The 45,173-nt window shown below is 65.4% G+C and carries 41 protein-coding genes; 19 read left to right on the top strand and 22 right to left on the bottom strand.

What is annotated here, in order from left to right:
* Positions 1–2 precede the first annotated feature (2 nt).
* Positions 3–479: a 30S ribosomal protein S6 gene (gene rpsF / locus ACOJTD_RS13920; protein ID WP_054163428.1), complete on the bottom strand. Its 477-nt coding sequence runs from the start codon at positions 477–479 to the stop codon at positions 3–5.
* 260 nt (positions 480–739) lie between these two features.
* Positions 740–1,993: a diguanylate cyclase domain-containing protein gene (locus ACOJTD_RS13915; RefSeq protein ID WP_420133493.1), complete on the bottom strand. Its 1,254-nt coding sequence runs from the start codon at positions 1,991–1,993 to the stop codon at positions 740–742.
* A 303-nt stretch (positions 1,994–2,296) separates the two neighbouring features.
* Here ACOJTD_RS13915 and fabD point away from each other — a divergent pair, with 303 nt between their 5' ends.
* The 7 genes from fabD (at position 2,297) to gmk (ending at position 9,043) form a co-directional block, all read left to right on the top strand.
* Positions 2,297–3,256: an ACP S-malonyltransferase gene (gene fabD, locus ACOJTD_RS13910; RefSeq protein WP_420133492.1), complete on the top strand. Its 960-nt coding sequence runs from the start codon at positions 2,297–2,299 to the stop codon at positions 3,254–3,256.
* 18 nt (positions 3,257–3,274) lie between these two features.
* Entirely contained in the window at positions 3,275–4,012 is a 738-nt protein-coding gene (gene fabG / locus ACOJTD_RS13905) for a 3-oxoacyl-[acyl-carrier-protein] reductase (protein ID WP_420133491.1), read from the top strand.
* 293 nt (positions 4,013–4,305) lie between these two features.
* Positions 4,306–4,545: an acyl carrier protein gene (locus ACOJTD_RS13900; RefSeq protein ID WP_420133490.1), complete on the top strand. Its 240-nt coding sequence runs from the start codon at positions 4,306–4,308 to the stop codon at positions 4,543–4,545.
* A 96-nt stretch (positions 4,546–4,641) separates the two neighbouring features.
* Positions 4,642–5,907: a beta-ketoacyl-ACP synthase II gene (fabF, locus tag ACOJTD_RS13895; protein ID WP_420133489.1), complete on the top strand. Its 1,266-nt coding sequence runs from the start codon at positions 4,642–4,644 to the stop codon at positions 5,905–5,907.
* Positions 5,908–6,107: 200 nt separating this feature from the next.
* Entirely contained in the window at positions 6,108–7,394 is a 1,287-nt protein-coding gene (gene mltG, locus ACOJTD_RS13890; protein WP_420133488.1) for an endolytic transglycosylase MltG, read from the top strand.
* 96 nt (positions 7,395–7,490) lie between these two features.
* Entirely contained in the window at positions 7,491–8,378 is an 888-nt protein-coding gene (locus ACOJTD_RS13885; protein WP_420133487.1) for a YicC/YloC family endoribonuclease, read from the top strand.
* Positions 8,375–9,043 carry a guanylate kinase gene (gene gmk, locus ACOJTD_RS13880; RefSeq protein WP_420133486.1) on the top strand — a complete coding sequence of 223 codons (669 nt, stop codon included), beginning with the start codon at positions 8,375–8,377 and terminating at the stop codon, positions 9,041–9,043. The genes ACOJTD_RS13885 and gmk overlap by 4 nt, the downstream gene beginning before the upstream one ends.
* Positions 9,044–9,095: 52 nt before the next feature.
* On the opposite strand, the gene ACOJTD_RS13875 is transcribed toward gmk, so the two are convergent.
* The 8 genes from ACOJTD_RS13875 to lptF all read right to left on the bottom strand — a co-directional run bounded on the left by ACOJTD_RS13875 (position 9,096) and on the right by lptF (position 19,062).
* Positions 9,096–10,130, bottom strand: coding sequence for a hypothetical protein (locus tag ACOJTD_RS13875; RefSeq protein WP_420133485.1), 1,035 nt, complete (start codon positions 10,128–10,130; stop codon positions 9,096–9,098).
* A gap of 167 nt (positions 10,131–10,297) precedes the next feature.
* Positions 10,298–11,356 (bottom strand): alcohol dehydrogenase, encoded by a 1,059-nt coding sequence (locus ACOJTD_RS13870; RefSeq protein WP_420133484.1) that lies wholly within the window; start codon positions 11,354–11,356, stop codon positions 10,298–10,300.
* A gap of 16 nt (positions 11,357–11,372) precedes the next feature.
* Positions 11,373–12,236, bottom strand: coding sequence for a 16S rRNA (adenine(1518)-N(6)/adenine(1519)-N(6))-dimethyltransferase RsmA (rsmA, locus tag ACOJTD_RS13865; RefSeq protein WP_420133483.1), 864 nt, complete (start codon positions 12,234–12,236; stop codon positions 11,373–11,375).
* On the bottom strand, positions 12,233–13,237 hold the full coding sequence (gene pdxA / locus ACOJTD_RS13860) for a 4-hydroxythreonine-4-phosphate dehydrogenase PdxA (RefSeq protein ID WP_420133482.1): 1,005 nt from the start codon (positions 13,235–13,237) through the stop codon (positions 12,233–12,235). The genes rsmA and pdxA overlap by 4 nt, the downstream gene beginning before the upstream one ends.
* A 36-nt stretch (positions 13,238–13,273) precedes the next feature.
* Positions 13,274–14,233 (bottom strand): SurA N-terminal domain-containing protein, encoded by a 960-nt coding sequence (locus ACOJTD_RS13855; protein ID WP_420133481.1) that lies wholly within the window; start codon positions 14,231–14,233, stop codon positions 13,274–13,276.
* A 65-nt stretch (positions 14,234–14,298) separates the two neighbouring features.
* Positions 14,299–16,794, bottom strand: a complete 2,496-nt coding sequence (locus ACOJTD_RS13850; RefSeq protein WP_420133496.1) for an LPS-assembly protein LptD — start codon at positions 16,792–16,794, stop codon at positions 14,299–14,301.
* A 5-nt stretch (positions 16,795–16,799) separates the two neighbouring features.
* Entirely contained in the window at positions 16,800–17,885 is a 1,086-nt protein-coding gene (lptG, locus tag ACOJTD_RS13845; RefSeq protein ID WP_420133480.1) for an LPS export ABC transporter permease LptG, read from the bottom strand.
* Between the two features lie 10 nt (positions 17,886–17,895).
* A complete protein-coding gene (lptF, locus tag ACOJTD_RS13840) occupies positions 17,896–19,062 on the bottom strand; it encodes an LPS export ABC transporter permease LptF (RefSeq protein WP_420133479.1) in 1,167 nt (388 codons plus the stop codon).
* A 419-nt stretch (positions 19,063–19,481) separates the two neighbouring features.
* Here lptF and ACOJTD_RS13835 point away from each other — a divergent pair, with 419 nt between their 5' ends.
* The 3 genes from ACOJTD_RS13835 to ACOJTD_RS13825 all read left to right on the top strand — a co-directional run bounded on the left by ACOJTD_RS13835 (position 19,482) and on the right by ACOJTD_RS13825 (position 22,069).
* On the top strand, positions 19,482–20,984 hold the full coding sequence (locus ACOJTD_RS13835; protein WP_420133478.1) for a leucyl aminopeptidase: 1,503 nt from the start codon (positions 19,482–19,484) through the stop codon (positions 20,982–20,984).
* 10 nt (positions 20,985–20,994) lie between these two features.
* Complete coding sequence (locus tag ACOJTD_RS13830) at positions 20,995–21,447, top strand: DNA polymerase III subunit chi (RefSeq protein ID WP_420133477.1); 453 nt, start codon at positions 20,995–20,997, stop codon at positions 21,445–21,447.
* 121 nt (positions 21,448–21,568) lie between these two features.
* Positions 21,569–22,069: a hypothetical protein gene (locus ACOJTD_RS13825; RefSeq protein ID WP_420133476.1), complete on the top strand. Its 501-nt coding sequence runs from the start codon at positions 21,569–21,571 to the stop codon at positions 22,067–22,069.
* Positions 22,070–22,077: 8 nt separating this feature from the next.
* Here the strand turns inward: ACOJTD_RS13825 and ACOJTD_RS13820 are convergent, their stop codons facing one another.
* The gene (locus tag ACOJTD_RS13820; RefSeq protein ID WP_420133475.1) at positions 22,078–23,112 is read right to left on the bottom strand and encodes a helix-turn-helix domain-containing protein; all 1,035 of its coding nucleotides are present in this window, start codon (positions 23,110–23,112) and stop codon (positions 22,078–22,080) included.
* A 168-nt stretch (positions 23,113–23,280) separates the two neighbouring features.
* Here ACOJTD_RS13820 and ACOJTD_RS13815 point away from each other — a divergent pair, with 168 nt between their 5' ends.
* From ACOJTD_RS13815 to ggt, 7 genes are all read left to right on the top strand, one after another.
* Positions 23,281–24,480, top strand: coding sequence for a serine hydrolase domain-containing protein (locus ACOJTD_RS13815; protein WP_420133474.1), 1,200 nt, complete (start codon positions 23,281–23,283; stop codon positions 24,478–24,480).
* A 27-nt stretch (positions 24,481–24,507) separates the two neighbouring features.
* On the top strand, positions 24,508–26,097 hold the full coding sequence (locus ACOJTD_RS13810; RefSeq protein WP_420133473.1) for an ABC transporter substrate-binding protein: 1,590 nt from the start codon (positions 24,508–24,510) through the stop codon (positions 26,095–26,097).
* Position 26,098: 1 nt separating this feature from the next.
* Positions 26,099–27,049 carry an ABC transporter permease gene (locus tag ACOJTD_RS13805; protein ID WP_420133472.1) on the top strand — a complete coding sequence of 317 codons (951 nt, stop codon included), beginning with the start codon at positions 26,099–26,101 and terminating at the stop codon, positions 27,047–27,049.
* Positions 27,046–27,933 (top strand): ABC transporter permease, encoded by an 888-nt coding sequence (locus ACOJTD_RS13800; protein WP_420133471.1) that lies wholly within the window; start codon positions 27,046–27,048, stop codon positions 27,931–27,933. The genes ACOJTD_RS13805 and ACOJTD_RS13800 overlap by 4 nt, the downstream gene beginning before the upstream one ends.
* Positions 27,930–29,555: an ABC transporter ATP-binding protein gene (locus tag ACOJTD_RS13795; RefSeq protein WP_420133470.1), complete on the top strand. Its 1,626-nt coding sequence runs from the start codon at positions 27,930–27,932 to the stop codon at positions 29,553–29,555. The genes ACOJTD_RS13800 and ACOJTD_RS13795 overlap by 4 nt, the downstream gene beginning before the upstream one ends.
* Positions 29,556–29,597: 42 nt before the next feature.
* A complete protein-coding gene (locus ACOJTD_RS13790; RefSeq protein ID WP_420133495.1) occupies positions 29,598–31,607 on the top strand; it encodes a primary-amine oxidase in 2,010 nt (669 codons plus the stop codon).
* 283 nt (positions 31,608–31,890) lie between these two features.
* On the top strand, positions 31,891–33,468 hold the full coding sequence (gene ggt, locus ACOJTD_RS13785; protein ID WP_420133469.1) for a gamma-glutamyltransferase: 1,578 nt from the start codon (positions 31,891–31,893) through the stop codon (positions 33,466–33,468).
* Between the two features lie 82 nt (positions 33,469–33,550).
* Here ggt and ACOJTD_RS13780 read toward each other — a convergent pair whose 3' ends face one another.
* The 4 genes from ACOJTD_RS13780 to ACOJTD_RS13765 all read right to left on the bottom strand — a co-directional run bounded on the left by ACOJTD_RS13780 (position 33,551) and on the right by ACOJTD_RS13765 (position 37,155).
* Positions 33,551–34,387 (bottom strand): sensor histidine kinase, encoded by an 837-nt coding sequence (locus ACOJTD_RS13780; protein WP_420133468.1) that lies wholly within the window; start codon positions 34,385–34,387, stop codon positions 33,551–33,553.
* Entirely contained in the window at positions 34,380–35,366 is a 987-nt protein-coding gene (gene hemB / locus ACOJTD_RS13775) for a porphobilinogen synthase (protein ID WP_420133467.1), read from the bottom strand. The genes ACOJTD_RS13780 and hemB overlap by 8 nt, the downstream gene beginning before the upstream one ends.
* 1 nt (position 35,367) lies before the next feature.
* A complete protein-coding gene (locus ACOJTD_RS13770) occupies positions 35,368–36,213 on the bottom strand; it encodes a 3-keto-5-aminohexanoate cleavage protein (RefSeq protein WP_420133466.1) in 846 nt (281 codons plus the stop codon).
* A 174-nt stretch (positions 36,214–36,387) separates the two neighbouring features.
* Positions 36,388–37,155 (bottom strand): AraC family transcriptional regulator, encoded by a 768-nt coding sequence (locus ACOJTD_RS13765; RefSeq protein ID WP_420133465.1) that lies wholly within the window; start codon positions 37,153–37,155, stop codon positions 36,388–36,390.
* A gap of 336 nt (positions 37,156–37,491) precedes the next feature.
* Here ACOJTD_RS13765 and ACOJTD_RS13760 point away from each other — a divergent pair, with 336 nt between their 5' ends.
* A complete protein-coding gene (locus ACOJTD_RS13760) occupies positions 37,492–37,953 on the top strand; it encodes a metallophosphoesterase family protein (RefSeq protein ID WP_420133494.1) in 462 nt (153 codons plus the stop codon).
* Between the two features lie 43 nt (positions 37,954–37,996).
* Here the strand turns inward: ACOJTD_RS13760 and ACOJTD_RS13755 are convergent, their stop codons facing one another.
* Positions 37,997–38,539: a 2'-5' RNA ligase family protein gene (locus tag ACOJTD_RS13755; protein WP_420133464.1), complete on the bottom strand. Its 543-nt coding sequence runs from the start codon at positions 38,537–38,539 to the stop codon at positions 37,997–37,999.
* 113 nt (positions 38,540–38,652) lie between these two features.
* The gene (locus ACOJTD_RS13750; protein WP_420133463.1) at positions 38,653–38,943 is read right to left on the bottom strand and encodes a hypothetical protein; all 291 of its coding nucleotides are present in this window, start codon (positions 38,941–38,943) and stop codon (positions 38,653–38,655) included.
* A 172-nt stretch (positions 38,944–39,115) separates the two neighbouring features.
* Here ACOJTD_RS13750 and ACOJTD_RS13745 point away from each other — a divergent pair, with 172 nt between their 5' ends.
* Complete coding sequence (locus tag ACOJTD_RS13745; RefSeq protein WP_420133462.1) at positions 39,116–39,463, top strand: 5-carboxymethyl-2-hydroxymuconate Delta-isomerase; 348 nt, start codon at positions 39,116–39,118, stop codon at positions 39,461–39,463.
* Between the two features lie 15 nt (positions 39,464–39,478).
* Here ACOJTD_RS13745 and ACOJTD_RS13740 read toward each other — a convergent pair whose 3' ends face one another.
* From ACOJTD_RS13740 to ACOJTD_RS13720, 5 genes are all read right to left on the bottom strand, one after another.
* Positions 39,479–40,138 (bottom strand): oxidoreductase, encoded by a 660-nt coding sequence (locus ACOJTD_RS13740; protein ID WP_420133461.1) that lies wholly within the window; start codon positions 40,136–40,138, stop codon positions 39,479–39,481.
* Positions 40,139–40,321: 183 nt separating this feature from the next.
* Positions 40,322–41,404 carry a hypothetical protein gene (locus tag ACOJTD_RS13735; protein ID WP_420133460.1) on the bottom strand — a complete coding sequence of 361 codons (1,083 nt, stop codon included), beginning with the start codon at positions 41,402–41,404 and terminating at the stop codon, positions 40,322–40,324.
* Positions 41,405–41,693: 289 nt separating this feature from the next.
* Positions 41,694–42,983 (bottom strand): DUF892 family protein, encoded by a 1,290-nt coding sequence (locus ACOJTD_RS13730; RefSeq protein ID WP_420133459.1) that lies wholly within the window; start codon positions 42,981–42,983, stop codon positions 41,694–41,696.
* A gap of 828 nt (positions 42,984–43,811) precedes the next feature.
* Entirely contained in the window at positions 43,812–44,237 is a 426-nt protein-coding gene (locus tag ACOJTD_RS13725; RefSeq protein ID WP_420133458.1) for a DOPA 4,5-dioxygenase family protein, read from the bottom strand.
* A 111-nt stretch (positions 44,238–44,348) separates the two neighbouring features.
* A complete protein-coding gene (locus ACOJTD_RS13720; protein ID WP_420133457.1) occupies positions 44,349–44,894 on the bottom strand; it encodes a GNAT family N-acetyltransferase in 546 nt (181 codons plus the stop codon).
* Between the last annotated feature and the right edge of the window lie 279 nt (positions 44,895–45,173).

Below are 45,173 nucleotides of genomic sequence, written 5' to 3'. Positions count from 1 at the left end.
TCTTACTCCTCGGTCGCAGCAGCGGTTTCAGCGTCTTCGCGCGGGCGGCGCGGGCCGCGATCACCACGGAAGCCACCCTCACGATCGCCACGGCCTTCGCGGTCGCCGCGGAAGCCACCCTCACGGGGGCCACGGTCGTCGCGCTCGCGGTCACGATCGGCCTTGCGCATCATCGCCGACGGGCCTTCCTCGTGCTCTTCGACGCGCACGGTCAGGTAGCGGATGATGTCTTCGTTGATGCGCTGCTGGCGCTCGAGCTCGGCGACCACCGCGGAGGGGCCGTCGATGTTGAGCATCACGAAGTGAGCCTTGCGGTTCTTGTTCATGCGGTAGGTGAGGGAGCGGAGGCCCCAGGCTTCGGTCTTGGTGACCTTGCCGCCGAGCCCTTCGATCACACCCGTGAACTGGGTGGTCAGCTCTTCCACCTGCTGTGCACTCGCGTCCTGACGCGCGAGGAAGACATGCTCATAAAGAGGCATGATGGTCCTTTCCATGTTGGCCCAGAACCGGCGGCAAGCCCTTCGAACCCTTCGGAAAGGACTCGACTGCTCAGAAGGCGGAAGCACGGGACGACGGGCCGACTGGCCCTGCCGCATCAAATTCGCCAGAAGGTGAAAATGGTGAGACCGTCCGTTCAGCTCCCGGCCGGGATCTGCGGATGCGCGGGTTATACGGATTTTGGGAGTTCTGGCAAGGTCCGGACGCGATCAAGTCGGCGTCCGGCGCCGGTTTTTAGCGGTCAGGCGCCCGCTCTGGCCCAGATCTTCCGCTCCGAACGATGAACGGGTTCCGGCGCGGGCGCCAGCGGGATTGCGGTCTGGAGCGTGTCGTAATGGACTAGAACGCCTTTTCCACGCCGCTTGGCTTCGTACATCGCGTGATCGGCCGAGCGCAGCAGCGCGTCCGGCGACTGGCCGTCGTCCGGGAAGGTGGCGCTGCCGACGCTGACGCCGATCGTCAGCACACCCGTATTGCCGAGATCGAGCGGCTCGGCGATTCGGGCGATGATGCGCTCGGCCACCGCGGTGGATTCCGCCGCGCTGGTGTCCGGCAGCAGGATGACGAATTCGTCGCCGCCGATCCGGAAGATCAGGTCGCGCTCGCGGACACAGGCGCGCAGCCGTTCCGCGACGGCGACCAGCACGGCATCACCAATCGCGTGGCCGAAGCGGTCGTTGGCGGCCTTGAACCCGTCGAGGTCGAGGCAGAGCACGGTCAGCGGCTGCGGCGCCTGCAGCGACGGGGCGGACGCCATGCGCAGCAGGTCGGAGAAACACTGATGCTGCATCGTGCGGTTGGGCAAGCCGGTGAGCTGATCGTAATTCGCCAGCCATCTGTTTTCCTGCTCGGAGTGAAACAGGTTGAGCAGCACGTCATAATTCTCGAACAGCAGCACCGCCATGCCGAGGATCCAGGCCGGCAGCAACAGGCCGATCAGGTACATGTGCGGGATCGGCGAGACGATCATCGCCACCGTGTAGGGGATCGCCAGAATGCAGATCACCGCAAAGCCGTAGCGTGGCGTGCCGGCGTTGCGTGAGGAAATGCCGCCGGCGAGGCCGGCGACGACCATTCCGGACAGCAGGATCAGCGGCCATTCCCCGGTCATCACACACAGCGTGCAGCCCACCGAGTAACTGACCGCCCAGGCCAGGCCGAGATACAGCGTCATGCCTTTGCTCGGCTGGCCCGCGCTCTGCTTCTTCAGCATATCGAGAAGAGCGACGTAGCGCGCGGCGCCGAAGGCCAGTTCGATCACGACCCAGGCGTAGGCCCATGCCGCGCCCGTCTGCACGGCGGCGATGATCGTCAGAATCGTCGTCGCAACGACCGCCAAAAATAAGGTGCGGCTCTTGGTCTGGCTTTGCAGCAGCAGACGGCGAAAGATCGCGGGCGGCTGCGGATGCGGACCGCTGACGAGCCATTTGATCGCCCACGACGTCACGATCGGATCCGGTGCGTGCGTGTCGATCTGTGGATGGGCGTTGGTCATGCGGCGCATCAAAGGGAAGGCGCTCCTCGTTGTCACCCGGGCATAGCGGAGCAACCCTTGCCGGTAGCCTTTCTTCCCTCGGTCGGCTGCCGACAGGGTAAACAAATTGGCCTCCTTTTCCCTTGGATTGTCCGCGATCGCTGGCCGCTGGTGGAACTCGCCGGCTGGTTTTTTCGTGCGATGCCGCCTCGCTATCGCCTTTCGGAGCATGTGGACCGGAACCGGAGTTTGCGCCGCTCAGCTTGACATCTTCGGCTTGCGGGGTGTCTTTCGGCGCGACTTCAGACAGGTTCAGGAACGCAGATGACGGCAGCATTCACATTCCCCGGGCAGGGCTCCCAGGCGGTCGGCATGGGCAAGGCGCTGGCTGATGCTTTTCCGGCCGCCAAGGCGGTGTTCGACGAGGTCGACGCCGCGCTCGGCGAAAAGCTGACGTCGATCATCTGGGATGGGCCGGCGGAGACGCTGCAACTCACCGAGAATGCCCAGCCGGCCCTGATGGCGGTGTCGCTCGCCACCATGCGAGTACTCGAGAGCGAGGCGGGAATTTCCGTCGGCCGGGATGCCGCTTTCGTTGCCGGCCATTCGCTCGGCGAGTATTCCGCTCTTGCCGCCGCTGGCTCGCTCAGCATCAGCGATACCGCACGGCTGCTGCGGATCCGCGGGCGGGCGATGCAGAAGGCGGTTCCGGTCGGCGTCGGCGCCATGGCGGCGCTGCTCGGGCTCGATTATGAAGCCGCCGTCGCGGTGGCCGAAGAGGCTGCCCAAGGCCAGGTCTGCCAGGCTGCGAACGATAATGGCGGCGGCCAGGTGGTCGTCTCCGGTCACAAGGAAGCGGTCGAGCGCGCGGTCGAGATCGCCAAGGGCAAGGGCGCCAAGCGGGCGATGCTGCTGCCGGTGTCGGCGCCGTTCCACTGCTCGCTGATGCAGCCGGCCGCCGAGGCGATGGCCGAGGCGCTCGGCGGCGTCGCCATCAAGGCGCCGGCCGTGCCGCTGGTCGCCAACGTGCTGGCCAGCCCCATCACCGATCCGGACGAGATTCGCCGTCGGCTGGTCGAGCAGGTCACCGGTACGGTGCGCTGGCGCGAGTCGGTCGGCTACATGGCCGGCCAAGGCGTCACGCGCTTCCTCGAGATCGGCGCCGGCAAGGTTCTCAGCGGCCTGGTGAAGCGGATCGCCGACGGCGCGACCGGCATCGCCATCGGTGGGCCGAACGACATTGCGGCCGCCAAGGATGCCCTCACGGCCGGGCGTTCGGCGTAACCGGCGAAGGAGACGATGATGTTCGATTTGACGGGACGTACCGCGCTGGTCACCGGCGCAACCGGCGGCATCGGCGGTGCGATCGCCCAGGCCCTGCATCAGCAGGGCGCCACGGTGGCGATTTCAGGCACCCGCCGCGAGGCGCTGGACACGCTGGCAGCCAAGCTCGGCGAGCGCGTTCATGTGCTGCCGTGCAATCTGTCGGATGCGGCCGATGTCGAAGCGCTGGTGCCGGCGGCCGCCGAGGCGATGGGACAGCTCGATATTCTGGTGTGCAACGCCGGCATCACCCGGGACAATCTGTTCGTGCAACTGCGCGACGAGGATTGGGATGATGTGATCAGGGTCAACCTGACGGCGACCTTCCGGCTGACGCGCGCCGCCACCAAGCTGATGATGCGCAAGAAGTTCGGCCGTATCATCGCGATTACCTCGGTGGTCGGCGTCACCGGCAATCCGGGGCAGGGCAACTACACGGCGTCGAAGGCGGGACTGATCGGAATGATCAAGACGCTGGGCGCCGAGTATGCCAAGCGCAACGTCACGGCGAACTGCATTGCACCCGGCTTTATCGCAACGCCGATGACCGATGTGCTCAACGACAAGCAGCGCGAAACGATTCTCAGCAAGGTACCCGCCGGAAGGCTCGGCACGCCGGAGGATATCGCGGCTGCGGCCGTTTATCTCAGTTCGAACGAGGCCGCTTACGTCACCGGCCAGACCATCCACGTCAACGGCGGGATGGCGATGATCTGACGCCCGGCTGCAAGTCACGGTGTGGTGGAAACACGGTTGCCATCGCGCCGGAGGCTTGTGGTCAATGCAGCGGAAGTATGATAACCGAAGCCCCGGCGGATAGGCAAAGAAGGCCATTGCAGGATGTCCAAACCCTGTATATTGCCGATGGGGACCTGCCGCTCGGGCGGCGGTTGCGACCTCGGGGACGGGGCAAAATCAGTACACTTCGCGATTGCGGAACTTTAGCGAGTTGACGCACCACGATGGCTCGTATCGTCTGTCGGTCGGGTCGGAACAACGGGGTTTAGAGAATGAGTGAGATTGGCGAGCGGGTTAAGAATATCGTGGTGGAGCACCTCGGTGTCGAACCCGAGAAAGTGGTCGATAGCGCGAGCTTCATCGACGATCTCGGCGCCGACAGCCTCGATACCGTCGAACTCGTGATGGCGTTCGAAGAAGAGTTCGGCTGCGAGATCCCCGACGATGCCGCTGAGACGATCCTCACCGTCGGCGACGCAACCAAGTTCCTTGAGAAGAACGCGAAGAGCTGATCTTCCGCGCGGTTACGATGAAGCCGGCCGGGCCGCATACGAGCGGTCGACCGGCTTCTTGCTTTGGACCGCGCTTTCTGGCCCGGAGTACAGGATATGAGACGTGTCGTCGTCACTGGCCTTGGCATGGTTTCGCCGCTCGGCTGTGGGGTCGATGCGACCTGGAACCGGGTCCTCAACGGCGAAAGCGGCGCTCGCAAGATCGACGCTTTCGACGTGTCCGATATCGCTAGCCAGATCGCCTGCGTTATTCCGCGGGGCGACGGCAGCAACGATACCTTCAATGCTGATCAGTGGATGGAGCCGAAAGACCAGCGCAAGGTCGACGACTTCATCGTCTATGCGATGTGTGCGGCGCGTCAGGCGCTCGACGATGCCAACTGGCATCCGTCGACCGAAGAAGAGCGTTGCGCGTCGGGCGTACTGATCGGCTCCGGCATCGGCGGCCTGCAGGGCATCGCTGAAACCGCGCTGCTTCTGAAAGAGAAGGGCCCGCGCCGGATCTCTCCGTTCTTCATTCCCGGCCGCCTGATCAATCTTGCCTCCGGCTACGTATCGATCGAATTCGGCCTCAAGGGTCCGAACCATTCGGTCGTGACGGCGTGCTCGACCGGCGCACACGCGATCGGCGACGCGTCGCGACTGATCGCGCTCGGCGATGCCGACGTGATGGTGGCAGGTGGTACCGAGTCTCCGATCAGCCGTCTGGCGATGGCCGGCTTCGCGGCCGCGCGTGCATTGTCGACCGGCTTCAACGATGCACCCGAAAAAGCCTCGCGTCCCTACGACAAGGATCGCGACGGTTTTGTGATGGGCGAGGGCGCCGGCGTCGTCGTGCTCGAAGAGTACGAACACGCCAAGGCACGCGGTGCGAAGATTTACGCCGAAGTCGTTGGCTACGGACTGAGCGGTGATGCGTATCACATTACGGCGCCGAGCTCCGACGGCGACGGCGCGTTCCGCTGCATGAGCGCGGCGCTCAAACGCGCCGGCATCGCCGTGTCGGATATCGACTACATCAACGCGCACGGCACTTCGACGCCGCTCGGCGACGAGATCGAACTCGGCGCCGCGCAACGTTTGCTCGGCAATGCTGCGTCGCGCGTCTCGATGTCTTCAACCAAGTCATCGATCGGGCATCTGCTCGGCGCTGCAGGTGCGGTGGAAGCGATCTTCAGCGTGCTGGCGATTCGCGACAACGTCGCGCCGCCGACCATCAATCTCGACAACCCATCGGTCGAGACGGCAATCGACCTCGTGCCTTGGAAGCCGCGCAAGCGCGAAATCAATGTCGCGCTGTCGAACTCATTCGGCTTCGGCGGCACTAACGCATCGTTGATCCTGCAGCGCGTCGCCAACTGACGCGCTGCGAGTATCTTTCAACGTTTCGCCGTAATCCCCGCTAAATGCTACGACATTCGATAATTTGGGGGTATGGTCGGTAGGTCCCGAAGGCCGGACTGATTCAAGTCCGGCTACTGCGCGAATGTCGTGATCTCGAACGCTGATGGTGCGATCTTGCACGGGACCACCCTCGAGACGACAGGAATCAGGTTGCACCGATGAGTGAAAGGCCGCCGATCTCGCCGAGAAGCCCGCGCGCGGCGCTTGAACCGGAGCAACTTCCGCCGCCCCCGAAGCGATCGGACCACGCGCGTAATCCGTTGGTGATCGTCGGCAACGCCATCATCACCATCCTGCTGATCGTGATGCTCGGCGCGGGCGGCATTTACGTTTACGGCAAGCAGAAGATCGAAGCTGCCGGGCCGCTGACCGAAGACAAGATCGTCAACATTCCGCAGCGCGCGGGCCTCGGCGACATCGCCGAGATCCTGCAGCGCGAAGGTGTCATCGAGAACAATCGCTGGGTGTTCATCGGTAGCGTTCTGGCGCTGAAAGCGCGCGCCGATCTGAAGCCCGGCGAGTACGCGTTCCAGAAGAATGCGAGCCTGCGCGACGTCATCGGCACCATCGTCGAGGGCAAGGTCGTGCAGCACGCGGTGACGATCCCGGAGGGACTGACCTCCGAACAAATCGTCGCGCGCCTCTCCGAGAACAACATCTTCACCGGCGGCCTGCGTGAAATTCCGCGCGAAGGAACCTTACTGCCCGAGACCTACAAGTTTCCCCGCGGTACGCAGCGGGAGCAGGTCATCAACCGGATGCAGCAGGCGCAGAAGCGCGTCCTGACCGAAGTCTGGGAACGCCGCAATCCGGATGTTCCGGTCAAGACGCCCGAGCAGTTGGTGACGCTCGCGTCGCTGATCGAAAAGGAAACCAGCAAGCCCGACGAGCGGACCCGCGTCGCCTCGGTGTTCGTCAACCGGCTGCAGAAGAAGATGAAGCTGCAGTCCGATCCGACCATCATCTACGGACTGGTCGGCGGCAAGGGCACGCTGGGACGGCCGATCAAGCGCAGCGAGATCACGCAGCCGTCCCCGTACAACACCTATGTGATCGAGGGCCTGCCGCCCGGGCCGATTTCCAATCCGGGGCGCGCTTCGCTCGAAGCTGCCGCCAACCCGGCACGGACACGCGACTTGTATTTCGTCGCCGACGGCACCGGCGGTCACGCGTTCAGCGACAGCTACGATCAGCACCTGAAGAACGTCGCCAAACTGCGCGCGCAGGAACGCCAGACGCAGAACGACACCGTGGAGCCGGCGGAAGACTCTCAGCCTGCTGCTGCTCCTGCGGCCGCGGCGCCGGACGCGAACGCGTCGGCCGCCACGCCGCCGGCCGCCGCGCCGAAAGCCGGAAAGAACGGTGCGCAGAAAAAGCGCAGCCGCAACGCGCCGGCCAGCCCAGCCGCGCCTGCGGCGACGCCCGGCGCGACCGACCAGGATTAGCCGCGCGGCTGTTCCCTTCGCCCGGGCTGATCGGCTAAGGTCCCCCGCGCGCGTCCGGCGCGAGTCTCAAACAAGTATCTGCGGAGTCGGCCACCAATGTCGTTGTCGAGCATGACTGGTTTTGCGCGTAGCCACGGCAACAGCGGCCCGTATTCGTTCGAGTGGGAATTGAAGTCCGTCAACGCCAAGGGTTTCGATTTCCGGCTGCGGATCCCGCAGGGATGGGACGACATCGAGGCCGACCTTCGCAAGCGCGCGGCCGATGCGTTGTCGCGGGGCACGGTCTACGCCAATCTCACCGTCAAGCGAGCGGACGCCGGTTCGACCGTCCGCATCAACGAAGACGTGCTGACCTCGGTCCTGAAAGTGGCGAGCGAACTGGCCGGGCGCGTCGACGCGGTGGCGCCGAGCATCGACGGCCTGATGGCGATCAAGGGTGTGATCGAGGTCTCGGAGCCGGAAGCGGACGAGGCGGAGGAGAAGGCTGCGCGCAGCGCTGCGGTCGCATCGTTCGCACAGGCTCTCGCCAGTCTGATCGAGATGCGCAAGCGCGAAGGCGCGACGCTCGGCGCCGTGCTGACGCAGCGGCTCGACGAAATCGAAAGCCTGGCGAAGAAGGCCGAGGCCGCGCCCGGCCGCAAGCCGGAGGCGATCAAGGCGCGTCTCGCGGAGCAGGTCGCGGCGCTGCTGGAGACATCGGAGCGGTTCGACGCCGACCGGCTGCATCAGGAAGCGATCATGATCGCGACCAAGGCCGACATTCGCGAAGAGCTCGACCGCATCGCCTCGCATGTGGCGCAGGCGCGCGAGATGCTGAGCAAGGGCGGGGCGGTCGGCCGCCGGCTGGACTTCCTGTCCCAGGAGTTTAACCGCGAGGTCAACACCTGCTGCTCCAAGTCGATCGACCTCGAACTCACCAATACCGGACTGGCGATGAAGAACGTCGTCGAGCAGTTCCGCGAGCAGGTACAGAATCTGGAATGAGCATAACGGACGCGGCGACAGCGAGCTTGAACGGCGTCGAACGGCGCGGACTGATGTTCGTGCTGTCGTCGCCCTCGGGTGCCGGCAAGACCACGCTGTCGCGGATGCTGGTGAAGGAAGCAGCGAGCCTGCAGATGTCGGTGTCGGCGACGACGCGGCCGATGCGACCGGGCGAGGTCGAGGGCCGCGATTACTACTTCGTCGATCGGCCGAAGTTCGATGCGATGGTGGCTGCCGGCGAGTTCCTGGAATGGGCCAACGTCTTCGACAATTGCTACGGCACGCCGAAGGCGCCGGTCGAAGCCGCGCTCGCTGCGGGGCGTGACGTGCTGTTCGACATCGATTGGCAGGGCACACAGCAACTCCGCAGCCATGCACCCAACGACGTCGTCAGCGTCTTCGTTCTGCCGCCCTCGGTGCAGGCGCTGGAGCATCGGCTGCACACGCGTGCGCAGGATTCCGACGAGGTCATCCACGGCCGAATGAAGAAGGCCGGCGACGAGATGAGCCACTACGACGCGTACGACTACATCGTCGTCAACGACAATGTCGGCATCGCTTTCGAGTCGGTGAAGGCGATCCTGCGCGCCGAGCAGCTCAAGCGCGAGCGCCAGATCGGCATCGACGCCTTCGTCCGCGACATGCGCCGCGAACTCGAACGCTGAGCTCAAACGACAAGGCCGCGGGGGTGCCGCGGCCTTATGAATCCCGTGAGCTTCAGGCCGCCGGACGTTTCTGCGCTCGCGCCAGCAACTCCTCGATCTCATCGCCGTCATGGTGGTCGGCGACGACGGCGGTCTGCCGTTGCCGCGCCGCCTGAATCCAGGACGGCGGTTCAATCGGCTGCATCGGCGGTGACAGATCGAGGTCCTGCGTCAGACGTTCGCCGGCGACATCACGCTTGGCCGACTTGGCTGCAGCGCTCCACAGGTCGGGCCGACCGGTGGGATCGCGGCGGATGGCCGGCTCGCGCCGGCCGAGCTTCAACAGTCCTCCGACGATCAGTCCGGCGAGCGCCAGCGCGGCGAGCAGCGCAGCGATCAGCGTGGTCGCGGACTCGGCGGTGGCCAGCGCAGCGGTCGCCGGCGAGCCGCCCTTGGCGATCGCGGCCTGGGCGGCGGTGCGCAGCTTGGTCGAAGCTTCGCTTGTCGAAGCGGCCGCCGTCGCATCGCTGGCGTGAGCATCTGCCCAGCGCTGATCAACCGGGGATGATTGCGTGCCGTCGATCTGAGCGCCCGATTGAGCCCCAGTTTGCGGTGTGTTTGCCGGATCGGCGGACGGCAAGGGCGCCGGAAACTGCGTGGCGGAGTCCTGCGCGGCAGCATCGCGAAGAGGCGCAGGCTCGGGCACTTCGGCACGCGCATTGGCGACAGAGGGGTGCAGCGGCGGAGCCGCGTTGCGCGTGAGCCTCGGGGCCGGATTGGCGGCAGCGACGGGGGCCGCAGTCGGATCGGCGGAAGCGGTTTCACTGGTCGGCGCGGGGGCGTTGGACGACGTTTCGGTGCCGCCGGGCGTCGAGTCGGAGCTGGCGACCGCCGTGGATGAGCCGTCCTTCGCGCGGACGTACCAGCAGTTACGTTTGTTCGCGTGATCGGTCCGGTAGAACCAGTGGCTGCCCGCGGGAGCCGGGCCTTTGGGAGCGGCGAGGCATTCGCCGGCTTCGGCGCGCGGCGCCGTCAGCGCGGTGAAAGCGAGGCTCGTGGCAAGTCCGACGCCGGCGGCGCAAAGGATCTTGACGGTTTGCTGGCGCATGGCATCCCCCGATCGTGACGCGGTAACGGAAACTTAGCTTTCCGTGTTCTCCGCAAGAATTGGGGTCGCAATAAGCCGCAAATCCGGTGGGGGTTTGACAATTGAGGCCTGCATTGCGGGCTCGCGGAACCCGCAATGCAGATATCGCTGCGTCGAGGTCGGCTGCCTCAGTTCGTCAGCATGATGCGACCGACGACCTTGCCGGCGCGGAGCTGATCGATCCACTTCTGCGCGTCCTGCATCGGCTCTTCCTTCATCGGCGTCGGCTTGACCTTGCCGGCGCGCGCCAGCGCGAGCAGTTCCTTGGTCTCTTCGAGCGTGCCGACCATGAAGCCTTCGACGGTCATGCGCTTGTAGATCCACTGCACCATCGGCAGGGAGAATTCGCCGCCCATCAGGCCGGAGACGACAACCTTGCCGCCGCGTGCCACGGTGCTGACCGCAAAGTTCATCGACTTGTCGTTGCCGGCAAAATCGACGACGCCGTCGAAGCCGCCATCGGTCTCTTTGAAGATCCGCTTGGCGACGTCGGGCTCGGACGGATCGTAGGCCACGGCGGCACCGTTCTTGAGCGCTGCTTCACGTGCCGCCGGGCTGAGGTCGGCGACCGCGATCGGCTGCTTGAACATCGCCTGTGCGAGCGACAGGCCCATCATGCCGACGCCGCCGAGGCCGATCAGCAGCAGGTTGCGCTGGCGCGGACGATCGACCAGGCGCTTCAGCGCGCCGTAGGCGGTGATGCCCGAGCACATCAGCGTCGCGGCGACGTTGGTCGGCAGCGGATCGTAGTCCAGCAAGTACTTCGCGTCCGGCACCAGCACATGCGTGGCGAAGCCACCGTCGATCGAGACGCCGAGAAAACGGTTGCGGGCGCAGAGGTTCTCGTCGCCGGCGAGACAGTCGCGGCACTTGCCGCAACCGATCCAGGGAAACACCGCCTTCTTGGTGCCGATCAGCTCCTTCGGCGCATCGGGGCCGACTTCGGCGACGACGCCGGCGATCTCGTGGCCAAGCGTGAAGGGCAGCGTCATGCCGCGCGTGGTGTCGAGCTTCTTGCCGCCGCCGAGATCGGCGTAGCCGTCCTGAATATGCAGATCGGAATGACACAGACCGCAGCGCTCGATCTTGACCAGTACTTCGCGGCCCTGCGGCTTCGGCGTGTCGACGATGGTCTCGCACAGCGGGGCTGCGAATTTCACCAAGGACTGGCGGCGCATCTGCATCATGGCGATTTCTCTCCCTTCAGGATGTGTTCTTGTGGTTCCGTATATCGGCCAATTCATTGGCCATGGCAACAAAGCCCGAGATCGGGACAGTTTCGGCGCGGCGCGTCGGATCGACGCCCGCGGCGGCCGCGAGCCGCGCCGGATCGACCCCGAGCGATTTCAGGCTTTGCCGCAGCATCTTGCGGCGTTGGCCGAAGGCGGTGGCGGCGACCTGCTCGAGCGCGGCCCGATCGCACGGCTCCGGTGCCGCACGCGGTGTCAGGCGCACTACGGTCGAGGTGACCTTCGGCGGCGGCACGAAAGCCGAGGGCGCGATGTCGAACAGCATGCCGGTCTCGCAACGCCAGTTCGACAGCACCGCGAGCCGTCCATAGGCGTCGTCGTCTTCGCGGGCGACGATGCGCTGCGCGACCTCGCGCTGAAACATCAGCACCATCATCTCGTACCAAGGCGGCCACGGCTCGGCGCACAGCCAGCCGATCAGCAAAGGCGTCGCGATGTTGTAGGGCAGGTTGGCGACGATGCGCGCTTTGCTGTCGCCCAGCATCGGACGCGGATCGAACTCCAGCGCGTCGGCACAGACGATGTCGAGCCGGCCGGGATAATGCGCGGCGATTTCCTCGAGCGCACCGAGCGCGCGCTCGTCACGCTCGATCGCGATCACGCGCCGGGCGCCGCTCGCAAGTAGCGCCCGCGTCAGCCCGCCCGGTCCCGGGCCAATCTCGATCACCGTGGCGCCGTCGAGCGGGCCGGCGGCGCGGGCGATACGCGAGGTGAGGTTGAGGTCGAGCAGGAAGTTCTGGCCGAGCGACTTCTTGGCGGCGAGATCGTGCCGACGGATGACGTCGCGCAGCGGCGGCAGATCGTCGATCGCGCTCATCCGCGTCGCGCGTCCGCCATACGGGCTGCGAGCTTCAACGCCGCGATCAGGCTCGACGGATCGGCGCGGCCGGTGCCGGCGATATCGAACGCGGTGCCGTGATCGGGCGAGGTGCGGATGAAAGGCAGGCCGAGCGTGACGTTGACGCCCTCGTCGAACGCGATGGTCTTGATCGGGATCAGCGCCTGGTCGTGGTACATGCAGATCGCACAGTCGTAGCGCTTGCGTGCGGCGGCGTGGAACATCGTATCGGCCGGCAGCGGACCGCGCGCGTCGATGCCGTCACGGCGCAGGATGTCGACCGCAGGTGCGACGATGCTGCGATCCTCAGTACCGAGCGAGCCGTCCTCGCCGGCATGCGGATTGAGACCAGCGATGGCCAACCGCGGCGTTGCGATCCCGAGGCGGCTCTGCAGGTCGCGGACCACGATTCGCGTGGTGGAGACGATCATCTCGGTGGTGAGTTGTGCGATCGCGTCGCGCAGCGAGACGTGAATCGTCACTGGCACGACCGCAAGGCTGGGACACCACAGCATCATGACCGGCTGCGGCGCGGGGCCGTTGTCGCGCGCCAGTTCGGCGAGGAATTCGGTGTGGCCGGGATGCGCGAAGCCGGCCTGATACAACACGCTCTTGGCGATCGGGTTGGTGACGATCGCGGCCGCGCGGCCGCTTTGCACGTCATCAACCGCACTGCGGATCGCCGCGATCGCGGCGGCGGCGCTGGTGTCGTCCGGCTTACCGGGCGCGGCCGTCGCGATATGACCGGTGGCGACAACGGGGAGGGCGCGGGCGAACGTGACGGACGCATCCTCGATCGCGACCTCGGCGATCGGAATTTCGACGCCGAGTGCATGCGCGCGGCGTGCGATGCAGGCGACATCGCCGCGCAGGTAGAACGCAGGAAGCTGCGCCGCGTCGCGACGCAGCCAAGCTGCGATGGTGACGTCCGGGCCGATGCCCGCGGGTTCGCCGAGCGACAGGGCTAGAGGCTTGATCATGTCTGTCCGTCCGCCGCCCCGCGGCTGCGGCATCCGTTAGCGGCTGCTGCGGCCCGCATCCGCTCCGCCACGATACTCGATCATCGCGGCAGCGCGCACCTCGCGCAAATAGTCTTTCGACTTCGCCAAGAACTTCTCGGCGAACATCTTGTCGCGAATCTCGCGCTTCTTCGGCGTATCGGCGGTGGTCGGCTTGCGGCTGCACAGCGCCACCATTTCGATGCCCTGCCGGGTCGCTTCCGGTGCGGTCAACTGGCCCACCGGCGTCTTGTCGAGGATATCGCGAAGCGCCGGCGGCAGGTCGGCCGAGGTCTTCACCACCATACTGCGGATCGCGGCGTTGGGCAGCGCCTTGAAGATGCGGTCGGCGTCCTCGCAGCTCTGGACGCGGCTGCGCAGCGACTCGGCTTCCTTGCGGCGCGCTTCCATGGCGCCGCCGTCGGAACTGCGCGACACGATCAGCACGATCGGGCGCATCTGATACTCGAAGCTCTCGGTGCTGCCCTTGTCGCCGCCGCCCGCAGCCGCGAGCTGGGCCTGGATGTCCTTCTCGCCGACCAGCAGGCTGTCCTTGAAGCGGCCCCGCACCAAGCTCGTCCAGACCATGTCGGCCCTAATCTTGGACTTCAGGGTTTCGGCGCGAATGCCCTGACCGGCCAGCATTTTCGTCATCTGGTCCGGCGTCATTCGCATCCGCGAGCTCATGCTCGAGAACGACGACTCGATTTCGGAGTCGCTCGGATTGACGCCGTACTTCTTGGCTTCGCGGATCTTCACTTTTTCGTCGATCAGCTCGTCCAGGATCTGCTGGCGGCTACGCGACTGGTGCGACAGCCTGTCCAGGCGAGAGCGCTGGTCGATGTCGAAATTGGTGATGGGTTCGCCGTTGACCATGACCGCGACGCTCTGCGCGCGCGCGACGCCGGTTCCGCCGCCCGTTATCGCCGCACAGACCAGCGCAGCGCCGAGAATGCGAAAGAAAAGCTTCGTCGTCATGGGTCGCGTGTGCCTCCCAGCCGATGTGTGTTGTTCGGAGTGGGGTTGCCCCCGGCTGTGCGGCGCTATTGAAGGCCGCTCGATGCGCCGGAGACGCTCTGCTGCATCGCGCTCATGCCGATGGTGCGCAATCCGATCTGCAGCATCACCGAATGATTGAGCGTCGGCGTGGTTCCGTAGTTGGTGTACGCGTAGCCGGTCACGTAATTCAGCGCGAGGACGAAGCAATCGTCCACGTAACCGGCACCCACGATATACTGGTTGATGCGGTTCGCCTCAAGGTCCCAGCGAGCGCCGCCCGACACGACCCAGTTCGACGCGACCTTCACCGAGCCGGTCGTCAGGATGCCCTGACGGCGCGTGAGGAAGCCCAGATCGGGCTGCGCCGCGTAGCTGCCGTAGATGGTGCTGATCGACCAGCGGTTGAACGACGCGGAAGCCTCGGCTTCGAACCGGTTGACCGCGCCGGTGGCTTCGTCGAACCGCGCCCGGGTCGTGAACTTGTAGGTCGAGTTCGGCGAATACGACACGCGCGCCACGTAGTCGGAGCGGGTGGTAGCGAGGCCGGAATCGAGGCCCGTATTGGTGATGTCCTTCACCGCATACGAGTTCATGCCGAACAGCTGGTAGGACTGGCCGAACAGCACGTTGATCGAGCCGCCGCGGTCGAACTGCGTGGTGGCCTGAATGCCCACATTGGCGCGGCCGCCGCCTTCGACGCGGTCGTATCCGGAGAACTTGTCGACGCTGAACAGATTGCTGGTGTCGAACACCATGCTCTGCGCGTCTTCGTTCGGCAGCTTGCCCGCATAGGTTTCATTGGGGCGGATGATGACCTGAGCGATCGGCTCGATCGTCGTGGTGCCCCACGGCTGCACGTTGATGAACGGATAGCGATATTCCATGCCGACCGTCGGCATCACCCGGAAAGCCTGAGTGTCGCCGACCGGCAGATAGTTGGACACGCCGGGCTGGTTCGAGATCGACGAGTCGATCGCGTCCGCGCGCAGCGAGGCGAACGGGGTCCAGATCTGGCCCCAGGAGTCGGTGAACGACCGGCGCCATTGCCCTTCGAACGTGGCGCGGGTGTAGGTGCCCGGAATGCCACGCAGCAGGCAGCTCGACGGCAGGCGTGCGGCCGGATCTGCCGACGTGTTCAGGCACAGCCCCGAGGTGTTCGCGATCGTCGTGATCGGATCGAACTGCGCGGTCTGCCGGCTCAGGCTGGTGAAGTTGGTCTTGTAGCTGAACTCGCCGCCGAAGATGTTGTGATCGAGGGTCTTGTTGTAGTCCAGCACCGGGTGGATGACCGGGATCTGCCCCTGAATGTCGGCAGCCGCCCATCCGAGATAATGGATCGCGCGCAGGTCGAAATACGAGCGATTGCCGACGCCCGTCAGATAGATCTGCGAAGTCGCTTCGGTGGTCTGGTTGAGGAACGTGCCCCAGCTGTCGCGATACTGCGACAGACGGTAGTCCAGGAAGAAGGCGCGGTCGGAGAGCAGCACGCCCTCCCAGCCGAACACCCACTTGTCGTTGAGGGCAAACTGGCCTTGCGTATCGACGCCGCCGCGGAAGTTGCGGTCGCCGGGCTGACCCGAGAACGCCGACGGATCGCTCTGGCTGATGCCGTACGCACGGATCTGATAGGCGCCGTTCAGCAGTTGCTGACGGAATTCGGCCTGCATCAGCACGCCTTGCTTGGTCGTGATGCGCGGCGTCAGGGTCAGGTCGTAGTCGGGGGCGAGCGCCCAATAGAACGGGACTTCGAAGCCAACGCCGAAGGTGCTGTTCGACGTCAGGAACGGCATCAGGAAGCCGGTCTTGCGCTTCACCGTCGGGTCGGGCGTCGAGAAATACGGCAGATAGGCCATCGGAACGCCGAAGAATTCGAGCTGGGCGTTCTCGAAATACAGCATCTTGTCGGTCTGATCGTGGATGATCCGGGCGCCCTTGACCTGCCACAGCGGGGGCTTCTTCGGATCGTCCTTACACGGCGCGCAGGCCGTGTAGACGCCGTTCTGGAACACGTTGTAGTCGCCGTCGGTGCGATCGGCGCGCGACGCGGCGATGCGCGTGTCCTCGGCAGTATCGACGCGCAGCGAATCGACGAAACCGTCGCGGTAGTCGTCGCTGAGGTCGATCATGTTGGCATAGGTGATGCGGCCGGTCGCGTCCGTCATCCGGACGTTGCCCTCGGCCCGCAAGCGCTTGGTGTTCTGGTCGTAGACCAGCCGGTCGGCCTCAACGGAGGTGCCGTTGTAGAACATCTGCACGTTGCCGACGGCCGACACGCGCTTGTTGTTGTAGTCGTAATTGACCTCAGTCGCCTGCACGAGCATTTGCCCGTTATTCGCCGCCTGGGGCGGGCGAGGGCGGGCAGGGCGCGGATTATAGGTGTACGCCTGCGCGTCGGCCGACGAGATCGTCGCCAGATCGGCGGCACCGGCGAGCAGCAGCACGCCGAGCGGGATCGCGCAGCTTGCCATGAGCGAACGCTTACGGCGCACGATGGTGCGCCGCCGCGAAAACGGCAGCAAATCGCGGAGGGCGGCGATCATGGCCACTACCCGTCCTCCTGGTACAGCAAGGCTAAAAATCCAGCGAGACCGCCCACACACACGGGCAACCACGCCGCAGCAAGCGGATGCATCAACTCAGCCTTGCTCAAGTCCTCAGTCACTTTCGACAGGATATAGAGCAGAAAGCCTGCCCCCACGCCACTCAAAACCATCTTTTGCACGCCGCCGAAACGGAAGAATCGCAAGCTGACAGAAGCAGCTAGCATGACCATCGCAGCCAGCAAAAACGGCTTTGCCAAGAGCTTATGATACTGCAGCCGGTATCCTGAGGTCGCAAAGCCGGAGCTTTCGGACGCTTTGATGTATGACGGAAGTTGCCAAAATGACACACTTTCCGGGGTGGCAAAGCTGTTGCGGACCTGAGCCAGCGTCAGCGCTGTGGGCAACTTCAGGGTGTCCTGCTGCACCGGCGCGTCGTCGAGCGTGTAGCGGCGCACGTCTTTCAACAGCCAATAGCCGGGTTCGAGCACGGCTTCCCGGGCTTCGATTCGGTCCTTGAACTGGAAGTCGGGTTCGAAGCGGAAGACGCTGATGCCCGACAACACCGCGCCCTGCTGCTGGCTGCGGGCCGCGTTGATGATCGCCTGACCTTCCGGGCTCACTTGATTCATCCAGAACCCGTTGGCGTCCTGTAGGCTGCCGGAGCCTTGGCCGAACAGTTCGGCTTCCATCTGCTTGGCGCGCTCCTGCATGTAGGCCGACATCGGATTGAACACGATGCTGGCGAACACGCCGAGTGCGAGCGCGCTCCACAGCGCCGGCGAGATGAACTGCCAGGCCGACAGACCGGCGGCGCGCGCGATGACCAGTTCGAGGCGGCGCGACAGCGCCAGGTAGCAGGTCATGGCGCCGATCAGAATGCAGAACGGCAGCAGCCGCTCGAGCAATTGCGGCACGCGATAGAACGAAGCCTGGGCGATGGTCAGTGCCGACACCGCGAGGCCGCCGGCGCGGCGGAGCAGGTCGATGTAATCGACGAACACCAGCAGCACGAACAGCCCGAAAAATACACCGAGGGCAGAGATGACGAACCGGGCAGCGAGGTAGCGTCCGAGCGTGTTCAACACCATGGCGTGCTCCTCAGGCCGGCATCGGACGCCGGACGAGCCGGCTCAGCGAGGCGGTGAGGGCATTGAGCGCGTCGACAAGTTTGGCGGGCGGCTCGATCACGACGTTTCGGCGGATCAGCCAGACGCTGAGGGCGATCGCCACGATCAGCAACAGATACTGCAGGCCCGCGACATAAGGAGTCTGATTGGCGATGACCGACAGCGCGAATCCGGCCAGCCGCACCACGAAGGCGGACAGCACCGCGCCGATCATCGAGAAATTGCGGCTCTGACGGGTGGTGCGCGCGAGACCGAGGAACGCGAAGGTCACCGCAGCGAAGAAGAACGGATAGATCGGCGCCAGCAGACGGTCGTGCATTTCCGAGCGGAACTGCGTCGGCAGCTGCTTCAGCAGCGGATCGTTGGGATCCGGCCACATCAGCTCCCAAAGATAATGCTCGCGAATGCCGTAGGCGACGTCTCGGGCGCGAGAGAATTTCGACATGTCGAACGCATAGCGGCTGAACGCCACCAGCGCCGGCTCCTGCTGACCCGCCTGGAATCGCTCGAGGTGGCCGTCTTCGAGCACCAGGAACGAGCCTTCATTGTTCTTCAGCACCGTACCGTGATCGGCGATGATGCTGACGCGGTCGTTGGGATCGCGGCGGTCGTCGATGAATACGCCGACCAGCAGCCCGCCGGGCTGGCGCTCGCGGACCCGAATCGTGAGATTCTGCTCGAGCTGCGCGAAGCGGCCGGGCTGCAGCACGTTGGCGAGCACGTCGGCGGTGATCTCGCTGTCCCATCGGGCGATCCGGCGCAGGCCGTCGGGCGCGATGTAGGCGCCGATCAGGATGACGATCGCCGATACGACGAGCGTGGCGTAAACAAAGGGGCGGAACAGCCGCAGCGGCGACAGCCCAGCGGCGTTCATCACGATGATCTCGGAATCGGTGGCGAGGCGGTTCAGCGTGTGCGCCACCGCGATCATCAGTGCGATCGGGGCGATCACGAGAATCAGCACCGGCACGGCGAGGCCGGTCAGGCCCAGGAAGGTCAGGATGGTCTGGCCCTGGCTGGTCATCAGGTCGATGCCGCGCAACGCCTGGGTAATCCAGATCACGCCGGTGAGACTGGCCATCACCACCGCAAACGACGTCAGAGTCGTGCGGAATATATAGCTATCGATGGAGCCCATCGGCCGGCGAATTCCCCTAGACCCGGATGATTGCCGCCAGGACCCGAAACCGAGTCCTCCCCAGGCGGCCAACCTCGCGGGCTATCCCACGATCGCATTACCATCTATCTGATCTGTCAACAAAATGGCTGACCGACGGCGGCTTCTGGACATGGTTAATCTTGCCCGACTGTACCCCCGAGGCCACGGTTTTGGCGCCTGATGCGGTGTCATTGCACCGGATTGAGGTGTTGGCGGGGCTTGCCGGTCCTGGTCGACGCCGGCGGTTCGAGAGGAGAATCGCCGGATTGTTATTCGCAGACACACGAAGCTGATGAAGATGTCGGCTTGACTTGGAGGCGTGGGGCTCCAAAACAACAAATCGCACCAGCGCCTGCCGTATCCATCACGGCCTGCTCGCCTTTTTTGGAGGAATGCTCATGTCCGACGCCGTCAAGGTCGGCTTCGTCCCGTTTTCTGCTGCCGTCCGCGGCACGCTGGTCGTGTTCTGCGACGACGCGTTGAAGTTCGGATCGGCGACCAGCAAAGCGCTGGGCATCGCGGCCGCCACGGTGAAGCGGGCTGCGGCGGCGAGCCAGTTCAAGGGCAAGTCGGGCTCGGCCCTGGATATCCTGGCTCCGGAAGGGCTGAAGGTCGGCCGGCTGATCGTGGTCGGCGCCGGCAAGGCGACCGATCTGAAGGACTTCGACGTTCTCAAGCTGGGCGGCACGATTGCCGGCAAGATCGGCGGCGGGGACACCGCCGTTTCGGTAATCGCCGAACTGCCGGCGGCCGCAATGGCGCCGGAGCAGGCCGCCGCGATCGCTTCGGGCATCCGCCTGCGCGCCTACAAGTTCGACCGCTACAAGACCAAGAAGAAGGATGACGAGCAGGGCCCGGTCGACACCACCGTGTCGATCGCGGTTGCGGACGTTGCCGCGGCTAAGAAGGCCTTTACCCCCGAGAGCCACGTGGTCGATGGTGTCATCCTCGCCCGCGAACTGGTCAACGAGCCGCCGAACGTCTTGTATCCGGACGAGTTCGCCAAGCGCGCCGCTCAGCTCAAGAAGCTCGGCGTCGAAGTGCAGATCCTCGACGTCGCGGCGATGACCCGGCTGAAGATGGGCGCGCTGCTCGGCGTGTCGCAGGGCTCGGAGCATGACGGCCGCACCGTGATCATGCGGTGGAACGGCGGCAAGAAGGGCGAGCAGCCGATCGCCTTCGTCGGCAAGGGCGTCTGCTTCGACACCGGCGGCATCTCGATCAAGCCGTCGGCCAGCATGGAAGACATGAAGGGCGATATGGGCGGCGCGGCCTGTGTGGTCGGCCTGATGCATGCGCTCGCGGCCCGCAAGGCGAAGGTCAACGTGATCGGCGCGATCGGCCTGGTCGAGAACATGCCGGACGGCAACGCGCAGCGGCCGGGCGACATCGTGACCTCGATGTCCGGGCAGACCATCGAGATCATCAACACCGACGCGGAAGGCCGGCTCGTGCTCGCCGATGTGCTCTGGTACGTCGCGCAGAAGCACAAGCCGAAATTCATGGTCGATCTCGCGACGCTGACCGGCGCCATCATGGTGGCGCTCGGCACCGACCACGCCGGCCTGTTCTCCAACAACGACGAACTGGCGCAGCGGCTGACCGAGGTCGGCCTCTCGACCGGCGAGAAGGTGTGGCGGATGCCGCTCGGCCCGGAATACGACAAGCAGATCGATTCCCAGTTCGCCGACATGAAGAACACCGGCTCGCGCAACGGCGGTTCGATCACTGCGGCGCAGTTCCTGCAGCGTTTCGTGGACGGAACGCCCTGGGCGCATCTCGATATCGCCGGAACCGCGATGGGTGCGCCGAAGACCGACATCAACCGGAGCTGGGGCTCGGGATACGGCGTGCGGCTGCTGAACACGCTCGTGGCGGAGTACTACGAAGCCAAGAAGTAGTCCGGATGCGATGACCGAGGTGCTGTTCTATCATCTGCAGGGACGGACGATCGAGCAGGTGCTGCCGCCATTGCTCGAAAAGTCGCTGGCGCGCGGATGGCGCGTCGTCGTGCAGGCGGGCTCGGAGGAGCGCGCCGACACGCTCGACGCGCATCTGTGGACGTATCGGGACGATTCGTTTCTTCCCCATGCGACCTGGCGTGTCGCCGATGCGGCGCAGCAGCCGATCGTTCTGACCGCTGAGGACAGCAACCCGAACGCCGCGGCGGTACGGTTTCTGCTCGACAATGCCGCGCTGCCGGCCGATGCCGAGAGCTACGACCGCATGGTGCTGCTGTTCGACGGCGATGACGACGATGCCGTCGCGATGGCGCGGGATGCCTGGAAGCAGTGCAAGGCTCGCGGCTTCGATGTGACCTATTGGCAGGCCGATGCCGAGGGGCGGTGGCAGCGGCGCCAATAGGGCAGCGGGGTCGTTAACGATAGGCTGGTGCTTTCCGGGCGCTGCGAGGTGCCGGTCACGGTGGTGCCGTAAAGCGATGTTTGGACGAATGCTGATGCAGCGGGATGGGATCAAATCAATCGTGCAACACAAGCTTTCCTGCCGCCCAGTGATGCTCTCGCTGGTGCTGGCGGCGCCGCTGCTCGCGGGCTGTTCAAACGCGTCGGACTATTTCTCGCGTGACGCCGAGTGGTTCTCGCGGCCCGGCCGCGTGTTCATCAAGAACATCTCGATCGAAACGCCGCCGCTGACGCCGGACAAGCCGGTGACGCCGGAGGATCTGATCAGCGCCGATGGAGCATGCCCGGGCATGCCGCAGCCCGGCGCCGAAGCCGACGCAGCCGCCGCCCGTAGCGGTACGGTGGCGCTCAATCACACCGAGTGCGACGTCGCCCGCGGTATCGGCACCCCGGACAATGTCAGCCTCTCGACCAATCCGCGGGGCGACCGCGTCGCGGTGCTGACCTATTCGAAGGGACCCCGCGCCGGCATCTACACCTTCACGGCCGGCCGGCTGACCTCGATCGATCGGGGGCAGGAGCCCGTCGCGCAGCCGAAGGCGAAGTCCAAGCGCCGCCACTAGGAACGGCTCTACGCGGCGCGGGCGCGCCGCAGAGTTTCCGACGGCAGTTCGCAGAAGTGCCGCTTGTAGTCGAGCGAGAACTGGCTGAAGTGCCAGAAGCCGTGCGTCGCCGCGACGTCATAGACGCCGGTCTGCGGATCGCGGCAGTGCTTGAGATCGCGCCGCACGCGGTTGAGCCGAACCGCACGCGCGTAGTTGACCGGCGTGGTCCCGAGCACATGCTGAAAGCAGTAGTTGAGCTTTCGCCGGCTGACGCCGACATGTTTGCAGACATCGAGGATCGACACCGCTTCGTCGCCGGTGGTGAGCATCAGTTCGCAAGCGCGGTCGACGGTGCGCTTGCGTGCCGCAGCGCTGCGCACCTCGTCACAGGTCCGCGCGGTCGGCAGCATGTCGGTGATCTCGATCAGGATGGCGTCCTCGAGTGCCTGGGAGACGGCCGGTTCGTCGAACGCTGCTGGAGAGGCCGCAATGGTGTCGCAAACGGCCGTGAGCAAGTCCCGTAGCCGCTGCAGTGCGGCAGATTCCATCTCGACCGCGCGTATCTGATGCCAGGCATCGTGGGGCAGGGTGATGCCGAGCGTATCGGCGAGTCCCTCGACCAGCTTGGCGCTGGTGACGATGCCGCGAAACTCGAACTGCTCCGGCGTGCACATGTCGACCTCGGCGTCGAAACAGGCGATCACGCGGGCCGGCGTGATACTCACGCCGTTAAAACTGACCTCGCCATTCGTGTGCCAGGGCAGGCCGATTCCAAACCGGTCGACCCCGAGCTGACCGTACTGCCGAACTTGCCGGCTGGTATTCTCGCGAAAAACTTCAACGCTCGGCAGCGACAGCAGGGCGAAGCTGCCGCGAAATGCGCCGGCGCTGATCTGATCATAAGCAAGTCGCCAGGCGCCGAGACTGGCGCAGTGCTCGTCCACATCGGCGCTGCTGGCCTGCAGAACCCGCGCAAACGGGTGTTGTTCGGTGTTGCACGACAGGCCGGCCGAGGTCTCGGCGGCCGAGACGGGATGTGTCAGAGCTTCGGTGCTTTGCATCTGTCGCTCTCAAAGCAAACTTCACGCCAAGCTTGGACCGCTGCTTCGTGTCTCCCACGAGATTTGCCGATTTTCGATAACACCCGCTTTCCCGGTGGGCTCAGATACCTCTCGCGCGCTGCAGCCGTCTCTGAACGGTATCAGAAAACGCGGCGCCGGGAGTCAACGATGCGACCGAGCCAACTCATGCGCGGCAGTCCAGCTGCCCCGCAGGCGCAGGTAACCCGCGCCAATTGGAGAACTTTCCCAGCCATCCGGTGGGGCTTCACCCACGCGCGGGAGATTCTGCCGACCGCGGCCATCCGCCGTGCCGAGCAGCCGTCACCGTTGCCGATGGCGCCGCGCGAACTGGCAAGCCTCGGCTTCGTGGCTCCCGATGGCACTCCAACATCTGTCGCCGCGACGCTGCAGGACACGTTCGCTGATGCATTGCTGGTGATGCACCGCGGCACGCTCGTGCACGAGTGGTACGGCGACGGCATGACCGCGACGACGCCGCATCTGATCTGCTCGGTCACCAAGTCGATCACCGGCGCACTCGGCGGCATCCTCGTCGAGCGCGGGCTGATCGATCCGGATGCGCTGGTCGTGAGCTATCTGCCAGAGCTGAAAGGCTCCGCTTATGATGGTGGCTGCACGGTGCGCCATCTGCTCGACATGACGGTCGGCATCGCCTTCGAAGAGGACTACGAGGATCCCGCCGGCGACGTCGCGCGCTATCGTTATGCGTCGGGCTGGGACCTGCCGCCGCCGGGCGTCGAGGTCACCGATCAGCGCAGCATGCTCGCGAAGATGCGTGCCAGCGGCAAGCCGCACGGCAAAGTATTTCACTACGTGTCGCCGAACACCGACGCGCTAGGCTGGCTTTATGAGCGTGCCTGCGGCGCGTCCTACTCGAAGATACTGTCTGAATACCTGTGGCAGCCGATGGGCGCCGCTGAGGATGCGTCGATGACGCTCGACGCGCTCGGTGCCTCACGTAGCGCCGGTGGCATCTCCGCCACCGCGCGCGATCTGGCGCGGTTCGGCGAGATGATCCGCTGCCGCGGCAATGTCGGAGGCCGTCAGGTCGTGCCCGGCTGGTGGATCGACGACATCCACGCCAACGGAGACTCCCAGGCCTGGGCCGACGGCGACCTCGCCGAGATATTCCCCGGGGGCCGCTACCGCAGCAAGTGGTACACGATCGACCCGGCGCGCGGCGATCTCGCCGCGATCGGCATCCACGGCCAGTGGATCTACGTCGACGTCCAGACCGACACCGTCATCGTCAAGCTCGCGACCCAGCCGAAGGCGATGGACATCCCGCTCGACCATCGCTGGCTCGCCGCTTACCGCGCGATCGCCGCGCATGTCGCCGCGTCCTAATCGACCGATCTTCACCAGGAGCCCTCCATGCTGACGACCTTGAATCGCCGCACGATCCTGAAAGCCGGGGCCGCGTCGCTCGCGGCTGGCATGCTGCCGAACATCGCGCGCGGTGCTTCGTCCAAGACCATCCGCGCCGTGATGCACGCGCCGCTGCGCGCGACCGATCCGGTGATCAACACCGCGTGGACCGGGCGTAATCACGGCCTCAACATCTACGACACGCTGTTCGCGATGGATTCGAAGTTTCAGATCCGTCCGCAGATGGTCGATAGCCACGAAGTGTCTTCCGACGGCCTGACCTACACCTTCGTGCTGCGCCCCGACCTGGCGTTTCACGACGGCGCGCCGGTGACCTCGGCCGACGTCATTCCGTCGCTGCAGCGCTGGGGCAAGCGCGACACGATGGGCGGTCGGATGATGGGCTATGTGGCCGAGTTCAAGCCGGTCGATCAGCGCACTTTCCAGATCGTGCTGAAATCGCCTTATGGTCAGGTGCTGCAGACGCTGGCGAAGCCGGCGAGCATCTTTCCGTTCATCATGCCGGCGCGGCTCGCGCAGCAGCCACCGGAGCAGCCGGTCACCGAGTTCATCGGTTCGGGGCCGTTCCGCTTCCTGCCGTCCGAGTTCCAGCCCGGAAGCCGCGCCGCTTACGAACGCAATCCGAACTACGTGCCGCGCGCCGAAGCGCCGGATGGGCTCGCCGGCGGCAAGGTCGTGAAGATCGACCGCTACGAGTGGATCAGCATGCCGGACATGCAGACCGCCGCCAACGCGCTGTCGAACGGCGAGATCGATTTCCTCGAGGCGCCGCCGCACGATCTGCTGCCGCAGCTGGCTCAGGACAAGAAGCTCGTGGTGGCCGACTACAATCCGCTCGGCTTCATGTCGGTGGTGCGGATGAATTGGCTGACCGAGCCGTTCAACCGCCCGGAAATCCGGCAGGCGCTGATGTATGCCAGCGATCAGGTCGACTGGCTGGAAGCCCAGGTCGGCAATCCCGATTACTACCAGCCGAGCGCCGCGATGTTCGGGCCGAATACCCCGTTCGCCTCGGAGACCGGCTGGAACGGTAAGCCCGATCTCGCGCGGGCCAAGGATCTGCTCAAGAAGGGCGGCTACAACGGCGCGCCGGTGGTGATGATGCAGGGCACCGACTCGCCGATGCTCTACGGCTCGTCGACCGTGACGGCGCAGAAGTTGCGCGCGCTCGGCATGAACGTCCAGGTTCTGACGATGGATTGGGGATCGATCCTGGCGCGGCGCGCCAAGACCGAGGCGGCAGCCCAGGGCGGCTGGTCGATCTATCACTACGTGACGACAACCTCGGACCTAATGAATCCGCTCACCAACACGCTGATCGATACTCGCGGCAAGGCGAGCGGCATTCCCGGCTGGCCGGAGGACGCCGAGGTCGAGGCGCTGCGTGCGAAGTTTGCGATGGAACCGAGTGCCGACGCGCAAAAGTCGGTCGCCGACGCGATCCAGGCACGCGCTTACGAGGTCGTGACTCACATTCCGGGCGGCCTGATCAAGCAGCCAGTGTGCCATTCCAAGGCACTCAGCGGCATCGTCGCGGCTCCGGCGCCGTTGTTCTGGAACGTCGAGAAGGTGTGACGTGCAGGTCCTGCTGCTCATCGGGCGGCGTATCGCCGCGACCGTGCCGGTGCTGATCGCGGTCGCGCTGATCGCCTTCGTGCTGCTGCGCATCAGTTCGGGCGATCCGGTTGCGCAACTCGCAGGTGACAACGCGACACCGGAAGCGATCGCCGCGATCCGGGCGCGGCTCGGCCTCGATCAACCGCTGATCATGCAGTTCCTGCATTGGGGCTGGCGGGTGTTGCACGGCGATCTCGGCACCTCGATCGTGTCGGGCACGCCGGTGCTGCGGCTGATCGGTCAGCACACCGCGCCGACGATCGCGGTGTCGCTGCTGACCATGCTGGTGTCGGTGGTGATCGGCGTGCCGCTCGGGGTCTATGCGGCCTGGCGCCGTGGCGGGATCGTCGATCAGCTCACCTCGGTGATGACTACCGCGGGCTTCGCGGTCCCGACCTTCGCTGTCGGCTATGTGTGGATCTATCTCCTGTCGATGCAGGCAGGCCTGTTTCCGGTCCAGGGCTACGCGCCGTTGGCGGGCGGGATCGGCCGCTTCCTGTGGCATCTGACGCTGCCGGTGCTGACGCTGAGTTTCGTCTATGTGGCGCTGATCGCGCGGGTGTCTCGGACCAGCCTGCTCGAGGTGATGTCCGACGATTACGTGCGCACCGCGCGGGCCAAGGGGCTTCCCGAGCGGACGGTGATCTTTCGGCACGCGCTGCGCAACGCGGCGGTGCCGATCGTCTCGATCATCGGCATCGGCGTCGCGCTGCTGATCGGCGGCGTGGTCATCACCGAGAGTATCTTCAATCTGCCCGGTCTCGGCCGGCTCACCGTGGATTCGGTGATGGCCCGCGATTACCCAGTGATCCAGGCCGTCATCATCGTGTTCGGCGGCGTCTACGTGCTCATCAATCTGGTGATCGACCTCAGCTACGCTGCCTTCGACCCGAGGATTTCGCTGTCATGAGCGTGATGGTTGCCGCATCGCCCGACGCCGCGCCCAAGCGAACGCGATCGCTGCCGCGCATCTTCCGCAGCAAGGCGGTGCTGTTCGGCTCGATCGTGCTCGGCGCGCTGATCCTGATCGCGATCTTCGCCAGCGCGCTCGGCGTGGTCGATCCGGCCGCCGTGCAGCCACGCTTGCGGCTGAAGCCGCCGAGCGCCGCTGCATGGCTCGGCACCGACCATCTCGGCCGCGACGTTTACAGCCGGCTGATCTACGGCAGTCGCGTGTCACTGCTGGTCGGCGGCGTGGTGGCTCTGCTTGCGGTGGTGTTCGGCGCGCTGCTGGGGCTGGTCTCGGGGGCTGTGCGCTGGGTTGACGGGCTGCTGATGCGCGCGATGGACGGCGTCATGGCCATTCCAGCGATCCTTTTCGCGGTGGCGATGATTGGCGCGCTCGGGGCGGATCTGGTGACGATCTGCATCGCGATCGCCATCCCTGAAATTCCGCGGGTGGCGCGTCTGGTGCGCAGCGTGGTGCTGACCGTCCGCGAGGAGCCTTACATCGAGGCGGCGGTCAGCATGGGCACGCGGACGCCGACCTTGATCGCACGGCACATGGTGCCAAACGTGCTGGCACCGCTGATCGCGCAAGCGACCTACATCGCATCCTCGGCGATCCTGATCGAAGCGTCGCTGTCGTTTCTCGGCATCGGCATGCCCGATGAGATTCCGAGCTGGGGCAACATGATGGCGAATGCGCGCCTGGTGTTTCAGGTCAAGCCGATGCTGATGCTGTTGCCGGGGCTTTGCATCGTACTCACGGTGTTCGCCATCAACCGGATCGGAGACGGTCTACGCGATCTGCTCGATCCGCGCTTGGCCAAGTCGGTAGGGCGCCTGAAATGACCGAGCCGGTTCTCACGATCAAAGGACTTGTCGTCGGCCGTCGTGACGATCCGTCGGGCGATCCGATCGTGCGCGGCCTCGATCTGACAATCGGCGCCGGCGAGATCGCCTGCATCGTCGGCGAGTCCGGCTCGGGCAAATCGGTGACGTCGTTCAGCGTGATGGGGCTGTTGCCGGATGCGCTGACAGCGCGGGCGGGATCGATCCGGCTGCTCGGCGAGGAGTTGCTCGGGGCCGATCCGGAGCGCCTGCGGAAGCTGCGTGGCAGCCGGATGGCGATGATCTTCCAGGAGCCGATGACCGCGCTCAACCCGGTGATGACGATCCGCGCGCAGCTCGCCGAGGTGATCGAATTTCACGGTGAGACGCCGATGTCGCGCAGCGCGCTGGACGCGCTGATCCTGGCGACGCTCGACGACATGCTGGTGCGCGATCCCAAGCGGGTGATGAACGCCTATCCGCATCAGCTCTCGGGCGGACAGCGTCAGCGCGTCATGATCGCGATGGCGTTGCTGCTGTCGCCGTCGCTGCTGATCGCCGACGAGCCGACGACGGCGCTCGACGTTACCACGCAGAAGCAGATCCTCGGCCTGATCAAGTCGCTGGTGGAGCGTCGTAACATCGGCGTGCTGTTCATCACTCACGATTTCGGCGTGGTTGCGGACATCGCCGATCAGGTCGTGGTGATGCAGCGCGGCGAGGTGGTCGAGAGTGGCCCGGCCGCCAAGGTGCTGCAGTCACCGGAGAAAGCTTACACGCGGTTGCTGATCGACTCCGTGCCGAAGGGCCGCGCATCGACGAACGCGCCGCCCGAAGCCGCAGCCCCTGTGCTCGATGCCCGCGACGTGCAGATGGTGTATGGCCGGCGCTCGCTGTTCGGCGCCACAACGACCACGCATGCGCTGAAAGGCGCGAGCTTCACCCTGAACCAGGGGGAGATCCTCGGCGTCGTCGGCGAATCCGGTTCGGGCAAATCGACGCTGGCGCGCTGCGTGGCGCGGCTGGCGACGCCGACGTCCGGGCAGATCCTGCTGATGGGCCGCGACATCTCGAAGGCCGGGCAGGAAGAGTTGCGGCTACAGCGCCGCTACATCCAGGTCGTATTCCAGGACCCGTATCGCTCGCTCAATCCGCGGCTGCCGGTCGGCCGCTCGCTGATCGAGGGCGCCGTCAATTTCGGTGTGCCGGCCGAAGTCGCGCGCGACAAGGTGAGGTCGCTGCTCGAGCTCGTCGGCATGGACGCCGATATCTTCGACCGGCTGCCGCATGAATTCTCTGGCGGACAGCGTCAGCGCATCTGCATCGCGCGGGCGCTGGTCAGCGAGCCGCAGATCCTGATCGCCGACGAGTCGGTGTCGGCGCTCGACGTCACCGTGCAGGCGCAGGTGCTGAAGCTGTTCGCGGATCTGCGCGCGCGGCTCGGATTGGCGATGCTGTTCATCACCCACGACCTGCGCGTCGCGGCGGAACTGTGCGATCGCATCATGGTGATGCGTCATGGTGAGATCGTCGAGACCGGTCCGACCGCCGAGATCATGCATCACCCGCAGCACGACTACACGCGCGCATTGTTCGCGGCCGCTCCCGGCCAGGAACGGTTCCGTGCGCTTGCCACAGTCTGAATGTAACACGACCGGATCAGGATGGAGCCGACCATGTCCCAGATGATGTCTGAAGCTACCGAGCGACAGCCCGAGCCCGCGGCGAAGGCATCCGTGCCTCATCCGCTGGATCCGCTCAACGAGGCCGAGATCGCAGCCGCCTGCGATGTCGTCCGTGCCGCCGCGCCGTGGCCGGCGCATTGCCGTTTTCCGACCGTGCGGCTGGAAGAACCGCTGAAAGCCGAACTGCGCGACTACGAAGCCGGCGCCGCACTGCCGCGCCGCGCTTTCGTGCTGACGCTGGACATCTCGAACGGCGAGGCGGCGGAGCATATCGTCGATATCGCGTCGTCGACCATCCTGTCACGCAGGGTGGTACCGACCAGCACGCCCCCTTACGGCCAACCGCCGGTGATGATCGAGGAGTTCTACAAGACCGAAGCGGTGGTGAAGGCCGATCCCGGCTGGCTTGCCGCCATGAGGCGCCGTGGCCTGAGCGATGCGGAAATCGAGCTCGTGCAGGTCGATCCGTTTTCCTCCGGCTTCTTCGACAAGGAGTTCGAGCGCGGCGCCCGCATCGTCCGCGCCACCAGCTTTTTCCGCGAGCACCCACAGGACAATGCGTATGCGCATCCGATCGAGGGCGTCGTCGCGGTGGTCGACCTGATCGCCGGCAAGGTGGTCGATCTGCTGGATGAGGATCCGATCGTGCCGATCCCGCGCAAGAAGCGGAACTACGGCGCGCACGAGATCACCAACCCGCGCACTGACATCAAGCCGCTGCATATCGAGCAGCCCGAAGGCGCCAGCTTCAAGGTCGATGGCTGGAACGTCGAATGGCAGAAATGGAATTTTCGCGTCGGCTTCACGCCGCGCGAAGGGCTCGTGCTGCACCAGCTCGGCTATCAGGACGGCGAGCGGAAGCGGGCGATGATCCACCGCGCCAGCGTCACCGAGATGGTGGTGCCGTACGCCGATCCCAATCCCAATCATTTCTGGAAGTCCGCATTCGACGCTGGCGAGTACGGCCTTGGCATGCTCGCCAATGCGCTCGAACTCGGCTGCGACTGCCTCGGCCACATCCATTATTTCGACGTGCCGGCGGCCGACGACAAGGGTACGCCCTTCGTGATGAAGAACGCGATCTGCATGCACGAGGAAGATTACGGCATTCTCTGGAAGCACTACGAATTCCGCAACGGCCTGTTTGAAGTCCGGCGCTCGCGGCGTTTGGTGATCAGTTTCTTCGCAACGGTGGGCAATTATGACTACGGGTTCTATTGGTACCTGTATCAGGACGGCACCATTCAGCTCGAGGCCAAGCTCACCGGCATCATCCAGACCACGGCGGTGCAGCCGGGGGAGCGTTACAAATGGGGCGGAATGGTCGACGACAATCTCGGCGGCCCGACCCACCAGCATTTCTTCAACGTGCGGATGCATATGGACCTCGATGGCGGCGGCAACACCGTCACCGAGCACGAATTTGTGCCGAAGCCGTTCGGCCCCGACAATCCCTATGGCAACGTGTTCGACACCACCACGCGGGTGATGACCAGGGAGAGCGAAGGCACGGCGATCGCCAACGGCGAGACTGGCCGGTTCTGGAAGATCAGCAACCCGAATGTGAAGAACTCGGTAGGCAACGCGCCGTCCTACAAGCTTGTGGTGACTCCGAGCCCGCTGATGCTGGCGCAGGAGGAGAGCTACGTCCGCAAGCGCGGCGGCTTCGCCACCAAGCACGTCTGGGTCACCGCCTTCGATCCCGCCGAGAAGTACGCCAGCGGCGACTATCCGAACGTCCACGCCGGCGGCGACGGCCTGCCGCGCTACGTCAAGCAGGACCGGCCGATCGAGAATGCAGACATCGTGGTGTGGCACAGCTTCGGCCACACGCACATCTGCAAGCCGGAAGACTTTCCGGTGATGCCGGTCGAGTATGCCGGCTTCACGTTGAAGCCGGTCGGCTTCTTCGCCGCCAACGCGGCCAGCGACATCGCACCGGAACGCAATGCGCGCAGCGTGCTGCATGGTGAGGCGACCGGCGGCGGCTCCTGCTGCCACGCCGGCTGATCCTCAATGTGCTGTCTGATCGCGCTGCTGTTCGGCGCCTCGCAGCTCTTGCTGCGTGGCGCTGGCTGCGCAGCAGATCGCGGCTGTCGCCATCATGACGCGACCGTCGCCGTCTTGCGGACGCCGATGGCGATCGGCGCGGGCCTGATACTCGGTGCAGTTGCGGCGGTGGCATTGATTGCCATAGCTCCGGCGTCTGCCCTGCAGGATTGGCATGGCCCGATTTGCCGCGCACTGCTTCCGGCGCTATCAGCGGCGAACTGAATCCAACAAGGAACGAAGAATGCGCGATTTTCACAAGACCGGCCGTTCGCTCGCGGTGTCGCAGAACGGCATGGCGGCGACGTCGCATCCGCGCGCGACGCTGGCGGCGGTCGATATCCTGCGCCGGGGCGGTAATGCGATCGACGCCGCGATCGCCGCGGTCGCGCTGCAGGGCGTGGTCGAGCCGCAGATGACCGGGATCGGCGGAGATTGTTTTGCGATGGTCGCGTTGGGCGGCGGCCGCCCGATCGCGCTGAACGGCTCCGGCCGTACGCCCGTCGGCACCGACGCGGAGAAGTATGCGGCCGGCGACGCGCGCGACATTCCGCCGACATCACCCGAGGCCGTCACCATCCCGGGAGCGATCGATGCCTGGTGCACGTTGATCGAGCGTCACGGCAGCCTGTCGCTGGAAGATGTGCTGGCGCCGGCGATCGAGGCCGCGGAGCAGGGCTTCTGCGTCACGCCGCGCGTGGCCTCGGACTGGCGCCGGTTTCGCGCGCGGCTCGAGATCGATCCGAATGCGGCCGAGCAGTTTCTGCCGGGAGGCAAGGTGCCGGAGATCGGCGATGTGCGGTCGCAGCCGCGGCTCGGTGCGACGCTCCGCAAGATCGCACGGGAAGGCCGCGCCGGCTTCTACGAGGGCGAGGTTGCCGAGGAGATGGTCGCGGTGCTGCGCAAGCTCGGCGGCACGCACACCGTCGAGGATTTCGCCGCGCATCGCTGCGAGCACGTGACGCCGATCTCGGCGAATTATCGCGGCTACACTGTGATGGAATGTCCGCCGAACGGGCAGGGGCTGGCCGCGCTGATGATCCTGCGGGTGCTCGAAGGCTTCGACGTCGGCAAGCTGAGCGAGGCCGACCGAATTCATCTGCTCGCTGAGGCGACCAAGGCCGCTTATGCGACTCGCGATGCATATTTCTGCGATCCGGCGATTAGCCCGCTGGAGCCCGCGCGCTTCTTGTCTGACTCGGTGATCGGCAAGATCCGGCAGGCGATCACGATGGAGCGCGCCGGTGAGGCGCAGCCGTGGTTCGACACCGAACATCGCGACACGGTCTATGTGACCGTCGTCGATCGCGATCTCAACGCGGTGTCGCTGATCAATTCGATCTTCTATCCGTTCGGCAGCGGCATCTATGCGCCGAACTCCGGCGTGCTGCTGCACAACCGCGGCTGGAGCTTCCGCGCCAAGCCGGGGCATCCGAACTCGCTCGCGCCGGGCAAGCGCCCGATGCACACGATCATTCCCGGCATGCTGATGCAGGGCGATCAGGCGGTGATGCCGTTCGGCGTGATGGGCGGCCACTATCAGGCGGCGGGCCACGCCAACTTCATCTCGAACGTGCTCGACCTCGGCCTCGACATCCAGGACGCCTCGGAGCGCCCACGCAGTTTCTGCTTCGACGGCGCTCTGGCGCTGGAGACCACGATCGGTCAGGACATCCACGACGAGATGCAGCGTCGTGGGCACACGACGCGCTGGACCGAGGAAGCCATCGGCGGCTGCCAGGCGATCCGCATCGATCGCGAGCGGGGCGTGCTTCTCGGCGCGTCCGATCACCGCAAGGATGGCCTGGCGCTCGGCTATTGATCGGCACATCCTGGGAGCTCGCCGCAAGGCGAGCTTCGAACGATGCGGCCGCGGGAAGTTCGTGCTGCGAGACTCGCTGCACTCAATCGAGGCAGCGCGGGAGGACGAGGGTGAAGGTCGAGCCTTCGCCCTCGACCGATCGGACCGTGACCGGATGGCGAAGGAGGCGGGCGGTCTCGCGCACGATGTAGAGGCCGAGCCCGAGGCCGGAGGTCTCGCCGGCCCTGTCGCAGCGCTGGAAGGCATCGAAGATCCGGCCGAGATCGGCCTCCGGGATGCCGCAGCCGGCGTCGGTGATATCGATCGCAGCGCTGCGCCCGTCGATCCTGCAGCGAACCCGGACGCAGGCGCCGCGCGGCGAGAATTTCACGGCGTTGCCGACGAGGTTGCGCAGGATGGTCTGCAGCATCGGTTCGTTGGATCGGACTGCGATGGCGGGTTTCTCGATGAGAAGCTGCACGCCAGTGGCGCGGGCGTATTCGGTCCAGTCGCCGTCGACTTTGTCGAGGACCTGTTCCAGATCGACGGCCTCTTCGGGCGTCTGGGTGCTGGACCGATACTGCGATGCGCAGGCCAGCTCGCTGAGTTCGAGATCGAGCCGGCCCAGTGCTTTCATCGCGACCGACAGCCGCTGGGCGGCCGCCGACGCGAGATCCTCCTGCAGGGCGCGTTCGATATACAGCATCGCGATCTGGAGTGGTTGCTTCAGGTCATGCCCGAGCACGGCCATCAGGCGCGCGATTTCACGACTGGCCGGATCGATGACGGAGACGTCGGACGGTCGGCCGCTCGGCTGCGAGAAAGACATATCGGCACCCCTGTCGATATTGATGTTGATGCAGCATCGCAGCGAACGGGGGGGCGGCGTAACTATACTCAAGGGTGTAGGGGCTCCGACCGCACTGTATCGGTCAGGCACCCGGACTGGCGAGCCAGCGCGCGACGTCGTGGGCGAAGTAGCTGACGATGAGGTCGGCGCCGGCGCGCTTGAATGCTCCCAGCGTTTCCAGCACCGTCTGACGCTCGTCGATCGCGCCGGCCTGCGCGGCGAATTTGATCATCGCGTATTCGCCACCGACCTGATAGGTCGCCAGAGGCAGCAGCGACGTCTCGCGGATGCCTGCCAGCACGTCGAGATAGGGCAGGCCGGGCTTGACCATCAGGATGTCCGCGCCCTCGGCCTCGTCCAGCCGTGCTTCGAGCAGCGCCCCGCGCCGGTTCAATGGGTCGAGCTGATAGCCGGCGCGGTTGCCTTTCAGGCCGCAATCGGCGGCAGCGCGGAATGGGCCGTAGAGCGCGGAGGTGAACTTCGACGCATAGGCCATGATGGCGACGTTGCAGAAGCCCGCCGCGTCGAGGCTGGCGCGGATGGCTTGGACCTGACCGTCCATCATCCCCGAAGGAGCGACGATGTCGGCCCCGGCCTGGGCCGCCACCACGGCCTGTTTGCCGAGGTTGGTCAGCGTCGCGTCATTGGCGACCTCTCCGTTTTCGACGACGCCGCAGTGGCCGTGGTCGGTGTACTCACAGAAGCACAGGTCGGGAATGACGATCATCTCCGGCGCGGCCTGCCTGGCGGTCCGCACCATACGGGCGACCAGGCCGTCCGGATTCCATGTATCGCTGCCCGCCGCATCTTTGTGGTGGGAAATCCCGAACAGCATCACCGCCTTCAGGCCATCGCGCGCCAGCGTGCGGATGTGCTCGGCGAGCTGTCGTTCGGGAAGCCGGACGAGCCCGGGCATCGTTGGAATGGCGCGGGGCTCGTCGAGGCCTTCGTCGATGAACAGCGGGTGGATCAGGTCGTCGGTCGAAATCCGGGTTTCGCGAACGAGGTCGCGGAGTGTTTCGGTTCGGCGGAGCCGACGCAAGCGTAGCGCCGGAAAACTTGCAGACACTTCAGGCCTCCTGGAAGGTTCTGGCAGGGGCGATGTGCAGCATCGCCCGTGCCTCGGCGGACGACGCCACCGGGCGGCCGACGTCCTGCGCGTAGCGCACGATGCGTTCGACCAATTGGGCGTTGCTCTTGGCCAGTTCGCCGTAGCGATAATAGACGTTGTCTTCGAAGCCGGTACGGACATGGCCGCCGAGCAGCATGGTGTGCAGATTGATCGGCAACTGGGCTCTCCCGATCGCCAGAGCCGACCAGTGACTTCCGGGTGGGATGCTTTCGACGAGATGCAGCAGGCTCTTGCAGGTCGCCGGCGCACCGCCGGGAATGCCCAGCGCAAAGTTGTAGCTCAGCGGCGCGGTGAGATGACCGCTGTTCACTAGTGCGAGCGCCTCACCGATGATGCCGCAGTGATAGACCTCGACCTCGGGCCTCACGCCGTACTTCTGCAAGTCGTTGGCCAATTCTCTGGCCAGCGCCGGCGGATTGATGAACGGCTTGCTGCCATGATTGAGCGAGCCGCAATTGAATGATGCGATGTCCGGCCGCAGCTTGAGGTGATTCCAGGCGAGGCGTTTTTCCTTGCCTGGCGGCAGGTTGAGGCCCGAGGTGCTGAGATTGATCAGGATGTTGCACCTGGCGCGGATGCGCGCCACGATCTCCTCGAACACCGCTTCATCGTAGCTCGGCGCGCCATCGCGACCGCGGGCATGGATGTGCGCGATCGACGCGCCGGCGTTCCAGCAGTCGTAGACAGCGTTGGCGATTTCCTCCGGCGTGTAGGGGATGTTCGGATTCTTGTCGCGGTCGGTGATCCCGCCGTTGACGGCAGCCGTTATGATCAACTTGTCCACAGCCAAACTCCCGCATTGGTGTTGGCCCTAGGCTATTGGCTGCGCGCCGGCATTTCTTCTTGCGATCAGACAACTTCTGCGCTGAACCGGACAATCCGAGCGCCTGCGCAGATGTAAGGCAATGAGTTACCTGCGAGCGCTTGCTCGGGTCCCGGGGCTGACACTGCCGATCGGCTATCTTCGAAAGTACCGGCTCGGATTGCGTCCGGTCAGGCGGCTGAACATCGCCGTGAATGCGCCCGGTGTTTCGTAGCCGAGGTCGGCGGCCACGACGATTACGGGCTCTCCGGCGGCAAGCCGGGGGACGGCCGCCAGAACACGCGCCTGCTGCCGCCAGGTGCGGAATGACACACCCAATTCCGATCGGAACAGGCGCGCCAGCGTGCGGGTCGATGCTCCGACGACGCGGCTCCATTCCTCCAGGCTGAGGTCGTTGCTGGTATCGGCCAGGATCGCCTCGCAGATGCGGGCCAGTCGCCAGTCGACAATGTCGGGCATGTGCAATGGCGCCTCGGACGTCGCGCGCAGTTCGTCCAGCAGGAGCGGCACCATGTGGGTGCCGTGGCCGTGGATGTCGCAATGCTCCGGGCGCGTGGTGACCCGCAGGATCAATTCGCGGAGAAGGCCCGAGACCGGCACCGAGAGAGGCTCGTCGGCAAAGCGGGCCGGGCAAGTGTCCGGACGAATGTAGAGCGTGTGCAGCGCGACCGTGCCGCGGGCCCGCATGCGGTGTTCGACGCCCGGCGGCATCCATACGGCCCGTTGCGGCGGCACGAGCCACAGCTTGTCGTTCGCAGTAATCTCCATCACGCCGGTGGTGGCAAAGATCAGTTGCCCGTGCGCGTGGGAATGCATCGGAAGCGCGTGCTTGTCCGGGTATTCTCTGCGCAGGGTCGTGACCGGATTTCGCAGATCCCGCTGATGATTGGCATCCTTGATCATCGACGCCCCCATGCCATCTCCAGCTCTTGAACTAACGGGGAGACGACGCGCGATCAAGCCGGAGCACCTCTAAGGAAGACGGGGCAGATACGAGAAATCCGCATGTGCTGCGGATGAAGTGGAGAACTGAAAAATCGGGGCAACTCTCTTAGCGCCGTTGTCCTGACGTGCTCACCCGCAGGGCGAGCTGCGAAGGATGGGAACACCGGGACTGAGTGTGCGGCGCCTCGCCGGCGGCCACAAAAGCCGCAGAAAAATCGACGTGAAGCGATCTATTCCTTGCCCTTCGCAGTGCCCTCGCGCGGCACGTGCGGACGCGCTACAAGCTGTCCTGCCATGACTCTGATCGGTCTCATCTCTGATACGCACGGTCTGCTGCGGCCCGAGGCGGTGCGCCGGCTTGCCGGTGTCGATGCCATCGTGCATGCCGGCGATATCGGCGATCCCGCCATCATCTACGCGCTGCGCCAAATGGCGCCGGTGACGGCCATCCGCGGCAATATTGATCGCGCCGTCTGGGCGAATGCGTTTGCCGAGACCGAGCGGCTGCATATCGCGGGCCGGACGCTCTACGTGCTGCACGACCTCAAGTCGCTGTCGCTCGATCCCGCGGCCGACAACATCGATGTCGTCATCAGCGGCCATTCCCACGTGCCGAAAATCGAGACCAGAAACGGCGTGCTGTTCGTCAATCCCGGCAGCGCTGGCAGGCGGCGTTTCAAGTTGCCGATTACGCTGGCGAAGCTGGAGATCGCGGGCGGCGGGATGCGGGCGGAGATCCACGAGCTGGCGGCTTAGATGCGCACCACCGCTGCGCCGGCACGGAGTCGCGGTACTCGGACTAGGACGTCTCCGTAGCAAACGGCAGCCTAGCGTCGAGCCGCCACGGGCCTCCAAGATAGTTCCACAGCAGCAGACCGGTCGCGGCGCCGTGGCGCGGGGTGAAGTCGGCGGCCATCGCCTCGTGGAGGGCACGTGCGGTGTCCGGTGCGACCTTGTTCTGGATAGTGACGTGCGGCTGCCAGCGTTGCGCGTCCTGCCGCGTCACTGCGCCGCCGAGCGCCGTGACGATCTCCGCACGCAGCCGCGCGAGGCCCGGCGCTTCGACTGCGATGGCCACGCCGCGGCCGAGGAAGCGGACCCCGACGAAGCTCAATACGAGCGGCTCGGCCGGTCGCGAGAGCGTGCGGACTCGCTGCGCCTGGGCGGGCGTTAACGTGTGAAACAGCGTCAGATGCGCCGGCAGCCAGTTGCGCTCCAGCGGAAAGTGTTCCCGCCGCAGCCCATCGAGCCAGGCAAAGCTGTCAGGGTCGAACTCTGCTGTGAGGATGAAGCTGGGATCCGTCATACGGCAGTGTAACGCCGCGGCGGAGATTTCGGTCAATCTTGGCGCGCCGCCCGGATGCGACGCAGCGCAATGGGGGCCACCGTTTGCACGCTTTCAACATGCCGGAGGTGGCAGTGTTAGATCCGGGCTTTGCAGGGCCCGTGGACGCGCTAACCAGCGTGCGGCACGCGCTGTGCGAGCGTGCCGAGAATGCCGGCGAGACCAACCACGGCCGCGATGTAGTTCAGCTTCGACCCCGTGAAACTGGCAAGCGCCGCGCCGCGCACCAATCGGACTGCGTAATACAGCGGCACGTGGACCAGATAGAAAAACACGAGCGGGCCGATCAGGATCCCGAGTCCTTCGCCCCAATTGCCGTCGCTCGCCATTCGAGCGGCGAGCGGTGCGTTGAGCAGAAACGACAGGGTGAGGAGGACGCCGACACAAATAAGCTGATGCATGAACGGAGCGATCGCCTTGCTGATGGCGCTGCTCCCGCAGCGGCGCCTGCGGCCGGGTTATATTGCCGGAGGTGGCAGCAACATGGCGAGCAGACCAGTCGCGCCCCGGCCTTGACCGCGGCCGCGTGAACGCCAAAGAAGACCGGCGACACAAGCGAACGGAGCAGAGGCAATGCCGCATCTCGTGATGGACTATTCGGCCGATCATCTCGGCCGCGACCGGGTCGGGCGGCTGATCGAGCAGCTCGCCGCCACGGCCGCGGCGACCGGGGTGATGAACGCCGCCGACATCAAGGTGCGCGCCCGCAGCTTCGACGACTATCTGGTCGCGGGCAAGCGCGACAGCTTCGTGCATCTCGCCGTCTTCATGCTGGCAGGCCGCACGACCGAGCAGAAGGTCGCGCTCAGCATCGCGCTGCGCCAGTCCATGGTGGAGCATTGCCCCGACATCACCAGCCTCAGTGTCGATATCCGAGACATGGACCCGGACGCCTACAAGAAGCGGTTGAAGCAGGCTTAGCGCGCCGATCGCGCGTCAGCGGCGAAGCAGCGCCATCATCTCGCGCCAATGATGGATCTGCGCGCCCGTCGCATCGCTGCGCGCCGCAGCGATCATCGAGCGTGCGACGTCGCCGCCGTCGATGCCGCGAAAGCGATCGGCTGCACCCAGCAGGAGCGGGTTCAGGATGCGCGCCAAGACGATGAATAGCCGCTCCAGTGGTCGGTGCTCGGCGCGTTCTCCCATGATCATTGATGGGCGGAAGATGGCGGTGTGCGGAAAGCCAAGCGCCAGCACGTCGCGCTCGGTCTCGCCCTTGGTGCGAAGATAGAACGAGCGCGCCTTGGCATCGGCGCCGACCGAAGACACCAGGAACACCGCACGCGCGCCGTTCTGCCGTGCGACGCGCGCGGCCTCGACCGGATAGTCGTGGTCAATCCGGTAGTAAGCGGCTTCATCCGGCGTCTGCTTTCGCGTGGTGCCGATCGCGATGAAGGCGTCATCGGCTACCAGCTGCGGGGCTAGCGCAGGCAGGCGATCGAGATCGCCGATCAGCACGGTCAGCTTGGGATCGCTCAATGCCAGCGGCCGGCGCACCACGGCGATCACGCGTGTATAGTCAGCGCTGTTCAGTAGCCCGCGCAGCAGCTGCGCGCCGATGAAGCCGGTGGCGCCGAACACGAGCGCGGTTGTCATGACGAGGTGCCGAGGGTTGCGAACATGCCCGGCAGGATTGCATGGGGAAGGGACGAGAGCAACGCGGCAGCGACACCCGTGCCGCAGGGTGGGCAAAGCGAAGCGTGCCCACGCGCTCCGTGTCCAAAGGCCGCGCGACATGGACACGACGCTGCGTGCCTTTGCCCACCCGAGGTTCGGCCGTCAGCGATCGAGCCTCCGGAAGCCAATCACGCCGGCGTCGGCGTCGAACAGGTAGTCGAAGGCGTTGAGGGCGTGGACGCTGGTGTTGACGAAGGTCGGGCGGTTGGCGCCGCCGACCAGCACGATGCGCTCGGGCGCGGCGGCGTTCGTAGTGTCGCCGGCGGCGAAGCCGTAGCCGGGCACATGATCCGCCGCAGCGTCGCCGAACGTGATCGATAGCCGCGTGCCGGGCGCCAGCGTCTTGCCGCGTTCGCCATCCTGGATGCGGCCTGTCTCGCGGTCCGGCGGCAGCGTCAGATACATCACCGAGACGCCCGTATCGATCAGCGCGGTGCCGCAGGCGGGGGCGGCGTCGTCGACCTTGATACACGCCGGCAGCGGCCCCCAATCGCTGCCGTCGGCCGCGCGCTGCAACTGCACGAAGTGATAGGTGCCGCGGGTGTTGGCGGCGGTCAGACCGACATGGACGCCCGCGCGCGTCACCACATAGCCGCGCGTCAGGCGGCCCGGCTCCGACGAGGTGCCCATCCCGGGCAGATTGAGGAACGGGTTCTTGTCCGGCGTGCTCTGGCTCTGGTGATCGCCCTCGCGCGCGAAGCCGATGCCCAGCATGGCGACATGGCGGGGCGCGTCGCTCGGCTCGCAATTGCGCGGATGCGGGACGCAGTCGATCCGCTCCACCGCGAGCACCGCGATCGGCCGGGTGGTGATGCTCTGGTCGTTGCTGCCGCCGATGGTGACCCGTGTTTCGACCCAGCGGCCGCGCATGATCCGGCCGGAGCTCGAATAGGTCAGCGTGCCGGGGCCGATCTGGCGCAGGCTGTCGATATTGGGAATGCTCGAGGCCGCGACCACGATGCCGGTCGAGCCAGTGTCCATCACCGCACGCACCGGCTCTCCGCCGAAACTCATCAGCAGCGTCGGCGGCGCGCCGCGCGGCTCGCCGGTCTCGCTGTCGTTGAAATAGCGCAGGTAAGTGCCGCCTTCGTGGGCTTCGTAGCGCTGGGCGAGGGCGGGCTGGGCCAGACAAGCCAGCGCCAGAGCGAGACTGCAGCTGGAGAAGGTTTTCGCGGCGTCCGTCAAATCGATCACTCCCTCGCTGCAACCATGCATCTATCATTTGATAGCTGTGCTGTTGAACGAGAGCTTACAAGCCGGAGCTTACGATATCCTCGGTGGCGCTCGAACAATTCGAACGAATTGATGAGCTGGCTTGCTTCGGTGAGGAAGGCAGAAGGGTGGCCCGCATCAGCGAAGCGACATGCGGGAATGTCTCGCGCCTCAGAGCCCCGCGTATCGCTGCGCTCACGCGGGCTACCGGCTACGGCTCACATCACAAAGCCGGCGCGCGCGGCGCCGGCTTTGCTCGGCCTCAAGCGTCTTCGTCGAGCTCGCTCTGCTCGATCGCCGCCGGCATCTTGGCGACCGACATCAGCGTGCGGGCGACCTGGTTGAGCAGCTGGTCGGCGTTCTGCTCTTCGGCCAGCGAGGTGGTGAGCAGCGCCACGATCGCGGAGTGGCGCAGCTGCTGCGCGAGGTTCTTCGCCGTGGTGTAGGCGGAGATCTCGTAATGCTCGACGCGCTGCGCGGCGCCGATCAGGCCGAGATCGGCGGCGGCATCGGATTTGGATTCGCCCTCGGCCATCACCTCCTGACCTTCCTCGACCAGGCCCATCATGCCTTTGCACGGCTTGGCGCGCGCCGGCGCGCCGAGCAGCGACAGGCTTTCGGTGAGGCGTTCGACCTGCTGTTCGGTCTCCTGCAGATGCAGCTCGAACAATTCGCGCAAGCGGTCGAACCGCGCCGCCTTGATCATCTTCGGCAGGGCTTTCAGCACCTGCTTCTCGGCGTGCAGGATGTCGCGCAGCTCATCGACCAAGAGCTCGTTCATCTCCTCGTCGCCGGGCGGCGGCGCGCTTTCGGCGATGATCGGCGTCGCGGCGTCGTCGCCGGCCGCTTGCTGCAGGGCAGGCGACGAGACGTACTCCCAATCGCCGCCCTCGTTCCATGGGCCGCGCGTGTCGATCTCGCCTTCGTCGCCGGCGCCGGTGGAGTCGTTGAAGTACTGATCGACCAGCCCCGGCGTCGGCGCGATCGCGCCGATCGAGAACGCCGGCTTCTTCATGCTCTCGAGCGCCGCGGCGAACGCCTTCATGTGGGTGATTTCGCGCGTCATCAGAAACTGCAGCGCGTCCTTGGTGCCGGAATCGTCGCAGAAATTGATCAGCCGCTCGTAGACGATTTTGGCGCGCGCTTCGGCCGCGATGTTGCTGCGCAGATCGACGTCGAGCTCGCCGGTGATCTTCAGATAGTCCGCGGTCCAGGGATTGCCCTGCGAGTTGAACAGATTGACGCCGCCGCCGCCGGCGATCGCGATCAACGGATCGGCTTCGGCGGCCTGGCGGTCGAACTTCGACGGCTTCAGATGCATCCGCGCCAGACAGCCGACCACTTCGAGATGGCTGAGCTCCTCGGTGCCGATATCCATCAGCAGGTCCTTGCGATCCGGGTCTTCGCAGTTCAGTCCCTGAATCGAATACTGCATCGCGGCCGCGAGTTCGCCATTGGCGCCGCCGAACTGCTCGAGGAGCATGTTGCCGAAGCGGACGTCGGGCTCGTCGACCCGAACGGTGAACATCAGTTTCTTCACGTGGTGATACATGTCGGACTTTCTGTGTCGGACTGATGGAAAGAAGAAGCCGGGCACAACCGTTGGTTTCGGTGCGGGTTCCTAAGCGACCAAATTTGCTCAGCTGGGCTGCAAGGCGGCCCACATCAAATGAGCCAATCGCCGGCGGCCACGGCGGATCGCTCTCGCGGCTCGATCGAGCCCGAGGTCTGCGCCCGTCGCTTCGCGGCGAGGGGCGGGGGCGCGCCGATTGGCGCAAAGGGTGGTGCTGATCGCGATGGCTGCGAACCATCGCGCGACGCCTCACGGCGCGCCCACCAGCGGCGCTCTTTTGGCCGAAGGACCGTTCTTCCGGGACACGGCGAGCTTGCGGGCTTTCCCCGGCCTCGACCGTACCCGTCCAGCCTCTAAAGCGGCGGCCGCTCGTAGTAGCGGCGGACGGTGACCCTCGGCCTCCCGGACGCGCGGGTGCGAACCGCAACGCGCAGGACGCCGCGTCCATCCGATGTCGCCGACAATCCGGCGACGTCGGACATCGTGCCGGACCGGTTTCCCCGGCCCGTCGATCTGTCCCGCTTGACGACGCCTCGCGAAGCGCCCCTCACGGACAGGACGATGCGGATTATAAGCCTAATAGGAATGTTGTCAAGAGGCGTGTGGGGCGCACCTGGAGCTCGGGTATCGGTGCGCTCGCCCCGCTACGCCGTCCACAATGGTCGTCATGCCCGGCCTTGTGCCGGTCATCCACACCTTGCGGACTGAAATGCGGAAAAGCCGTGGATGGCCGGGACGAGCCCGGCCATGACGGATGTTGTGGAGCACATCCTCCCGGGTATCGCTCCGCTCACCCGGGCCACGCGACTACGGCGCCAGATGCGGCGTCGTATTCACCGTCGGCGCGGCCTCGGCCGTCGTTTCGGCCGGCAGCTTGTCGTCATGGATCGCCAGCGCGCGGCCGATCCAGAACGGATCGGCGACATGATCCCGCTTCGGATTGGTCGTGTTGGGATGCACCAGAATGCTCAGGCCGCCGTGATTGAGCATCAGCCACGGCACCAGGCTCGCGAATACCTCCTTGGCGAACGCGATCTGGATCATCGCGCCGTCATGCGGCCCGACCCCGACGTCGTGCCAGCGCCCGACCTGCACCGCAAACCGCTCGCCGATCCACCGCACCAACCGCTCCGCCACCGCCCGCGTCGCCGCCGGGTCGTAATAGATATGCGCATGATAGCTGGCGATCTCGCCGAGCGGGCGAGGGCCGTCGGCAACGGTGGTGTCGGTCATCGGTGGCGTCCTTGTGGCCCGACATGCGGGGAAGCAGCAAGGTGCCGCATCAGTGCGGCGAGATCCAGGACGGCGTTTCAGTGACACCACAGACCGCCGCTCTCGCTCCGTTCACCCGGGTATCGCCAGCTTCTCGAATTTGAAGAAGCCGCCATGGGGCGGACCGCCATGCGGTGGGCCGCCGTCGCCGTCCGGCCGGTGCGGGTCCGGATGACGGTCGCTGTAGTATTCGGCGATCTTGAAGCCGCATTTGTTGACGTAGAAGTGGATGTTGCGCCGCTCGAAATACGGCGTGTGGGTCTGCCAGACGCGGGTCTGCGGATAGCGCCGCTCGATCGCCCGCCATGCCGCGAGCCCAAGGCCGCGGCCATGCGCGCCGACCGCGATGAAGAAGAAGTCGAGCGAATTGTACTGCGTGACGGGATCGATCGTCACCACCGCGCCGCCGACCCGCGTGCCGCCCGCGACGACGTGATACACCACCGCGCCCGGCGCCGCGAGCGAACGCCGCACGTCGTCGTCCGACGGGATCGGCCCGTCCGACAGAGCGCCGAACTCTTCGATGACCGCAACGGCGAACGCCTCCTGCAACTGCCGGCCGAACTCCGGCCAGTCGCGCTCGGCCGCCAATTCGAGTGTCACGCCCTGGTCGTCCAATATTTGCTCCTGTCGCTGCCCCACCGGCGCCGCGCAACGCGCATCGCCGCCGGGGGCCGCTGCCATCGGCGGCGATGGTGGCGCCGATAAGGCGCGCGGGGTGCGACAAAGTGGGCGGGCGGAGTCCGAAGCATATGGCGCTGGATCATACGAACGCTTGGTCTTGTCAGATCCGGCTCACTGCAAAGGTGGCAAGTTCGCATCGCTGAGGTGATCTATCGCGCGGGCCTGCTCGGTAAGCTGCTCGATCTCGTTCATATCGATGTTGCCGTGACGAAT

This window comes from Rhodopseudomonas sp., assembly GCF_048594845.1.
In the GTDB taxonomy this organism is placed as follows: domain Bacteria; phylum Pseudomonadota; class Alphaproteobacteria; order Rhizobiales; family Xanthobacteraceae; genus Rhodopseudomonas.
This window is presented reverse-complemented; position numbering and strand designations above follow the sequence as displayed.

Excerpts from the sequence above, each read along its gene's own strand:
- rpsF (WP_054163428.1), bottom strand. The coding sequence starts at position 479 with ATGCCTCTTTATGAGCATGTCTTCCTCGCGCGTCAGGACGCGAGTGCA.
- ACOJTD_RS13915 (WP_420133493.1), bottom strand. The coding sequence starts at position 1,993 with ATGACCAACGCCCATCCACAGATCGACACGCACGCACCGGATCCGATC.
- fabD (WP_420133492.1), top strand. The coding sequence starts at position 2,297 with ATGACGGCAGCATTCACATTCCCCGGGCAGGGCTCCCAGGCGGTCGGC.
- fabG (WP_420133491.1), top strand. The coding sequence starts at position 3,275 with ATGTTCGATTTGACGGGACGTACCGCGCTGGTCACCGGCGCAACCGGC.
- ACOJTD_RS13900 (WP_420133490.1), top strand. The coding sequence starts at position 4,306 with ATGAGTGAGATTGGCGAGCGGGTTAAGAATATCGTGGTGGAGCACCTC.
- fabF (WP_420133489.1), top strand. The coding sequence starts at position 4,642 with ATGAGACGTGTCGTCGTCACTGGCCTTGGCATGGTTTCGCCGCTCGGC.
- mltG (WP_420133488.1), top strand. The coding sequence starts at position 6,108 with ATGAGTGAAAGGCCGCCGATCTCGCCGAGAAGCCCGCGCGCGGCGCTT.
- ACOJTD_RS13885 (WP_420133487.1), top strand. The coding sequence starts at position 7,491 with ATGTCGTTGTCGAGCATGACTGGTTTTGCGCGTAGCCACGGCAACAGC.
- gmk (WP_420133486.1), top strand. The coding sequence starts at position 8,375 with ATGAGCATAACGGACGCGGCGACAGCGAGCTTGAACGGCGTCGAACGG.
- ACOJTD_RS13875 (WP_420133485.1), bottom strand. The coding sequence starts at position 10,130 with ATGCGCCAGCAAACCGTCAAGATCCTTTGCGCCGCCGGCGTCGGACTT.
- ACOJTD_RS13870 (WP_420133484.1), bottom strand. The coding sequence starts at position 11,356 with ATGATGCAGATGCGCCGCCAGTCCTTGGTGAAATTCGCAGCCCCGCTG.
- rsmA (WP_420133483.1), bottom strand. The coding sequence starts at position 12,236 with ATGAGCGCGATCGACGATCTGCCGCCGCTGCGCGACGTCATCCGTCGG.
- pdxA (WP_420133482.1), bottom strand. The coding sequence starts at position 13,237 with ATGATCAAGCCTCTAGCCCTGTCGCTCGGCGAACCCGCGGGCATCGGC.
- ACOJTD_RS13855 (WP_420133481.1), bottom strand. The coding sequence starts at position 14,233 with ATGACGACGAAGCTTTTCTTTCGCATTCTCGGCGCTGCGCTGGTCTGT.
- ACOJTD_RS13850 (WP_420133496.1), bottom strand. The coding sequence starts at position 16,794 with ATGATCGCCGCCCTCCGCGATTTGCTGCCGTTTTCGCGGCGGCGCACC.
- lptG (WP_420133480.1), bottom strand. The coding sequence starts at position 17,885 with ATGGTGTTGAACACGCTCGGACGCTACCTCGCTGCCCGGTTCGTCATC.
- lptF (WP_420133479.1), bottom strand. The coding sequence starts at position 19,062 with ATGGGCTCCATCGATAGCTATATATTCCGCACGACTCTGACGTCGTTT.
- ACOJTD_RS13835 (WP_420133478.1), top strand. The coding sequence starts at position 19,482 with ATGTCCGACGCCGTCAAGGTCGGCTTCGTCCCGTTTTCTGCTGCCGTC.
- ACOJTD_RS13830 (WP_420133477.1), top strand. The coding sequence starts at position 20,995 with ATGACCGAGGTGCTGTTCTATCATCTGCAGGGACGGACGATCGAGCAG.
- ACOJTD_RS13820 (WP_420133475.1), bottom strand. The coding sequence starts at position 23,112 with ATGCAAAGCACCGAAGCTCTGACACATCCCGTCTCGGCCGCCGAGACC.
- ACOJTD_RS13815 (WP_420133474.1), top strand. The coding sequence starts at position 23,281 with ATGCGACCGAGCCAACTCATGCGCGGCAGTCCAGCTGCCCCGCAGGCG.
- ACOJTD_RS13810 (WP_420133473.1), top strand. The coding sequence starts at position 24,508 with ATGCTGACGACCTTGAATCGCCGCACGATCCTGAAAGCCGGGGCCGCG.
- ACOJTD_RS13800 (WP_420133471.1), top strand. The coding sequence starts at position 27,046 with ATGAGCGTGATGGTTGCCGCATCGCCCGACGCCGCGCCCAAGCGAACG.
- ACOJTD_RS13795 (WP_420133470.1), top strand. The coding sequence starts at position 27,930 with ATGACCGAGCCGGTTCTCACGATCAAAGGACTTGTCGTCGGCCGTCGT.
- ACOJTD_RS13790 (WP_420133495.1), top strand. The coding sequence starts at position 29,598 with ATGATGTCTGAAGCTACCGAGCGACAGCCCGAGCCCGCGGCGAAGGCA.
- ggt (WP_420133469.1), top strand. The coding sequence starts at position 31,891 with ATGCGCGATTTTCACAAGACCGGCCGTTCGCTCGCGGTGTCGCAGAAC.
- ACOJTD_RS13765 (WP_420133465.1), bottom strand. The coding sequence starts at position 37,155 with ATGATCAAGGATGCCAATCATCAGCGGGATCTGCGAAATCCGGTCACG.
- ACOJTD_RS13760 (WP_420133494.1), top strand. The coding sequence starts at position 37,492 with ATGACTCTGATCGGTCTCATCTCTGATACGCACGGTCTGCTGCGGCCC.
- ACOJTD_RS13750 (WP_420133463.1), bottom strand. The coding sequence starts at position 38,943 with ATGCATCAGCTTATTTGTGTCGGCGTCCTCCTCACCCTGTCGTTTCTG.
- ACOJTD_RS13745 (WP_420133462.1), top strand. The coding sequence starts at position 39,116 with ATGCCGCATCTCGTGATGGACTATTCGGCCGATCATCTCGGCCGCGAC.
- ACOJTD_RS13740 (WP_420133461.1), bottom strand. The coding sequence starts at position 40,138 with ATGACAACCGCGCTCGTGTTCGGCGCCACCGGCTTCATCGGCGCGCAG.
- ACOJTD_RS13730 (WP_420133459.1), bottom strand. The coding sequence starts at position 42,983 with ATGTATCACCACGTGAAGAAACTGATGTTCACCGTTCGGGTCGACGAG.
- ACOJTD_RS13725 (WP_420133458.1), bottom strand. The coding sequence starts at position 44,237 with ATGACCGACACCACCGTTGCCGACGGCCCTCGCCCGCTCGGCGAGATC.